Here is a 57,671-nt window from a genome sequence, read left to right as displayed (position 1 = left end):
GTGGTTCAACTCAAAGAAGTCAAGAAAGTCGGTAAGTCAGTTCGGGTCTATGTCACAGGCAGTGACTTATTGAATGGCACGCCAATTATAGATATCAAGCCTTATATCCAGTATTCCGATGCAGTACTGAATGCACAAAGTGGTTATGCACAAGATGAACCTGCACGAATACCAGTGATTTGGACAGAAAATGCTGAGCAGCAAAAGCAAGATTTAATTCAATGTAAGAAGCTAGATCATCGAATTGTGAATGAACTGGAACAGGTTTTATCGCTCGATCCAAGACCGGCTTATCAAAATGATCCTGAGCGGATTTATAAAATGAATTTCGCCCATTTTGATGTGAGCTTTTGTGTGGGAGAGGATCATATGACGATAATAGAAATTGTTGAACTTTGAGCTTAACGCTCTACCATCCACCAAAGCATACCTATTAAAACGGTCATATGTAGAATTTGCACAGGTGCAAAATAGAGTGCAAATTTTAAGCCACCGCTGATAGCTGCATTAATGGATTTAGAAACCGCATGAGCACCTAGGCCTAACATCATTGCATACATCAAGCTGGTGTTTGTGGGTTCACCTTGAATCACTACAGCAGCCGCAGCGGCATGAATTTCAAACAGTGAAGCCAGGAGCGTACCTGCAATTAAACCCGAATCACCGAGTAAAATTTCAAGCCCATACACGCCAGCCTGAATAATGGTTAAAGTCACTGCAATAATCGCGGCTTCTTTTAAGCTAAACATGGGACTATCTTCAGGCTCTATTTCTTCGACAGGTTCTGCTTTACGTAAAAGCCAATAAGCACAAAACGCTAGAATAGCGATAGCAGTGAGTGAGGGAAATATCAGTAATTTTAGCCAAGTTAAAGAGACACCTCCTACCACAATGAATAACAGTAGCAAAGTTGAAATACAGGACATCAGTGCTGCACCGGCATTTGATCGGGCATCGATCCCTTCATTACGTACTTGCATGCCTAAATGCGCAATCGTTGCGGTACTGGATACAAACCCCGAAGCAATTGAAGAAAGGATGAGTGCTCTTTTTTTTGAAAGTAAGCGTTTAGCAATATGTGCCAATGCTTGAACAACAAGAATCAGGGTAAGCAGTTTTAAAATAATATGCGGGTTAAGCACTGCACCCCATAAAGGGACATTGGGGGTGAGCGGTAGACCAATTAAAATCAGTGCCAGTAAAAATAAACCATCTTTAAATTCTGCTTCAGTAACCCATTTGCCTGCAAACCCATGAATCGAATGCTTCATCATTAAAATAAAGGTAAGCACTACGGACAAGCTGGCAGCCAGTGTGATATTCCAAATACACAGCGCGCCAATAAAATAGGTCATCACGAAAGCCAGTTCAGTGGTTACTCCCGGATCTTTTAGCTGATTTTTAAGCGAAAAAATACTAATTGCAGCCACACTCATTGCACCTACAACCCCAAAAACAGGTCCAAAGCTAAAGCATAGCGCACCAAGTAATGCACAGATTACAAAGGAGCGAACTCCGGCAAAACTGTGCTGGTTTTCACGTTGCTTGCTTCGTTCCCGTTCTAAACCAATCAGCAAACCACAGCCTAAAGCCGCTGCCATAATCATCAGCAGTTCTTGAAATGAGGTGCTTTGCAGTGACGGATCGAGCATATTATTCAAAGGGTTTATCCAAGTATTTGTATGGAAAATTCAGTTGCTTAATTCATCAGCATATTTAGTATTATTCGCTATAAATCAGTGAAAGTAAAAGCATCATAGTTGCCAAAAAAGTTATAGTTTTCATTTGAATGACCTATACGCTGGATTGGCTTTAAAAAAGCCTAAGAAATTTTTTTTCTAAAACTGAGATAAGTCAGATGAAATTTAGTTTGCTATAGTGTGCTTAGGTTTTGGGGCTTAGAACAATGAAGTTTAATTTTGAAATGGACACATCTTGGTGTTTGGAACAACTACAAAAAGATGGACGTATTACCGAGCGTAACAAGCTACTGATACAAACCACACACCGCCAGCGTGAGCAACTGAAATGGCATCCCTTGCAGTGGATTGCACATTTTAATCTGGTCGATCTATCCCATCCGCAATCTACCTTAACCTTAAACCGATTGTGTCAATGGATTGCAGAAAAAGCCAATATTCCTTTTTATATTATTGATCCTTTAAAAGCCGATGTGGGTGCTTTAACCAATATCATGTCGCAAGAATTTGCCGTGCGTAATAAAATTTTGGCGGTAGAAATTCAGCCAGACAAAGTCCTGATTGCAACAGATCAGCCCTTTAAAACGGAATGGGTGGCCAATCTTGAACATACGATTGCACCAAAAAAAATTCAGCGTGTTTTATTAAGCCCGGATCAATTACAGCGTTATCTGGTCGAATATTATCAAGTCAGCCGTGCAGTTAATTCATCACAAAAGTCCAGTGCTTATGATCGTGATAACAAAGGTGTGGAAGCACTTTTACAATTGGGCGATACGCAAAACCCGGATGCCAATGATCAACACATTGTAAAACTTGTCGATTGGGTGTTGCAGTTCGCTTTTGAGCAAGGAGCGAGTGATATTCATCTCGAGCCGCGTAAAGATGCCGGAAAAGTACGTTTCCGAATAGATGGTGTGTTACATACTATTTATAAAATGCCGGCCAATACACTGACTGCCGTGATTTCGCGAATTAAAATTCTAGGTCGCATGAATGTCGCGGAAAAACGCAAACCTCAAGATGGTCGATTAAAAACCCGCACGCCTAAAGGACAAGAAACCGAGTTGCGTTTATCGACTTTGCCGACTGCTTTTGGCGAGAAATTGGTGATGCGTATTTTTGACCCGGAAGTGTTGGTTCGCAGTTTTCAGCAGCTGGGTTTTGAAGGGGGGTTGCTGAATGATTGGCGGGCTTTAACTGCACATAGTCACGGGATTATTCTGGTGACTGGTCCGACAGGTTCAGGGAAAACCACTACACTATATTCGTCACTTAAACAGCTGGCGACTGAAGAAGTCAATGTCTGTACCATTGAAGATCCGATCGAGATGCTAGAACCAAGCTTTAACCAGATGCAGGTCAATCAAGGCATTGACTTGGGTTTTGCTGATGGCGTGCGCGCTTTAATGCGTCAGGATCCGGACATTATTATGGTCGGTGAGATTCGTGATCATGATACGGCCAATATGGCGATTCAAGCAGCATTAACCGGTCACTTGGTGCTATCCACGCTACATACCAATGATGCACCATCGAGTCTGACTCGTTTACATGATTTAGGTGTACAGCCATTTTTAACTGCAGCGACTATTTTAGGGGTGTTGGCACAACGTCTGGTACGAAAACTTTGCCCGCACTGTAAAGCAGAAACTTTTATCAATGAGCAAGAGTGGAAGCATTTGACCTACGACTTTAATATTGCTATGCCAGACTTTGTGTTCCAAGCGGTCGGTTGCGAAGAGTGTCGACATACAGGCTATAAAGGACGTGTCGGCATCTATGAATTTATGCCTTTAAGTCTGGAAACCAAGCAACTGATTGGTGCAAATGCCAATTTAAATGAATTACGTCAGCAAGCCAAGAAAGAAGGGGTAGAACCATTGCGTATTGCAGGTGCACGCAAGGTTTTGGATGGACTGACCACTTTGGAAGAGGTATTGCGGGTTGTTCCCTTGAATTAAGTATTTTTGAAGATGAAGAAATCTTAAGATTCACCTCATCTTAATTTGTTTTAATCACTTTATCGAAATGATGAACAAAAAGATGAGGGCTTCAATATGAACATGATCTCAAAAGCAGCTTTAATTACCGGTTTGATCGGTGCATCTACTTTTGCTTTGGCAAATACCGCAATCAATCAAACGGCTATTGCACCGACAACTACTACTTCGGTTAAACAGGCTTTAGGCTTGAAAGATGATACGAAAGTACAGCTTAAAGGTTATGTGGTGAAAGCGGTCGGTGATGAAAAATACCAGTTCCGTGATAACACTGGAACCATTACAGTCGATATTGATGATGAGTTATGGCAAGGTAAACCTATAAATGCCAAAACTCCACTTACCTTGATTGGTGAAGTGGATATTGATTACAAACCTGCAAAACGTGTTGAAATTGATGTAGATGCAGTTCAATTTTAAAATAATTGAGATGTTGAAATAAAGCGATCAGTGGCTTACATAGCCTCTTTCCAAGACCACATGAATGATTCATGTGGTCTTTTGGTTTAAGCTCTTTTTCAAAGCATGCTATGTTAAAAGCCAATCATGCCAAATACTTGAGAACAACATATGCGAATCTTACTGGCAGAAGATGATGCTTCCCAGGCAGAGAGCATCAAAACCTGGTTAGAAATGGATGGTTATAATATTGACTGGGTCGAGCGTGGTGATCACGCCATTTTAGCCATTGAGCAGCATCAGTATGATTGTGTCTTACTAGATCGGGGGCTACCCAAAGCCACGGGTGATGAAATTCTTAAAACGTTAAGAGCGCAGCAGCAGCAAACGCCTGTGATTTTTATCACTGCTCGGGACAGTATTCAAGATCGTGTCGAAGGTCTGGATTTAGGCGCCAATGATTATCTGGTCAAGCCGTTTAGTCTGGAAGAGCTTTCTGCGCGCGTGCGTTCACAATTACGACAGCATCAAAGCAGTGCAGATCAATATTTGCGCTATGCAAATCTGGTGTTAGACCCGCAAGCCAAAACACTGATTCAGGATAGTCAGACTGTCAATTTAACTGCCAAGGAATTTCAGATTTTGCATAAGCTGATGCAAAAACCTGAACATGTAATGACCCGTGAGCAGCTGGAAGAATCACTCTATGCATGGGGCGATGAAATCGAAAGTAATGCGATAGAAGTGTTTATCTATCAATTGCGTAAAAAGATTGGCAGCCAATATATCAAAACCATTCGTGGTTTGGGCTATCGTATGAGTCAGGATTAATATGCCGCAAGCCGTGTCTCTACAAAGCCGTCTGATCAGGACATCATTATTCAGTTCAATGGTGGCGGGTGTGCTGGCATTGCTGCTTTTTGTGGGGGTTTCGCTCTATCAGACCATGCAGGTGCAAGATCAACTCATGAATGAAATTGCAGACATGCTGTTAATTTCGGATGTGACTACGAGTTCAGGACAACAGGTGGATGAACTCAGCGATGAATTTGATATTCAATATCAACTCAAAGATCAGCAGCAGGTGCTGACTGCATCAAAAGATTTCCATTTAGAAGAACAGTCCTCAAAGATCAAAAATAATGTATCTGAAGGCTATGATTTTATTTGGCAAGACCTGCAATTGTGGCGTATGTACAGAGCTGAAGATGCTGAGCTGAATATGTCGGTATTGGTGTTACAACCGCTAGGAGAACGTTTTAAAGATTTAGCTCAGAATGTGATGGGTTATGCTCTGGTATTGGTCTTGCTCTGGTTGACGCAGTGGCTGATTTTACACTTTGCAGTGAAACGTCAATTTAAAGTCATTCATCAATTGTCCAAAAATATTGCTGAAAAAAATGCCAATGATCTCACTCCGATTCAGCAGCAAGTGCCCGAGTTAAAAGAATTACAACCGATAGTCTGGCAACTGAATCAAATGTTGCAGCGGCTTAAACAATCCTTGGTTGCAGAGCAGCGCTTTACTGCGGATGCCTCGCATGAGTTACGTTCGCCTTTATCGGCTATTCAAATGCGTTTGCAGGTATTAAAACGTAAATATCCAGATTTAACTCAGGACTTGGTCAGTATTCAAAATGATGTCAGTCGTGGCACACAAGTCTTGGAAAACCTGCTTTTACTGGCGCGTCTTGATCCGACCAATACCCGTCAATTACCAAAAACTGAAATTGACTTGCAGGTGATAGTAAAAGATGTTGTTCAGGCTTTACAGCCTTTTGCTACCAAGAAAAGTATTCAAATCCAGACTCAGCTTTCGCCTCATCTTGCTATTTTGGCTAATGAAAAACTTATTTTCAGTTGTGTACGAAACCTGATGGATAATGCCATTCGATATGTCGGGCAAAATGGTCATGTATTTATTAATGTGCAACAGCAGCATCAAAAGCTAACGATGACGATTGAGGATGATGGGCAGGGTGTAACAGAAGAGGTCTTGCAACGCTTGGGCGAACGCTTTTATCGTGCTTTAGGTACAAAAACTCAAGGTTCAGGTTTAGGACTTTCGATTTGTCAGAAAATTATTGAATTGCATGCAGCCGAAATGCATTTTTCTCAATCCAGTCATGGTGGATTAAAAGTTGAACTGCAATTTCCGGTGAATATCCACCGCTAAAAAGCAGTATGTTTGTATACATACTGCTTGTTTCCACGAATATTATTAATTGGCTTGTTATTCTTTTATTTGGTCAGAATCAGTCGATTGTTACGGGTTAAACGTAAACGGTATTCTTCTCCAGCATGCATAATTCGAATTTCTCGGCCCAAGGAAAATAAGTTGTTGGAATGCAACATCGGTAGTGACTGTGTTACATCATTATTACGGGTAAATAAGCTAAATGGTGCGTTCATTCCTTCGACTCCGTGGTATATAGTGAACGTTTTAAATGATAATCATTATCGAATAGACCTGTCAATCAATTATTTAAGATTTTATAAAAAACCTAAATTTGCTTACACTCTGTAATATTTTCACGCAAAGGAGTACGGAATGTCGAAACCTACGATTCACATTGCAATTGGAATCTTGTTGCATCAGAACAAGGTACTTGTAGGATGGCGTGAAGCAAAACAGCATCAGGGAAATAAGCATGAATTTCCAGGTGGTAAAGTTGAAGAAGCAGAAAGTCCCTTAGCCGCCTGTCGCCGTGAAATTTATGAAGAAGTGGGTATTGGGCTGCAGGACTGGCATGCTTTTAATGTGATTCGCCATGAATACGATGATGTGATCGTCAATTTGCATTTATTTCATGCCATCGTACCGACTCCACTCTTGAATGAAATTCAACAGCCCTGGACGTGGTACAGCCGTGATGAATTACTGAGTTTAAATTTCCCCAAAGCCAATCAAGCCATGATTAAACGATTGTATTGGGCACATCAGATTAAAATTTCAGATCAGTTAAGTGCATTAAACCAGTTGCAATCAGACCAGTTGATGTATTGGCGTGTTGAGGGTACTCAGGCACAGATCATTGAAATTTCAGGCTTAAGCGTTGAACAATTATCTAAACTGATTGTGAATATTGACCTTTATCAACAGTTAAATTCAATTCAACAGCAAGCCATTTCAGCCATTCATTTAAAACAGTCGCAAGTGCTGTCCTTGATGCAAGGCGATTTAATTATCGGTAAGCGTTATATCGCTGCTTGTCATGATTTGGTTTCAATGACTCAGGCGCAGAAAATTGGTTGTGATGCAATTCTGTTAAGTCCAGTAGTCGCTACCGAAACGCATCCAGAGACTCGAGCATTAGGGTGGGCGCAGTTTAAAGTTCTTACTTCACAAGTCGAAATTCCTGTTTTTGCTTTGGGTGGAATGCAAGCAGGTGATTTGCCAGAAGCTCAGCAGCAGGGTGCTTATGGAATTGCGGGTATTCGATTTTTATAAAATGTAGAATTTATAAACTACAGAAGGAGATGTATTGAGCTAGGCTTTAACGACTCAATACATCTTAAAAGTTATAAGCCTTTCAATGCCGTTTGTGCTTGTTGAATGGTTTTTGGGTCTTTTTGCTGTTGTGCAGCTTTCAAAATGGCTAACCAGAGCTGTTTCTTCATTGCATTACTTTGAGCATAGCTCAGCCCACGTTGTGCTAAAGCCTCTGCATTTGCGGGTTTATTTTTCTTGTTCGCCACCAAGGCCAAATACAAATAAGTCTCGGCAGCTTGGGGAGCCAAGCGCTGTGCTTGGAGTGCTGCAGCTTCAGCTTGATTCCATTGACCTTGTTTATAAGCAAGCTGAGATTTTTGCATGAGTTTTTTAAATGCAGGAAGTTTTCGGCCATCATCAAATTGTTGCCTGCTTCTTTGTTCAGGAATCACCACCTGCATTTTTTTACGTTGAATTTCTTCACGGTCATAAGGGGTAATGACCACACCAGAAGGAGTTTTAATTTCTTTCTTTTCAGAAGATGGTGTGGGTTCTGCTTTGTTGGTCTCAGGCGTTGGCAGGCTTTGACAGCCCACCAAACCTATTAGACCTAAACCGATCACAGCCAACTTATACATGTTGAATCGAAGCTTCATTATTGAATCGTCACCACTAGTTATCATAGCTACCGCTTGAAATGACCTGACTGTTATTAGAAGAGTCACGCGGCATTTCAGTTTCACTTTCACGAATATAGTTTTCAATACTATCGTTTTGTTCAGGTTCGGCCTGATTGTTTTCAGTGTCAGAATTGTAAACCGGTTCTACTTGGTAATAAGGTAAACCACATCCGGTTGCTTGACGTGGCACATTATTACGTAGTATCGGAATGTACATGGCGCCTTCACAACCTTGTGCAGACAAATGCCCAGTTGCGCGGTCAATCCAGTGCCATTGCACATTTTCTGTTTGACGTAAATTTACAGGTTTCTGACGCAGTTGCTTCATGACATTGGTCCAAATAGGCAAAGCACCTGATGAACCGGTTAGGCCAGTCACTTTATTATCATCCAGGCCCAGCCACACCACACTTAGGTAATTACCAGAATAGCCTGCAAACCATGAGTCACGCGTATCGTTGGTGGTTCCCGATTTACCTGCCAGTTTCAAATCGCCAGATAAGGCGTTATAAGCCGAACGACCTGTACCTGAACTCATCACTTGTTGTAAGCCGTAATTCAGAATATAGGCGGCAGAAGGATCAATAGTTTGCTGTACGGTCAGTCCATAACGGTCTAGTAAACGCCCATTTGAATCCACCACAGAACGAATCGATTTGATTGGATATTTAAATCCGCCCGTAGCAAAGTTGCTATAAATACTCATTACTTCCATCGGTGACATATCAACTGCACCGAGGAATATAGATGGATAAGTAGGAATGTCTGAGGTTACGCCAAACTTTTTCAGGTGATTACTGAAAGTTGAAACGCCAAATTCCTGACCTAAACGTACTGCAGCAAGGTTGTATGAATTTGCCAGCGCTTCCGCCATGGGAACTACACCATGCTCGCCACCGCTATAGTTTTTAGGCGTCCAGCTTTTTCCTCCACTTGCAATATTCAGCGCACTATCTTCAATAGGGCTGGCCCAAGTATAGCGTCCCGATTCAATCGCACTTAAATAAATCACTGGTTTAAGTAAAGAGCCCACCTGACGTTTGGCATCCAAAGCACGGTTAAAACCGGTAAAATCTTGTGTAGAACCTACTGCTGCAACCAGTTCACCATTTTCAGGATGCGAAATTAAAACTGCACCCTGTAAATCTTTTAAGCGTTTAGGATTGGCATTGGCTAAACCGGAAACAGATGTTTTAAACGCCTCTTGGACTTTAGTTTGGGCAATTGGATCAAGCGTAGTGAAAATTCTTAAACCTTGATTGGTCAAATCACCTTCTTGATATTCGGTACGCAGTTGGCGACGGACAATATCCAGAAAGTCGGGGAAGCGAGCCGGGCCTAAGGTTGGTTTTGCAATTACATTGAGAGGTCGTGCGACTTCTTGCTCAAACTGTTCCTGAGTGAGATAACCCATAACCAGCATATTGTGTAAAACAATATCACGACGTTTTTTTGCGCCTTCAGGATTTTTCCACGGATTAAAAAGAGTAGGTCCTTGAACTAAACCGACTAAATAGGCTTGTTGAGCGATATTTAATTCTCTCAGTGGTAAACCGAAGTAAAATTGTGAAGCCAGACCATAGCCATTAATAGAGTAACTCCCATTTTGGCCCAGATTTACTTCATTTAAATAAGCTTCTAAAATTTCATCTTTATCATAATGCAGTTCAATTAGCAGAGCCATCAAAGCTTCATTAACTTTACGTTTCAATGTTCTTTCAGGGCTTAAATAGAAGTTTTTCACTAATTGTTGAGTCAGGGTTGAACCGCCTTGACGTTTACCACCCGTGATATTACTGACTAAAGCACGTGCTGTACCGCGGACTGAAACGCCATGATGATGATAGAAGTTACGGTCTTCCGTCGCGATGAGTGCTTCAATTAAAGGTTTAGGGACTTTGGCGAGTTTAATCAGCATACGGTCTTCATTGTGCTGCGGATAAATACCGCCAATCAACAAAGGCTCTAAACGAGCAATACCGGTAGACGAGGGCTTTGTCGCACTAACTTCAGCAATTTGATTATTGTTAAAAGTGACTTTTAAAACTTGTTCAGGTTCTGCGCTATCGCCAAAATCAAAACCACGGGTATGCACATAGAGTGCATCACCTGAAGTGACATAACTACCTGATTTGGTATAGCTATCAGAGCCTTTATAGCCAAGTAATTTCAGCTCTTGAGTAAAGTCTGTCTGATTAACCGGCGCATTGGTATAAATTTCCAAAGGACGCGCAAATACTTTCGCAGGAATATCCCAGCGTTGTCCTTCAAACTTATTCCGCACAATATTATCCATTCGGATTAAATAGATACTAAAGGCCAAGAAAGCACCAATGACTAATATTGAAAAAATAAGCGCTAGTAAACCGATACCACGTTCAGACTTCATCAATTATTGTAAGATCCTGATAAATTGTGCTAATCATGCGAAGCTTTTCATTTTTTTGCAATAATTAATCTGTGAATGAAGAGAAAATATAATAATTAAAAAGTAAGAAAATTTATAATTAACTTTTGATTTTAAATAAGATACTGTTTTTATAGTACAGCCTGTATTGGGCGAAATCGGGTCAATTTTAAAACCCATTATTCGTTCGGGGGGAGACAGGCAAAATTATAGGTCTCAAGATGCCGCTGATAAAATGTGATCTTTATCATAAAAATCGATATTGCCTAAACCAGTCAGGAGGTTTACTACACTTCGCTTATGTAGGGGAAAGCAAATCGTTATTGAGTAACATATTCATCTAGGTAACGGGTTATATCCAACTTTAAAGTTTTTTAAAATGAATAGGGTTAGTGCTATGATAGGCAGGAATCGTAGCGGAGCGATCACTCAGGTGCAAATTTCACATAAAACTTTTCGAAACATCGGATTAATAGGACGTCCAGATAAATCCTCCGTCGTTGAAACTTTAAGTCTCATTCATGACCATCTTTTAAGTTTAGGACTTCATCCTGTTTTTGATTCTCAAACAGCAGCGCTGGTGCCATATCCCAATACGCAAACTGTCAGTCGTGCTTTACTGGGGGAAGTGGTTGATTTGGTGATTGTGGTCGGTGGCGACGGCTCTTTATTGCATGCCGCACGTGCACTGGTAAAACATAATACGCCTGTCATTGGCGTGAACCGTGGTCGTTTGGGCTTTTTAACCGATATTAAGCCGACCGAAGTTATATTCAAACTCGATCAGGTGCTGAAGGGTGAATTTCAGCTGGATCGCCGTTTCTTGCTGGAAATGGAAATTCGCTCTAAAGGTGAGAGTATTTATGATGCCATCGCTCTGAATGATATAGTTTTACATTCCGGTCGCTCTGTTCACATGATTGACTTCGAATTGAATATTGATGGTCAATATGTCTATCGTCAGCATAGTGATGGTCTGATTGTCTCGACACCTACAGGTTCTACGGCATATGCCTTATCGGGTGGTGGGCCGATTGTCCATCCGGGTATGGATGCTATTTCTTTAGTACCGATGCATCCGCATACGTTGTCTTCACGTCCAATTGTGGTCGGTGGACATAGTGAAATTAAGATTATAATTCGTGAAAATCGCGTGTTACCCATGGTTAGTGCCGATGGTCAGCATAGCGTTTCATTGAATGTCGGTGATAGTTTACATATCCGTAAACATCCATTTAAATTGAATTTACTTCATCCGCCAGGGTATGACTTCTATATGGCATGTCGTACCAAACTGGGGTGGAATCAAGATTTTGACTCTTTACAACAGCAGGATTAAATGATGAATATTGAACAAATGCTGGCCGTACTCGATCCTGAAATTGTTTCGCGTTTAAAAACAGCAGTAGAAATTGGTAAATGGCCTAACGGGATTGTTTTGACGGCTGAACAGCGTCAAACCTGTATGCAGGCAGTTTATGCTTGGGAAATGAAAAATTTGCCTGAAACTGAACGTAGTGGCTATATTGACCGCGGTACCAAAGAAGAAGATGAACATTGTGATTCACATGACCCACAGCAAGACGAAGAATTCAAGCCGATTCGTTTTGTTTAAGTACTTCGTTATAAAAAAAGACACTGCGGTGTCTTTTTTATTGATCCCTAGCTTAAATTAAAGCACATCACGGCCACACGAAGCCTCAAGTCTTCAAATGGCTTTGCATAGGCAAGTTTTACTTTTGACAGGGCAAAAATAAACAAAACCCTTTGTTGTACTCATGATACATCCCTGTATCATGAGTACAAAAATCGGCATCCTGCCGATCTCATGTGATTAAATGCTATTTTAACGTCTAAAAAACAATAAGGAAAAATAGCGCATCACTTGCTCAGGCATTTATCGACATACCCAATCAAATAACTTGGAGACGTTTCACCCAAAGCTCTTTGGCTTTTAACATTGCATCATCAAAAGAAGCACATGCTCCCATTGTATATAAGGCAATCCCAATGGTTTCAGTCACGGCAATTTCACCATATTCATGACTTTGCTTACCTTCCCAAACGGCTTTAAAAACTGCCAAATTCAGTTCTTCTTCAATCGGGCTCCGGTTTTCAGTCAATTTAGGTAATTCGTGCTCGTATAGCTCACCATTTTTAATGCCGCAGATTAAAGTTTTAGCATCGGGATTGCGTTCGAATTCACCACCTTCACCTTTAATGACCGCACTATTATTATAGCCTAGCTTAAAAGCAGCTTGCTGGTGCGAACCGCGATAGGCAGGATGGAAGATCGCTTGCAGCGTTGCTTTGGCATTAAAAGGATTAATCAAACGGGCAAGGGTATGAATTGGGGAGCGTAAGCCCATCACGTTACGTAAGGCAATCAAGTCACTTAAAATAGGTGAAATTGCTTCTAAAGGAAGATAGGCAAAATTGCGTTGTTGTAATTGTTGTTCCACATCTGTGTCATTTTGGCAAATAGCATAACCGAGGTATTCCAATACCTGTTCAGTATAAAGACGGTTAATGGTATGGCCTGATGCACCATGCATCACCACTTTATAGCCCTGTTGTGCCAAAGTCAGGGCAGCCAGTAAAAACCATGGATAATGCTTGCGCTTACCTGCATAAGATGACCAATCTAAGTCAACCTCTAAGTTTTTAAAATTGAGTTGATCACGGGTGGCTTGTACAAAACCGGCAAGTTCATCTACAGATTCTTCTTTAACGCGTAACAGCATTAAAAAAGCACCGAGCTGAACATCCAGCACTTCATCTTTTAAGATCATGCTAAAGGCTTGATAAGCCTCTTCATAGCTAAGCGAACGTGCACCATTTTTTCCTTTACCTACAATACGGACATATTGTGCGAAAGGATGTTCAAAATCTTTGTAGATATTTCTTTTGGTTTGCATAAGACTAACTTTAAATAGGCAAGTAAAATAAGTATGCGGTTATTTTATAAAGTTGATAGAAATATTTCAGCTGAATTCAAACAAAACTTGATGGGTCGAGTTTAGACCAATGTCTAATAAAAAATAGGCGATTATTTAGTCTAATTAACAAATAAGGGAGAACAAAAGCTAAAAAATTAGGTAAAATTTGACCTATGTTAGACCTTTGTTGCATTTCAATCCTGCTTATCTAACAGTTTTGAATTTGGAAAAGTTCAGAATATCGTGGTTTTAATCACATTTATAATACGTATTATTGTTCAGTATTGAATGAATTCAATGCTTTGGTGCTCTTTTGCTTGGCAAAAGGGTTTTGGGCTGTTTATTTGTTGAAAATAGACAAAAACTGAATATTTCTTATTTAGAAATATATCGTGAAGTAATGTCATGGCTAAAAAACCAATTTATAAGTCACTCTATTTTCAAGTGATTGTTGCCATTATTGCGGGTATTCTGGTGGGTCACTTTTCGCCAAGCGGAACGCAAATAATTAATGGTGCAGAGCAATATGTTCCAGGCTTAGGTGAACAACTTAAACCTTTAGGTGATGCTTTTATTCGTTTGATTAAAATGATCATCGCCCCAGTAATCTTCTGTACAGTGGTCAGCGGTATTGCTGGTATGGAAAGCATGAAGTCAGTAGGTAAAACTGGTGGCGTTGCTTTACTTTACTTTGAGATTGTATCAACCATTGCCTTACTCATCGGTTTATTGGTAATTAATATTGCCAAGCCGGGTGTAGGTATGAATATTGATCCTGCATCTTTAGACACCTCAGGTATTTCTAAATATGTAGAATCAGGCCAATCGCAATCGACTCTCGATTTCCTGATGAATATCATCCCGAATACGGTGGTGGGTGCATTTGCTGAAGGTGAAATTCTACAAGTATTGCTTTTCGCTATTCTGTTCGGTTTTGCGCTGCATAAACTTGGTGATGCCGGTAAACCAGTATTGAAACTGGTCGACCAAATTGCCCATGTATTCTTCAATATCGTAAACATGATTATGAAGTTAGCGCCGATTGGTGCGTTTGGTGCGATGGCATTTACTATTGGTAAATACGGTATTGGTTCACTGGCGCAGTTGGCCCAGTTAATCATCTGTTTCTACATTACTTGTCTGCTGTTTATTTTCCTAGTTTTAGGAACGATTGCGCGTATCTCAGGCTTTAGCATCATGAAAATGATTCGCCTGATTCGTGAAGAGCTGCTGATTGTACTGGGTACATCATCTTCAGAATCAGTATTGCCACGTATGTTGAAGAAGCTTGAACTTGCGGGTGCGGAAAAGTCGGTGGTGGGTCTGGTCATTCCAACAGGTTATTCATTTAACCTGGATGGTACGTCTATTTACTTGACCATGGCTGCAATCTTTATTGCTCAAGCAACCAATACGCCGTTAGATGTTGAACATCAAATTACATTACTTGTAGTGTTATTGATTTCTTCTAAAGGTGCGGCGGGTGTAACAGGTTCTGGCTTTATTGTGATGGCTGCGACCTTGTCTGCGGTAGGACATATTCCGGTTGCAGGTCTGGCATTGATTCTCGGTATTGACCGTTTCATGTCAGAAGCGCGTGCATTGACTAATCTGGTGGGTAACTCATTGGCAACTTTAGTGGTTGCAAAATGGGTCGGACAATTAGATAAAGACAAGCTTGATTATGCATTAGCAAATCCAGCTGAAATTGATAACATGATGGAAGAAGAAGTTAAGCCCCACGCTTAATTCTCTTTGACCTTAAAAGGGAAGCTTCGGCTTCCTTTTTTATTGACCCAAAAGTCATGAAATAGGGAGGCTATAGAACATGACAGATCTTTATAAAATGAATAGGATGGGGGGAGAGGAATAAATACAACAACCACATACAAGGATGCTATATGTTGGCTTATGATGCAGATTTAGAACTGTTTCGCGATAATTTTAAACGTTTTATGAATGAACATGTTGCACCTCATTATGAACAGTGGGAGCAAGAAGGCATTATGCCGCGTTCGATCTGGAATGCATTGGGCGAAAATGGTTTCTTGTGTGTCGATGTACCTGAGGAATATGGTGGTTACGGCGTTCCAACCCATTATTCACTGATGCTGGTTGAAGAGTCTGCACGCGCAGGGTTTAGCGCATTATCTACCGGTATTTCCTGTCATTCTGAAATTGCAGCGCCGTATATTTTGCATATTGGTAGTGAAGAGCAAAAGCAATACTGGTTGCCGAAAATGGTTTCTGGTGAAGTGGTCGGTGCCATTGGCATGACTGAACCGGGAGCAGGTTCAGATTTGCAAGCTATGCGTACCAATGCCATTTTTCAGGGTGATTATTACCTTTTAAATGGTTCGAAAACCTTTATTTCAAATGGTCAACATGCAGATATAGTGATATTGGCCGCAAAAACTGACCCGCAAGCACGTGCAAAAGGTGTGTCCTTATTGCTACTCGATACACATTTGGAAGGTTTTAAAAAGGGCAGCAACCTGAACAAAATTGGTTTGCATTCGCAAGATACCTCCGAATTATTCTTTGATAATATCCAAGTGCCAAAGGATCAATTACTCGGTCAGCCGGGTCAAGGTTTCGCCTATTTAATGCAAGAGTTACCACGTGAACGTACAGCGATTGCCTCAACAGCGATGGGTGCGATTCGTGGTTCAATTGATGTCACTGTTGCTTATGTAAAAGAGCGTCAAGCGTTTGGTCAGCCAATTAGTCAATTTCAGAATACCCGCTTTGTTTTGGCACAAGCGAAAATTGATGAACTGGCGACAGCCGCGTTTTATAACCAAAATGTTGAACTCTACATGCAAGGTAAACTCGATGTAGAAACTGCTGCGGCACTAAAAAGTTTTGCAACGGATATGCAAATGAAAATTGCTGATAACCTATTACAACTGTTCGGTGGCTATGGTTATATGACTGAATATCCAATTTCACGTTTCTTTGTTGATGCCCGTATTCAGCGCATTTACGGTGGAACCAATGAGATTATGAAAGAGATTGTGGCTCGCAGTATGTTGGGGCGTTAATCCATACAATAAAAAAGAGCCAGATGGCTCTTTTTTATTGATTCAATACCATCAGGCTTTCTTCGATAAAGGCGGGTAAATCTTCAGGCGAACGTGAAGAGATATACAAATTATTGTCATTCACGACTTCTACGTCGTAATACACCGCACCCGCATTGATCAGATCAGTAGCGAAAGTTTTAAGCGTAGTCATTAATCGTCCTTTAACTACTTTTGCGGTAATCAGTAGCTGGGGATTATGACAAATACTCATTATTGGCTTTTTTGCATGGGCAAAATTACGTATAAAATGAATAAAACGATCATCATTACACAGTCGGTCAGGTGAATGGCCACCAGGAATAAGTAAGGCGTCAAAATCATGCACTGAAACATCATCTATACTTTGGTCGATAGTCACTGCAAATTTACGCTTATTACCGTAGACAATATTGCCTGCTCTGTTTTCAATATTTAAAACGCTATGACGGGCTGCGCGAAAGGCCTGTACAGGTTCTGAGTATTCGATATCTTCAAAATCATGAGTCACTAAAACGGCGATTCTTTTTGACATTATTATTCTCCGAATTGCTTTATTAAAAGAATATAGATTAAAGCTTAAACTTTTGTGATGCACTTTGGTAAAGAGCTATTGCAAAAGGAAAAGCCCCGAAGACAGGGCTTCAGGGCCGGATTTAAGCGTGTAATGATTCGAATCTAAGCGATATTTTTTTGTTGCTCTGTTTGTCGAAGTTCAGCACGTAGAATTTTTCCGACGGTTGACTTGGGTAATTCACTTAGTATCTCAATGAATTTTGGGATTTTATAGGCCGTCAGGTTTTCTTTGCAGTGCTTTAAAATGTCATCAATAGAAAGATGAGGGTTGCTTAACGCAACAAAAGCTTTAACTGATTCACCTGTTTGTTTATCCGGTATGCCAATAACTGCAGCCTCAATGACATCAGGGTGTTCTACAAGAATGGCTTCAATTTCATTAGGATAAACATTAAAACCTGAAACAATCACCATATCTTTCTTGCGGTCTAAAATGTAACAAAACCCATCTTCATCAACTTTTGCGATATCGCCAGTATGTAACCAGCCATCTACAAAAGTTTCAGCGGTTTCAGTTGGGCGGTTTAAATAACCCAAGACAATTTGTGGTCCTTTCACACAAAGTTCACCGGCTTGACCCAATGGAACTTCCTGACCTTCTGCATTCACAATTTTAATGTCTGAGCCGGGGAGTGGGAAACCGACAGAACCTTGGCGAATTTCACTGATCGGGGGATGCAGTAACGCTGCACAACTGGTTTCAGTCATGCCAAAACCTTCAATAATTGTGCCGACTTTGACCTTCCAGTTTTCAGCAGTTGCAGGGCGAAGTGCCGTTCCACCTGAAATCGCACAGGTAAGTTTTGGTGGATTTTGTACAAACCAGTCCTCTGCCAAAAGACCTGCATATAAAGTATCTACCCCTGTTAGCCAAGTAACATTAAAATTCTCAAAAGCGGGTTTTAAATTGCTGACTGGGCGTGGTGATGGAATCAGTAAATTATGTGAACCACCTTCAAAGAACATCAGAAAATTTACACTAAAAGCAAAAATATGGTACAGCGGAATGGCAGTTAAAATGCAGTCCTGATTGTTAAATTCAGATTGATGCGCACGTAAATAATCACCGGTGATTTTGACCAATGAAGCTACATTTTGATGACTGATCACCGCACCTTTGCTACGTCCAGTGGTACCACCGGTATATTGATACAAAGCAATATCATGATGAATTGGAGTATAGGTGTCTAAAGTTTTGCCTATCTCCAAAGCATCGAAAAAGGTGCAATAGTTAATGGAGGGTTGTAGGGAACGATTTTGAGTTTCGGCATCTGCCTGCATTTTTTGTGCAATCATTCCTTTATAAGGCTCATCAAAAAACTCACTTAAACTTGCTGTGACCAATGCAAGCGATTTAAGTTGAGGATTTTTTTGAATGACCTGTTCTAAAGTCGCTAAAAATAACTCCGAAACGATTAGTGCTTTTGTGCCACTGTCTGTCAATTGGTATTCAAGCTCACGTGGAGTATAAAGCGGATTGATGTTGGTGATAATGAGCCCCGCTTTCCAGCATGCAAATACTGCAATCGGGTATTGCAACGAATTTGGCATTTGCAGACCGACTACATCGCCTTTTTTAAGATGTAGATGATGTTGTAAATAATTGGCAAATGCCGTCGATAAATCATCAATTTCCTGAAAAGTTAAAGTTTTGCTTAAGCCTACTGACAAGACCACACTAAATGCCGGTGATTGAGGAAAGTGTGCTGTGGTATGTGACAGTAACTCTGCAAGGTTAGATCGTACCTGTTCAGGCTGAAGTTGGTAGCCATGTAATGATGCAGGTAAATGTTTTTCCCATGGGCGCTGTGCGTAATGACTCATTGACTATCCTTAAACTTATTTTTAACTTTGTTTTGATTTTTATGTCAGTCCTGACATTGATCTTTTAACATCAAGTAAACCTGTATTTTTCACAATGATCAAATCTGCCAATTAATCTAACTGAAACAGAAAAATCTATAGAGAAAGAATGGGGATTAAGCGCTTTAAAATATGAGCTTATTTGCAAATACCGATAAATTCATTTAACCAAATGACATAAAATATGCATCACTATTTCAGATTTAAAAATATACGCCTGCTGCCAAGTTTTGACTCAATTGGCAAAAGCTGATTAATTTTAATAATTCATTTCAAAATGAGTAACAAGATAGTTGATGATTAAATCAACTGTATGTTTTTAAGACTGAATCAATCAAAGTCTTATTGCGTAACAATTGAAAGCTAACTATTGTTATACTGTTTGCATAATGTTTTCGAAGGGCGACATAACAATGATCAACGACGATCAAAACACAAAGACTTCTCTTGACCTTGCTCAAATTCGTGAGGATATTGATTCTGTAGATCAGCAGATTCAACAACTTATCAATCGTCGAGCGAAATTGGCAGAAGCAGTGGCAAAAGCAAAATTTGCTTCTGAAGAGAATCCGATGTTTTACCGTCCTGAACGTGAAGCGCAAGTTTTACGTAATGTTATGCAGCGTAATGAAGGGCCGTTATCTGATGTGACCATGGCACGTTTATTCCGTGAAATCATGTCGGCCTGCTTGGCGCTTGAAGCTCCGCAAAGTATTGCATTCTTGGGTCCGGTTGGCACTTTTACTCATTCAGCAGTCCTTAAACATTTTGGGCAAGATGCGATTGTCCGTCCCTTGCCAACCATTGATGAAGTGTTTCGTGAAGTCGAAGCAGGTAGTGCGCATTATGGTTTAGTGCCAGTTGAAAATTCATCTGAAGGCGTGGTCAACCATACTTTAGATTGCTTTAAAGCCTCACATTTAAATGTAATTGGTGAAGTTGAATTGCGTATTCATCACCAATTCTTAGTGTCATCTAATACCCGTAAAGACAGCATCAAACAGATTTATGCCCATCAGCAAACACTGGCACAATGCCGTGGCTGGTTAGATGCACACTATCCCGGCGTTGAACGTGTTGCCTTAAGTTCAAATGCCGAAGCGGCACGCCGTATTCGCAATGAATGGCATTCGGCTGCGATTGCATCTGAAGTGGCTGCCAGCCTTTATGATTTAGAAATCCTGCACGGCAACATTGAAGATAATCCTGAAAATACCACGCGTTTCTTGGTGATTGGGCGTGAAAAAGTACCACCAAGTGGCAATGATAAAACTTCATTGCTGATTTCTGCACATGACCGTGCCGGTGCTTTGCTGGAAATTCTGGCGCCATTTGCCAAACACAATATTAGCTTGACCAGTATTGAAACTCGTCCTGCATTGCCAGAAAAATGGGCCTATGTATTCTTTATTGATCTTGAGGGTCATGTGGAACAAGAAAACGTCAAAGCGGCAATTGAAGAAATTCGTCCTTTGGTGAAAGAAGTTCGAGTCTTGGGTTCTTACCCGATTGCAGTACTGTAAATCTTACCCATTAAAGCAGTGGTCAATTTTAAAGTGAGGTTGACCACGTTTATCACTTGAAATAACTGGAAGAGTAACATGTCGTTTGTCCCTGCCAATGAAGGAATCTCAAAGTTAAAGCCTTATCAACCAGGTAAACCCATTAGTGAACTTGAGCGTGAGTTAGAGATTACTGATATTGTTAAATTGGCCTCAAACGAAAATCCGTTGGGCTGTTCTGATAAAGTCAAACAGGCTGTGGCTGCTGAACTGGCAGAAATCGGACGATATCCGGACGGTGGCGGTTTTATCTTAAAAGACCAGATTCAGGCACAATTTGCTGTGACTGCTGACCGGATTACTTTAGGGAATGGTTCAAACGACTTGCTTGAAATGTTTGCCCGTGCATTCGTTTCTTCAAGCGATTCTGTAGTGTATAGCCAGCATGCGTTTGCGGTATATGCTTTGGTGACTCAAGCGATTAATGCAGAAGCGATTGAAGTGCCTGCAAAAGGCTTTGCCCATGACTTGGATGCTATGGCAGCGGCAATTAAAGACAATACCAAACTTGTATTTATTGCCAATCCAAACAATCCGACGGGAACTTGGTTTGAAGAAGCTGAATTTGAAGCCTTCATGCAAAAAGTTCCGGCTAATGTGATTGTGGTTCTGGATGAAGCCTATGTGGAATATTTCCCCGAAAACTTTAATAGCCTGAAATTCTTAGAACAATATCCAAACATTATTGTCAGCCGTACCTTGTCTAAATGTTATGGCTTGGCAGCATTACGTGTTGGTTTTGCCTTGGGATCGACAGAAGTGACCGATTACCTGAACCGTATCCGTCAGCCGTTTAATGTCAATCATCTGGCAATGGTCGCAGCTGTAGCCGCATTGAAAGATGAAGATTTTATTGAACAATCGCGTATTGTCAATAAAGCGGGTATGAAGCAATTAGAGCAAGGCTTTGATGCGCTAGGTTTAAATTATGTGCCTTCACGCGCTAACTTTATTTTAGTCGATGTACAGGCTGACCCTGCGCAGACTTTCACTGCATTGTTGAAAGAAGGTGTCATTGTGCGTCCAGTTGGAATTCCAAATCATCTTCGTGTATCGATTGGTACTGAAGCTGAAAATGCCAAGTTCTTGACAGCACTTGGCAAAGTATTGGATTTGACCAGCAGTGCGGTAGAGGAAAAAGCCTAAGTCATGTCTCAGCCACTGTTTGAAAAAGTTGCCTTTATTGGGCTTGGGCTGATTGGCTCAAGTTTGGCTCGTGTGATGATTGCTGAAAAATTGGCAAAGCAAATTGTTGCCTCAACGCGTTCGCAAAAAACCCTGAATGATGCAAAAGCACTTGGCTTGATTCAGGAAGGCTATAGCAATCCTGTCGATGCCGTGCAAGGTGCCGATCTGGTGGTTTTGGCTTTGCCGGTTCGCGCAACGCAAAAAGTACTGGAAATTATCCAGCCGTATCTGTCAGAAAAAACCATCATTACCGATGTCGGTAGCACCAAAGGCAATGTAGTCGATGCTGCAAAAGCGGTATATGGTGAAAACCTGCCAGAAGGTTTTGTACCGGGTCACCCAATTGCAGGTGCAGAACATACTGGTGTACATGCAGGTAAAGTTGATTTATTTGCCAACCATAAAGTCATTTTGACACCGCTACCTACGAGTAGCGACTGGGCCGTGGATAAACTGATTCAACTGTGGCAAGCTGCAAAAGCAGAAGTGATTTGTATGGATGTGGACAAGCATGATGAAGTGCTGGCCCATACTAGCCATCTTCCGCATTTAATGGCCTTCAACCTGGTTGAGCAACTGGCCAACCGTGAAGATAATCTCGACATTTTCCGTTATGCTGCCGGGGGCTTCCGCGATTTTTCACGCATTGCCGCCAGTGATCCACAGATGTGGCATGACATCTTTTTTGCCAATAAAAAAGCGATTTTAAATGCGGTCGATGGTTTTGAGCTACAACTGACTCAAATCCGCAAACTGATTGAAAATGAAGATTCCAAAGCATTAATAGGATTGCTTGAACATGCCCAAGCGGCACGTCAGCATTTTAATCATATGCTTTCTAAGAAACCTTTGATGGAGAACGATAAAGTGACACAACAATTTACCATTTTGCCGGGTGCTAAAAAATTCCAAGGTAAATTTACCGTGCCAGGGGATAAATCTGTCTCACACCGTTCCATCATGTTTGGTGCGATTGCTGAAGGTACCACGCACGTGACCGGTTTCTTGGAAGGTGAAGATGCATTGGCAACGCTTCAAGCATTCCGTGATATGGGTGTCAGCATTGAAGGGCCTAAAAATGGTGAAGTGACTATTCATGGTGTCGGTATGAATGGTTTGAAAGCACCTGCAAGTGCCTTATACATGGGTAACTCGGGTACATCAATGCGTCTGCTCGCCGGAATGTTGTGTGCACAAAAATTTGATTCTGTGATGACCGGTGATGCATCGCTGTCGAAACGTCCAATGGAACGTATTGCTAAACCGTTACGTGAAATGGGGGCACAGATTCAAACCACAGGTGAACGCGGTACACCACCAGTATCAATTACCGGTAGCCAAAACCTTAAAGGTTTTCACTACGACTTACCTATGGCATCGGCTCAGGTAAAATCAGGTATTTTACTGGCAGGTCTTTGGGCAAATGGTGAAACTTCAGTGACAGAGCCAGAACCGACCCGTGATCACTCTGAGCGTATGCTTCGTGCATTCGGTTATGAGGTGAAAACGGAAGGTAACCGCATTTCATTGCAAGGTGGCGGCAAGTTGGTGGGTACCGATATCCAAGTGCCATCCGATATTTCATCTGCGGCGTTCTTTATGGTCGGTGCAGCTATTACCGAAGGTTCTGATGTTACTTTAGAAGCGGTAGGGATTAACCCAACGCGTACCGGTATCATTGAAATTCTGAAACAAATGGGTGCAGATTTAACGGTGGAAAATGAACGTATTGCTGGTGGTGAGCCAATTGCAGATGTGCGTATCAAAGGCTCGCGTACTTTAAAAGGTATTCATATGCCGGAAGATCAGGTGCCATTGGCGATTGATGAATTTCCGGCACTATTTATCGCGGCTGCATGTGCAGAAGGCCAAACCATTTTGACCGGTGCTGCTGAACTTCGCGTAAAAGAGTCAGACCGTATTCAGGTGATGGCTGATGGTTTGCAAACCATGGGTATCGACTGCACACCAACCGATGATGGCATCATCATTGAAGGTAAGGGTAAATCAGGTGACTGGTCTGCAATTTTCACTGGCGGTGAAATAGAATCACATCATGACCATCGTATTGCCATGAGTTTTAGTATGGCAGGCTTGCGTACCTCCGGTGAAATCAAAATTGTTGGTACAGAAACGGTAGCCACCAGTTTCCCGACCTTCACTGAATTGACCAATCAAGCCGGATTAGAGATTCTAGTCAGTGAGTAATTAGTCTAATTTTGTATATTTATCAGAAAACAGCCAAGCTTTTGCTTGGCTGTTTTGTTTTTATTGCTTATTCTAAAACCATACAACAAGAATGCCTTTGGATAGAAAGATGAGAAAATTACAATTTACTGCAAACTGTGAAAAGCATAACCATGTGTCGCAGCAGTCCAATGATTGTCATGTGACTCAGGAATATGTCGCAGATCTTTTATCTAAAGAATTAGGGCAATATGGTTTTCAAACCTTGTCACAAAGTGGTGATCAGGTTGCGGTTAGTGTAGACAATCAATCCTTGCCTTTATCGGTCACTTGCCAGAGTCATGATGCAGAAGGGCATTTAGTCTGTGAAATTACTTCGTACCCAGATGAAGCGCAGGATTGGCTAGATCGGATTACTGAACAAAGTTTATTGAACCAGTTGGCGCAAGCGGTTGAAAACACTTTGAAAGAAGATGAATCATTTAGTGGGTTTGAATGGAAAGGTTAATTTAAGCTGAATTTTCAGGGTAAAAATTAAAAGTGGCAGATATAGCTCAGGTGTGATATCTGCCACTTTTTTACTTGAGATCAACAGTATTAAATTAATAATATAAAAATCAATCATTTTGAGTAAAACTGATTATTAATATTATACTTTCATTGGCATTTTATTCCACACGGAGCCAAGTTTGGCTGCGTCCAACGGCAGAAACCCCCATATAGCCGCGGAGAAATAATTTTTTCCCAGAAGCATTGAGTTTGCCTTTAAGTTTGTAAATTTTTCCTGAGACAGGATCGAGAATTTTTCCATCTGTATAGTTAACTTGGTCGACAGACTTCAAGTTACTAATGACTTGCATACCAATAATAGGCTGATTGGTATAAGGTGCAGGGCAGTTGGTACAAAATTCTTTTGGTGTATAGCCTTGGCGAGGAGTGGCTTTGAGTACCTTACCTGCGTATGTGCCATCGACTTGCTGCTCAATTTTAACCAAACCCTTGGCTTCCCCTGTTTTATCATCCATATAGCGCCAAACACCTTCAATATTTTGTGCCATAGCTGAAGAACAGAACAAGCTAAGCGCAATAATCCCAAAAATAGTTTTCATAATATCCCTTTAAAACAGCAATCAAATTTACGTCTAAACAGGAGCCTTATCCGACTCATGCAGTGATTATATTATTCATGGATTATGTTATGAATTGCAATAAAGCTTAAATATTAAGCTGTTTAGCATTTTATTATATTATTGAAATAAAGGAAGTAATTTATTGAAAATAAGGGGAATAATAGCTTTTTAAGAAATTTTTGAGATATGTATGCAGTTGGGAGGAAGTTTGATAGAGAATTTTTCTTTTAGACACTAAGAAAAAGACTCAGAAGTATTCTAAGTCTTTTTCCAATAAATAAATATCAGCATAGGCCAAAATTGATTTGGCACGCAATGGCACTGCTGAGTTGTTTATTAAGAGGCAGTTAAGCCACCAGATAGCGTGAAATCGCGATACGCAATTGCTTTAAATATCCAGTAAAAAAGTGGTTTGCACCCGGCAGAATCGTCAATAAATGACGTTGTGGTTTTGCCCATTCAATCAAATCTGACAATAAAGTAACTTCATCGGCTTCCCCATGAATAAACAAAATATCACCTTTGATAGCGGGGGTAACATAATGACGTAAACCTGCCACGGTTGCTGTGGGTAAACCGCATAAAATCAATTGTTTAGGCTTTATTTCATCTTGCAGACTGTGGTAGCTTTTCGCCATGACATGGGCACCAAAACTAAAGCCGCCGGCATAAAAAGGCAGGTTGATATGCTTGTTGCGAATTTGTTTAATGGTTTCTAGAACATCATCAGTTTCGCCAAAACCTTCATCATGCAAGCCTTCACTTTGGCCTGAACCACGGAAACTAGGACGATACACAATACAACCGCGTTCAAGAAACATTTGAGCAAGAAGTGTGGGGACCTTATGCTGCGGCGTTCCGCCCTGCAATGGGTGGGGATGACATACAATCGCGAATCCTTTCACTTCACCCTGAGGATAATCAACAAAAATTTCAAGTTGACCAGCAGGACCTTGAATGAAAATTTGCTCGGACATATAACAACCGATGAATAACAGGAGAATGAGGTATTTTACCGATAATGTTCAGTAAAAACACAGATTGGAAATAAAATAAGTCTACTGTTATAGTCTGTTTAATTATTTTTTGATCAGGTTGTTTATGCTCGCCCTAGTTTCTCCTGCCAAGACTTTAGATTATGAATCTGCATTACCCACTGATACGTATACCTTACCAAGATTGCTGGAACATTCACAAGAACTTATAGACGTAAGTCGTAAACTGACTGCTGCAGATTTATCCAGTTTAATGAGCGTGAGTGAAAAAATTGCCAAATTGAATGTTGAACGCTTCAATGACTGGCAATCTGAGTTAAACTTTTCTAACTCACGTCAGGCTTTATTTGCCTTTAAAGGAGATGTGTATACCGGTTTAGATGCCTATAATCTGAATGAGCAACATATTGAATTTGCACAAAATCATTTGCGTATGTTGTCTGGGCTTTATGGTTTATTGCGTCCTTTAGACTTGATGATGCCGTATCGTTTAGAAATGGGCACCAAATTGAACAATCCGCGTGGTCATAACTTGTATCAATTCTGGGGCGATCGAATTACCCACTTAATCAATGATGATCTAGAGCAGGCGAATTCGGAATTATTGGTGAATATTGCGTCTGATGAATATTATAAATCGATCATTGAACGCAAAGTTAAGGCCGAAATTATTAAGCCAGTTTTTCTTGATCAAAAAAATGGAAAATACAAAGTCATTAGTTTTTATGCCAAAAAAGCACGCGGTTTGATGGCGCGATATATTATCGAAAACCAGTTAAATCAGGCGGAAGACTTAAAGTCATTTAATAGCGAAGGTTATTATTTTGATGCTGAAAGTTCACTCAACGGTGAATTGGTATTTAAGCGTGATAAACAACCCGCGGCTTAAGTTTGTTTGGGTTAGTCATAAAAATCCTGAAACTGATCGGGATTTTTTGGTTTAGAAATAACGTATTTAATTATTAAATATGGATATTAAAGTAAAAAAGATGATTTTAAAAGTGTGATTTTAATCACACTTTATTGTGGTTATTTGTTATGATGATGAAAAGCTTTCTAAATAATAAAATTTTCTTATGAATAAGTTATTAATTTCCATCATCATTTTTGCCGTGATAGTGCTCGGATATTGGGTCTATCAGGATTCGGAAATGAAAAAAAAGAAAGAAGTTAATCAGCTGATGCAGGATGCCCATCAGTCATTCAATATTGTCGATGCCCCTCTCCATAATCTTATTCTTAATAATGACAGTGAACCCGTTTCAGTTCATTCTTCAGCTCACTTTACTGCTAAATCCAGTTAACTTTAGTCGTTAAATGCTGATTAATAAATTTAAAACGATAGATATCTTGTTGAACTTTATAGAATAATAAATTTTAGAAACAATAAAAAATCATTGTGCTATAATTTGCCGCGACCATAATTAAATCATTCTATTTATTTTTTAAGTATATGATTTATTTGAAACAAGTAGAGCTGCATAACATTTATGCAGCTTTTTTGTTTTACAGTTTTTGTCATCTGGCTGTTTTATACCCGATGAAAAGTTGTTCAATCTACTTGTTTTAAAATTAAAATATGGCATATCAATTGCTTGGATATCTATAAAATTAATGATGATTCAATTTAGCAGATCATTAATTTTATAGCGTGCTGACAGCATAAAGTTTACTTACCGGGGTAAAGTCATGACGACTCCTAATCCATCTTCAGAGAATATGCTTGAACGCTTATTTAAGTTAAGCGAAAACAAAACCAGTTTTCGTACAGAAGTTCTTGCAGGTGTAACCACTTTCCTAACGATGTGTTACATCATTATTGTCAATCCAATGATTTTGTCCGAAACAGGCATGGATCATGGAGCTGTTTTTGTTGCAACCTGTCTGGCAGCCGCAATCGGTTGTTTGGTGATGGGACTTATTGCAAATTATCCAATTGCACTCGCGCCGGGTATGGGTTTGAATGCTTACTTTACCTATTCAGTATGTATGGGGATGGGCGTGCCTTGGCAAACTGCACTTGCTGCGGTATTTGTTTCAGGCTTGGTATTCATTGCCATCAGCATGTTTAAAATTCGTGAAGCCATTGTCAATGCGATACCAATGTCATTAAAACTGGCAATTGGTGGCGGTATTGGTATGTTCCTTGCGCTGGTTGCCTTAAAAAATGCCGGTATTATTGTTGATAACCCTGCAACCTTAGTCGGTTTGGGTGATTTAAAACAACCTTCAGTACTTCTGGCTTTGCTTGGCTTCTTAATGGTTGTAGTAATGCACCAGTTTAAGGTGCGTGGCGCAATTATTATCAGTATTTTAGTGATTACTGCCATTGCTACAGCATTGGGTTATAACCAGTTCCAAGGTGTGGTAGGACAAATTCCATCTCTTGCTCCAACATTCTTGCAAATGGACTTTGAAGGTTTGTTTACTGCAAGCCTGGTCGGAGTCATTTTTGTATTTTTCCTGGTCGATTTGTTCGACTCAACAGGAACTTTGGTGGGTGTATCGCACCGTGCAGGTTTATTAAAAGATGGCAAATTACCGCGTTTGAAAAAAGCACTGTTTGCGGACTCAACAGCAATTGTTGCAGGTGCGGCACTCGGTACATCTTCAACAACGCCTTATATTGAGTCATCTGCTGGTGTTGCGGCAGGTGGTCGTACTGGCTTAACAGCGGTTGTAGTGGGCATTATGTTCTTGTTATGCCTGTTTTTAGCACCACTTGCGCAGTCAGTGCCAAGTTTTGCTACAGCACCTGCATTGCTATTTGTCGGTGTATTGATGATTCAGGGTATCGTTCATATTGAATGGGATGATATTACTGAAGCAGTACCTGCGTTTTTGACCATTGTATTTATGCCATTTGCTTATTCAATTGCAGATGGTATTGCAATGGGGTTCATCAGCTATGCGTTGATCAAACTATTTACAGGTAAAGCGAAAACTGTTCCATATATGGTATGGATTGTTGCTGCACTTTGGGCATTGAAATTTGCTGCATTTGGTGGCTAACTCACCAAATTCACAGTAGGGTGTAAACTCAAGTTTGCACCCTTTTTTATTTTTTGAAAAAAGTTTTATAAGGATAAAATATGAATCAGATTGAGCTTATCCAAGCGCTGCCAAAAGCAGAGTTACACGTACATATTGAAGGGACTTTTGAGCCTGAACTGATGTTCGCCATTGCTCAACGTAACCATATTGATATTCCGTATAAATCTGTAGATGAAGTGAAGCAGGCCTATAATTTCCATAACCTGCAATCGTTCCTCGACATTTATTATGCAGGTGCAAATGTTTTGGTGGTCGAACAAGACTTTTATGATCTGGCGATGGCATATTTTGAAAAGTGCGCTGCAGATAAAGTCGTGCATACTGAAATGTTCTTCGATCCACAAACACATACTGATCGTGGGATTGCATTTGCAGTAGTCATCAATGGTTTGCAACGTGCCTGTGATGAGGCAAAAGCAAAATTCGGCATTACATCGCATTTAATTATGTGTTTCTTGCGCCATCTAAGTGAAGAAGCGGCATTTAAAACCTTAGAACAAGCTTTGCCCTTTAAAGATCAAATTATTGCTGTAGGGCTGGATTCAAGCGAAGTAGGGCATCCACCTGCTAAATTTGAACGAGTATTTGCCAAAGCACGTGAAGAAGGCTTTTTAGTGGTAGCGCATGCCGGTGAAGAAGGTCCAGCTGAATACGTTTGGGAGGCTTTAGATCTGCTTAAAGTAAATCGAGTGGATCATGGAGTACGTTCAGAAGAAGATCCGAAACTGATGCAACGTTTAATTGCTGAAAAAATGCCTTTAACGGTGTGTCCTTTAAGTAACTTAAAGCTTTGCGTCGTCGATGATATGGCAAAACATAATATTCGTCGTTTATTGCAACAAGGTGTGCATGTAACTGTAAATTCAGATGATCCATCATATTTTGGTGGATATATGAACGACAACTTTATTGCGATTGCTGAAGCTTTAGATTTATCCAATAATGAACTGAAGCAATTGGCTAAAAATTCGTTCGAAGCATCATTTATTTCTGATGCAGAAAAACAAAAATGGTTTCAACAGATTGATGCTTTGGCCTAATCTTTTCTTTTAAAAAGTACTTCAAGATTGAGTAGATTTATTCATTAATCTGCTCAATTATTATGTAAAGAATATTGCGTGTAAAGCGTTAGGTTATATTTTGAAAAAGAGTCTTTGCTGGATAGTTGTTATTGCTTTGTTGATTGGTTCTGTAGCAGTTTTTGCAATGGATAAAAACTCTACTTTAACCCAGAAAATGTTAAAGCCAGTGGTAGAGCAGGCATGTAAAAGTGAATTGAATGATTCAAAAATCTGGCAATCAGCTGCCTTATTTATGAGTATGGAGCGTCAAAGTTCTGTGCAAAGACAAATCTGTGGTTGTGTCAGTGACAATGCGCTGAATGATGTGTCTGCGAAAGATTTGGCGATGGCATCCGTCAGCGAAGCTGCAAAAGATAGTCTGATTAAACAAGCCGTTTTAAATAGCGTGAAGGGTTGTGCTCAAGCAGCCCTGAAATAAGCTTGAACACAAGAAAAAGCCGCATCTGTGAAAAGAATGCGGCTTTTTTTATTGAATGTGTCTAGTCCTGAAATAGGTTTACTATTTTTCTTGTCGCATCATACTGCGTAAAATATTGTCTTTATCTATAAAATGATGTTTTAACGCAGCGGCAATATGACCTATCACCAGAAAACCGGCAAACCACGACAAATAAATATGTACAGGCTTAACAATGGCTAAAAGTTCGGGATTATCTTGAACAAGACGCGGAATTTCAAATAAATATAAAACAGGTGCAGGATGTCCGGCACTCCAGCTAAACAAACAGCCGGTAATCGGTAACGCAAGCAACATTAAATATAAAGCCAAATGCCCAAGATGTGCCAAAATTTTCATGAATGGCGACATAGTGTCTGGCAGTTGTGGAACAGGGTGGGTATAGCGCCAAAACAGACGAATCAATACCAGAAATATAATTGTTGTCGCGATGTTCTTATGTAAGGTGATGACTTGACCTTTAAAACTACCATTCACATCATAGCTTAAAAAATTTCCGCTATAAAAACCAATTAACCATGCGGCAATAAAAATAATAGCCATCAGCCAATGAAGCATTTGGGCTGTACGCGTATAGTATGGTGAAGTGTTTGTCATGTTATACCAACATGTAATTTATAAGTGTGCGTATCCTAATCAAATAACATATTTAAAAAAATGGGGAAGATGGAACGAAGCGTATAATTCTTGCAACGCTGAAAGCTGCATGGTTTTTAGACAGACAAGCCGCACATGGAAAATTCATTTGAAATATAGATTTCTTCTAGGGGAAAGTTTCGGCAGAATATGCCCAACAGATTTTATAACAAAGGATTTAACTGTGAAAAAATTAATTGCTGTGCTTGCACCTTTAACTTTAGCTCTTAGTGCATGTATGTCAACTGGCACAACGACAGGTACAGCGGGTGCAACAGGTACGCAATCCGCAACTCAGCAACTGGGTAATGCTGCACTTAAAATTGCCATCAATGCAAAATGTACAACTGAGTTGAATAATATTGCGGCATGGCAAACGGCCACTAAATTGATGACTGCAACTCAAAAACAAAATATTCAATCTGAAATTTGTGGTTGCGTTAGTGAAAAAGCACCGCAAAGTGTAACAGCGGTAGATTTGGCAACCGCAGCAATTGACCCGGCGGCACGTAATACCATTGTTTCAAATGCAGTGACTAAAAAAATTAATGCCTGTGTTGCGGAAGCAGTGCAATAATCGTTAATAAAGTAATAAATAGGCTGACTTGTTCAGCCTCTTTTTTTAGGTAGGCAGACAAATTATGAAAATTGCTGGTGCAGATGAAGCAGGACGTGGTCCACTTGTAGGTTCAGTTGTTGCAGCTGCAGTCATTTTAGATCCCAATAATCCTATTGAGGGCTTAAATGATTCAAAAAAACTCACTGAAAAAAAACGTGAAAAGTTATTTGTAGAAATACAGGAGAAAGCCTTGGCTTGGGCTATTGCTGAAGCAAGTCATAAAGAAATTGATGAGATTAATATTCTTCAGGCATCATTATTGGCTATGCGTCGCGCTGTAGAGGCTTTAAGCATTCAACCTGAACATGTACTGGTGGATGGTAATAAAGTTCCACTAGGATTAATGATGAGCTGTGATGCAATAGTGGGTGGCGATGCCTTACATGCAGAAATTTCAGCTGCCAGCATTTTAGCCAAAGTCACGCGTGATCATCAGATGGTAGAACTTGATCAGCAGTATCCGCACTTTGGTTTCGCTAAACATAAAGGTTATCCAACCAAAGCCCATTTTGAGGCGATTGAGCAACATGGTGTTATTGATCAGCATCGTCGCAGTTATGCGCCAGTGAAAAAAGCCCTGGCTTTGCTTGAACAAAACTAAAAACGAATAGCCAGATAAATTTAAAGCGGCTTATGTAAGCCGCTTTAGGGAAAAAACATTTAATTTTTAACGATTAAAGTCATTCTGGGTATTCTGTGGGAAATTATCTTCTTCAAAAGAAGGTTGATAATCTTGATCGAGATGTTGAAGATGTTCGTGCATAGCGCGTTCATGTTGAATTCGTTGGTAAATTTCTTCACGATGAACGGATACTTCTTTTGGAGCATTTACGCCAATACGAACTTGATTTCCTTTAACACCAAGTACAGTTACACTGACCTGGTCCCCAATCATTAATGTTTCTCCGACACGTCTAGTCAGAATCAGCATGTTTATCTCCTTGCAAAATGCTAAACCTGCAATTGATCTAAAATGTAAAAACCACAACCTTAAATATCAAAGAAAATTTTAACAAAGCAATGTGACAAACTTCGTCCTATATACCTTTTTGTTAAAATTTTCTTAAAAGCACAGGGCTAATATAACAGAGCCATTATAAGAAAAACTATAGTGGCTCTGTTTTTTTCTACTTTTTTAAAAAGTGTCTAACAATGACAATTTTTGACATCTTTTCCGATATTATGTACGTACGCTTGATTCGCCATGTTCACGGTCTAAACCGAAAGCAGTGTGAAGGGTACGTACAGCAAGCTCTAAGTAGTTTTCTTCGATGATCACGGAAATCTTAATTTCTGAGGTGGAGATCATCAAAATATTAATGCCTTCCTCAGCTAGAGCAGTAAACATTTTACTTGCCACGCCAGCATGTGAACGCATACCAACACCCACAATCGATACTTTTACGATATCTGAGCGAGTTGCAACTTCACGTGCACCAATTTTTTTCGCGGTATTTTCAAGAATTGTTTTGGCTTTGGTTAATTCACTACGGTTCACTGTAAATGTGAAATCGGTTGTACCGTCTTCTTCAACGTTTTGGATAATCATATCCACTTCAACGTTGGCATCACCAATTGGACATAAGATTTTAGCTGCAATACCTGGTTCATCAGGTACACCTAGAATCGTTAATTTTGCTTCGTCACGGTTAAATGCGATACCAGAGATAATTGGCTGTTCCATGTTGTCTTCCAATTCAGTAGTAATAAGAGTGCCGACGTTTTGTTTAAAGTCTTCGTCAAATGCGCCATCATTGTCATTATCAAAACTTGATAATACACGTAAAGGCACTTGGTATTTACCAGCAAATTCAACTGAACGAATTTGAAGAACTTTAGAACCTAAAGATGCCATTTCAAGCATTTCTTCAAAAGAAATACGATCAACTTTTTTTGCTTTAGGTGCAACACGAGGGTCAGTGGTATAAACACCATCTACATCTGTGTAAATTTGACATTCATCTGCTTTGAGTGCAGCAGCAAGTGCAACACCGGAAGTGTCTGAGCCACCACGACCTAAAGTGGTGGTATTGCCTTGTTCATCAAAGCCTTGGAAGCCAGCAACAACCAGCACGCGACCTGCATCTAGATTTTCAGTTAAAACATCAGTATCAATGGCTTCGATACGCGCTTTAGTGAATGCACTGTCAGTTTTAATGCCAACCTGGCGACCAGTGAGCGACTTTGCTTCAACACCGATAGAGTTAAGTGCCATCGCTAACATGGAAATCGTAACCTGTTCACCTGTAGAGACCATTTGGTCAAGTTCACGCGGATCAGGAATTTCGGTAATGGCCTTCGCTAAAGCAAGTAGGCGATTGGTTTCGCCACTCATTGCCGAAACTACGACCACTACCTTGTGGCCATGGTCATGCCAGCGCTTTACACGACGAGCAACATTTAAAATGCGCTCCGGAGTACCCATAGAGGTACCGCCATATTTTTGAACGATTAATGCCATAGTTGTTCCATAAAAGCCATGACCCTGATATAGCTATCAGGGTCCGTTACACAAAAAGTGAAGTCTTATTTTGCCTCAAGCCAGGCAGTTAAATCTACCATCACTGTTGCAAACTTCTCGTTAAGTGGCGCGCCACCTTGTGCCAAGTCAGGTTTACCACCGCCTTTACCACCGAGTTCGGTAGCCAAGTGTTTGATGATGTCACCTGCTTTAATGTTGGCAGTAAAATCTTTTGCAACAGAGGCAATAAGGCTAACTTTGTCGCCTTCTAGACCCGCAAGCACGATCACTGCATTGTCTAATTTAGATTTCACACCGTCATGCAGGTTGCGAAGTGATTTCGCATCCATGTTTTGTACAGTGGTAATCAATGTCGAACGACCGGCAATAGTTTGAACTTGGCTTAAAAGTTCAGCTGCTTGGAAGTTCGCAAGTTTTTGATTCAATTGTTCAATTTGTTTTTGCAGTTGATGTGCAGTGTCTACTACAGCTTCAACTTTTTCTACCGTTTGATGATTTTGTGCTTTTAATAAACTGTTGATGTATTGAACATCACGATCAGTTTTTTGCACCATTTCAACTGCTTTAGTACCTGTTACCGCTTCAATACGACGTATACCTGCTGCCACACCACCTTCAGAAGTGATTTTGAACAAGCCGATATCACCGGTACGTTTCACATGGATACCACCACATAGTTCGATCGAGAAGTTTTTCTCCTCAATGATTGAACCCATGGACAATACACGTACTTCGTCACCGTATTTTTCACCAAACAACATCATCGCGCCTTTTTCTTTGGCGGATTCAATGTCTAAAAGTTCAGTGGATACTGCAGTATTGGCAATCACTTCTGCATTTACCAAGCGTTCTACTTGCTGAAGCTGTTCGAACGTAACCGGTTGGTCGTTGGCAAAGTCAAAACGTAAAATGTCGCTGGCAACCAATGAGCCTTTTTGTTGTACATGTGAACCCAACACTTGACGAAGCGCAGCATGTAAAAGGTGAGTTGCCGAGTGATTACGTGCGGTTGCAGCGCGGATATCTGCTTTTACAATTGCTTCAACAGACTGGGTCGCTTTTAAGGTGCCCATGGTCACGATACCTTGGTGTACAAATGCAGCACCTGATTTCTTGGTATCTTGAACTTCGAAAATACCGGTATCATTTTTAAAGATACCTGTATCACCGATTTGACCACCACTTTCTGCGTAGAAAGGGGTTTGGTTGAGTACGATTAAAGCTTCATCGCCTTCAACCACTTCTTCAACCTGTTCGCCATCTTTATAGATCGCAACAATTTGACCTTGACCTTGAGTGGCTTCATAGCCTTCGAATTGAGTTTCGCTGTCGACATTTACAATCGAGTTGTAATCAATTGCGAATTTACCTGCATCACGTGCACGTTGGCGCTGCGCAGCCATTTCAACTTCAAAGCCAGCTTCATCAATGCTTAAATCACGTTCACGTGCAATGTCAGCAGTCAAGTCAGTCGGGAATCCATAAGTGTCATACAGTTTGAATACGGTTTCACCCGGAATCACGTTACCTTTAAGTTGAGCCAATTCGCCTTCAAGCAATTTCAAACCTTGCTCTAAAGTTTTCGCAAATTGCTCTTCTTCTTTCAGTAATTGTGCTTCGATGCGTGCTTGTTGCGCGGCAAGTTCAGGATAAGCTTCGCCCATCACTTCAATCAAAGGTTGCAACATTTTATGGAAGAATGAACCAGTTGCACCTAATTTGTTACCGTGACGAACAGCACGACGGATAATACGACGCAGTACATAGCCACGGCCTTCGTTAGAAGGATTTACCCCGTCAGCAATCAGGAAGCAACATGAACGTGCGTGATCCGCTACAACTTTTAAAGACGCAGGATATTGAACCGGCGTGTTTTTCTCAGCTGCTTCAGCTTCAATGGCAGTGGTATCCATGCCAATAATTTCTGCAGCTGATTTGAGTAGGTGTTGGAATAAGTCGATTTCGTAGTTTGAGTTTACGTGTTGTAAAACTGCAGAAATACGTTCCAAGCCCATACCGGTATCAACCGAAGGCGCAGGGAGTTCATGCAATACGCCATCTGCAGTACGGTTGAACTGCATGAATACGTTGTTCCAGATTTCAATGAAACGGTCGCCATCTTCTTCTGGTGTGCCTGGTAAACCACCCCAGATATGGTCGCCATGGTCAAAGAAAATTTCAGAACATGGACCACAAGGACCGGTGTCGCCCATTGCCCAGAAGTTATCTGATGCGTATTTTTCGCCTTTGTTATCACCAATACGGATAATGCGGCTGGCATCTAGACCAATTTCTTTGTTCCAGATGTCAAAAGCTTCATCATCGGTGTGATAAACAGTGGCATAGAGTTTATCTTTAGGAAGGGCTAACCATTCGTCGCCCGTCAGGAATTCCCAGGCAAATTTAATGGCATCACGTTTAAAGTAATCACCAAATGAGAAGTTACCCAACATTTCAAAGAAGGTGTGGTGACGTGCGGTATAACCGACGTTGTCCAAGTCGTTGTGTTTACCACCGGCACGTACACACTTTTGTGACGATGTCGCGCGAACATAATCACGTTTTTCCAAGCCCAGGAAGCAGTCTTTAAACTGGTTCATCCCGGCATTGGTAAACAATAAAGTCGGGTCGTTGGCGGGTACAAGTGAACTCGACGCGACACGTGTATGCCCTTGCGATTCAAAGTAACGCAAAAATGCTTCACGAATTTCAGCTGATGTCATAAAACGAGTACTCACAACCAAGTCACTCCATATTTCGTATTGGCTAGAAGTATACCGAGCATTTTCATAGAAGATGAACTGCCCCAATACACCGGGCTTAAAAATTTAAAACGCCAAATTATAACGGAAAAAGCTGCATGCACCAATCACTTTAAGGCGAATTAATGACAATTCTATGTATTTGCGGTACAGGCATCTTGAGGTAAATCCAAGTGTTAATTTATATCATCAAATTGCCATTAAAGTTTAACGAATACTTGAATGAATATTTTTAGCTTGCTTTTTCTGATGCTGATTTTTGATAAAACCACTTTATTAAGTGTCATATAATGTGGTTGACGTTACTGTATTAAATAAAGATTCGTGAAGAAATGGTATCGGGTTTCGGTCGAAATCCATTAACATAGCCTGTGTTTACATCTCCTCAAGAATTAAGGATATCTGATGCAACGAGTAGCCATTAATGGTTTCGGGCGAATTGGTCGTAATGTGTTACGTGCCTGGTTTGAAAATCCCAAGGATTTTCATTTTAATATTGTTGCGATTAATGATGTTGCAGATGTAGAGACTTTAGTTCATTTGTTTAAGTACGATACTACCCACGGACGCTTTAAAGGCAAAGTCGAAGTGTCGCTGGAAAATGAACAGATTTTTTTGCATATTTCAGCGGGTTTAGCGCAATTAAAAGTACAGGTGTTTTGTCAGGAACAACCTGAGCTCTTGCCTTGGGGTGATTTAAATATTGATGTGGTACTTGAATGTACAGGTTTGTTCCGTTCACGTGAAGCGGCAACCAGACATGTAACAGCAGGGGCGAAACGGGTCATTATTGGTGCTGCACCTTTTGACAGTGTGGATGCAGCCATTGTGTATGGAGTCAATCATCATGAAGTTAAAGCAACGGATCAAATTATTTCCAGCGTGTCCTGTACTACGCAAGCCTTGGTTCCTTTAGTTAAAATCATTGATGATGCTTTTGGAATTAATACCGCTTTAATGACAGAAATTCATGCAGTAACGGCTGATCAATCGGTACTAGATCATGCACATCGTGACTTGCGTCGTGCACGGGCTTCGGGGCAAAATATTATTCCAACCACATCTTCAGCATTAGGTGCATTAAAACGTGTAATGCCAAAAATGGAAGACCGGATTGATGGTTATTCCATTCGTGTACCCACCATTAATGTCGCTGCTATTGATTTGACTTTTGTTGCCCAATCACATGTCACAGTGCACAAAATTAATGAGGTTTTGGTCAAGTCGGCACGCTATGATTATGCTGAAATTATGGATGTGACAGACGAAGCTTTAGTATCGTCTGATTTTAATCATTCACCGTATTCTTTAATTGTAGATTTAAGCCAAACCATGGTGGTTGGACATCAAGCGAAAGTATTTGCCTGGTATGATAATGAGTGGGGTTATGCCAATCGTTTGCTGGACTTATGCGAGTCATTTAGCCGATAAAATGGGACAGATCTTGCTTTAAAAGCTAGTTGTGAAATAGCTTCTTTAATTTTATTGCCTTTAAAAAATGAGCGGATTTTACAGCGCAAGGGTGTAAGGTGAGATCTGTAGCTCAATTATTATTAATTTGTTCGAATGATCGGTAAATTGTTGAGTAAATATCTTGCTTTCAGTAGGATAAATAGACTGCCACGAAGTTCTATTTTATGTTGTAAATTATGATCAGGGGCAGCGATTACCGACCAAAACTCGGCTCATAATAATGTTTATAATAAATATAAAACCGAGCACGGTTAATTTTATAATAATTTTTAATTACTATATGAAAATTATAAGCTTTTAAATTTAAATTTTTCGATTCATGGCAAAGATAAGTCATGAATCCATAACGTGAGCGGCGCACCTATGTTGATATTTGTTTGGGGATTTATTCTCCTTTTAGCTATAGCAGTGATCTTTTTGATTTGGGCGCAATTTACCAATCAGGGTGCTGCACTCAGTGAAATCCAGCTAAATCAGCAACTCGAAAAAAAAGTGATCCATTTGGAAGAAAATCTCAAAAAAACCTTGGAAATTATGCAGGACTTAGCCAAAAAAATGCATATTCAGCAAGAAGTGATTGATAAAACCACAACCAAGCTGAGCCAGGTAGAGTTGCAAAATGCCGAATTGGTCGGTTTATTGACAAAGGCAGTTAATTCCTCGGATCGCCCCTCCATATAATTTCATTCTTTGAAGTTAAATAACAGTCGACTGGTTTGTAGATGCGATTCAGGATATGCCATGAAGTCATGGAATGTCAGTTGATGGCAGGGGATTGTGACTTTTTCTTATGAATTGTAGTGGCTATTTGGATGCATACCGTAAGTTTGAGATTTATCATTTAAATAAAATTTCAGGTCTGCAAAATATGAAAACTGAAATTCTATTACAAAAGATTGAACCAACCACTAAATTGCCTTTGAGGTGATAATAAAATAATAAACAGTTTTAGAGTCATTTTTGAGCATTATAGCCGCTTTGAATGAATTGAAGTATTTTTGTCTGATTAAACAATAAGTATTCCGCTATTTTTTGTGAAAAAGTCAGATGCACAGCTAAAACTATCGTGCTAGACTAGGAGAAATCGGGTGTGCTCCCGATTTTTTTATGCGGATAACTTCCGCTCTGACAGAATTTAGGTTTACAACATGCCCATTTCAGAGACATGGTTATTACCTGATGGTGTAGCTGATGTATTACCAGAACAGGCGCAAGTGATTGAAACTTTGCGTCGTAACGCACTAGATTTCCTCGCATCTCGAGGTTATCAATTGGTGTACACGCCATTTATTGAATACATCGAATCTCTATCTTCTCTTTCAGAATCGAATCAAGATTTAGACTTAGCCACTTTTAAAGTCATCGATCAATTATCAGGTCGTTTACTTGGTGTGCGTGCCGATATGACACCACAAGTGGCTCGTATTGATGCGCATGTACATCCAGTCGAAGGGGTGGCGCGTTATTGCTACGCTGGCACGGTTTTACACACTAAACCTCAAGGGTTTAATACCACACGTGCACCCCTGCAATTAGGTGCGGAGCTTTTCGGTTCAGACAGTATTGATGCAGACGTTGAAATGGTTGACGTTATGCTGAGTCTGATCGAAACGGCGGGCTTGGCAGATGGGATCCATCTGGATTTGGGTCATGTCGGTCTATTCCGTAGTTTAGTGAGACATGCGGGTTTGACCAAAGCTGTTGAAAGTCGTCTTTCAGACCTTTATCAACGTAAAGCCTTACCTGAACTTGCAGAATTTACCCAAGAATTAAAATTTGGTGCAGATTTTTATACCCTAGGTCGTTATTCAAGTGACCTGGATGCATTACGAGCCAATTTAAGTGCTGAAATTTTTGCCGATGAAGCATTCAAGCAAGCATTTGAGGCTTTGAAAACGACACAAGTCGAGATTCAGTTACGTTGGCCAAATCTGCATATTGGTATAGATGTTGTAGAGTTGCGCTCATACCATTATCACACTGGTCTAATGTATGCAGTATATGCACCAAACCGTGCAGCACCACTGGCTCAAGGTGGACGTTATGATGGGATTGGTGAGCATTTTGGTCGTGCACGTCCTGCTACCGGTTTTTCGTGCGACTTATATGCCTTAAGCGCAGGTCAATTTAAAGATTTAAATGTAGTTGTTGCACCGAAGGGTACAGACGCAGATTTGCTTAAGGCAATTTCAAATGCGCGTACACAAGGCTTTGGTGTAATTCAATTACTCGGCAACGACAGTTTAAACTCGGTACCGCATGCAACGCATCAATTGGTGAATGTGGCAGGTGAGTGGACAGTCGAAAAGATTTAATGATGTGAATTGGTATGATTAACTAATTCAAGTTTTCAATTTTAACAGCATGATGCAATGAGGCTATTATGGGCAAGAATGTTGTGGTACTTGGTACCCAATGGGGCGACGAAGGTAAAGGTAAAATCGTTGACCTGCTCACAGATCAAGCGGCTGCGGTAGTTCGTTACCAAGGCGGACACAACGCAGGTCATACACTTGTGGTTGGTGGTAAGAAAACTGTATTACACCTCATTCCATCTGGTATTTTACGTGAAAACGTATTGTGCTTAATTGGTAACGGTGTGGTTCTTTCTCCTGAAGCGCTCATCAAAGAGATGGATATTCTTGAAAAAGAAGGTGTCCCAGTTAAAGAACGTCTACGCATCTCTCCAAACTGTCCGTTAATTTTGCCGAACCACATTGCACTTGACCAAGCGCGTGAGAAGAAACGTGGCAATGCGAAAATCGGTACTACGGGGCGTGGTATTGGTCCAGCCTATGAAGACAAAGTTGCACGCCGTGCAATCCGTGTTGCGGACCTTGTTCGTGGTGGTGAGCATCTTAAAGCTCAGCTTGCTGAACTTCTGGATTACCATAACTTCCAGTTAACTCAATACTATGGTGTTGAAGCGGTTAAATTAGAAGATGTGCTGGCACTTTGCGACCAATGGCGTGAAGTCGTTACTCCACTGGTTGTGGACGTAACTACGGAATTGCACAATTACCGTAAAAACGGCGACAACATTATGTTTGAAGGCGCGCAAGGTTCACTCCTTGATGTAGACCACGGTACGTACCCGTATGTAACATCTTCAAACACAACTGCTGGTGGCGTAAGCTCAGGTTCAGGTCTTGGTCCTTTGCATCTTGACTATGTACTAGGCATTACCAAAGCTTATACAACGCGTGTAGGTGCGGGTCCATTCCCAACGGAATTGGTTTACGATGCTGCAAATGACACAGGCGACCAAATTGGTAAACATTTGGGTACGATTGGTCATGAGTTTGGTGCTTCAACTGGTCGTCAACGCCGTTGTGGTTGGTTCGATGCTGAAATTTTACGTCGTTCAGTAGATGTAAACTCACTTTCAGGTATTTGCTTAACTAAACTTGACGTTCTTGATGGTTTAGAAGAAGTAAAAATCTGTGTGGGTTACGAAGCGGCAGATTCTGGTTGTGTCGGTTCTTCCGATGCGCTTGCATTTGAAACCTTAAAACCAATTTATGAATCTATGCCAGGTTGGTCTGAGTCTACAGTGGGTGCAACTGATGTTGCTCAATTACCTGCGAATGCGATTGCTTATGTCAAACGTATTGAACAGTTGATTGAATGTCCAATTGATATCATTTCAACAGGTCCTGACCGTGCAGAAACAATTGTACTGCGACATCCGTTTGATGCTTAATTTAAAATATTGAAATAGATCAAAAAAGCCTCGCTAAATACGAGGCTTTTTTGTATGAATTATTTCGAGACATATGAGGCAAACCAGTGAGCTAATGCTGATGAGCTGAGAGGTTTTACTGTTTAAATTTAGTTTTGCCTTGCGCTGTAAGCAAAGCATGGTTTTGTTCTTGCTCAAGTTGCGAATGATGTTTTTGCTTATCAAATCACAGGATGAATCCAAAAAATGTCAGTCAATTTCTTAAATAGCAGGCATTAAATTGATGAGGGAAATTTTGCCAAGACTAAAGTTGCATCAGAGAAGACTGTTTAAATAGCTGGTGCTTGTTAGAATACCCCTCATAAGATAAATGAAAGGTTATGCTAGATGCATAAAAATATTTCAGGAACAATATTTTATTCCTTACTATTTGCTATGGGCGGAGCACCGACTATTGCGATGCTGATCATTCAGGCACAAACGCAAGATCCCAATATTATCTATAATGCATTTATTGGTTTAAGTGTAATTATTGCCTGCATTTTAGTTCCATTAATTCTCATACAAAATGCTATTTTATTTTTTAAAAGAAAAAATGAGCAGCTTGAACAAAAAATTAAACCATTATGCCAAGTATATTTGGTTTTGAATTTTTTATGTCTTATTTATTGGCTTAGTTTTCAGTTTCTTAAATAACTACAGTTACATAAATGATATGAATATGGATGGAATAATAATTTAAAGCTTATCTATTATTGCCCTATAATCTGCTTAAAACTGATATCTGTTTTCAAGGTGGAGATTATTATAATGAATAGCAAACTCGTTTTAAGTTTGTGTGCAGCTAGTGTGATTACTATTTCAGGTTGTACTACTGTAGCAGAAATGGCAGGGGCGGATTCATCGACATTAAATGTAGCGGCAGCACAAGGCTTTAATAAAACAGTTCAGGAAGCGAGTGCCAATAAAACCTTAGATACAACTTCAGCGACTTATAAACGCATTAATGCGGTATTTTTACGTTTAAAACCTTATGGCGATCAGATCAATCAAACAGGTCAAAAGTTTGACTGGAAACTGGCTGTTCTAAAATCGGATCAGGTGAATGCGTATGTAGCACCGGGTGGTAAAGTGGTGTTCTATACTGGTATCGTGAATAAATTAAACCTGACTGATGCAGAAATTGCGGCAGTCATGGGTCACGAAATGGTGCATGCTTTAGAGGAACACTCTAAAAATAAAATTGGTCAACAAGCATTAACTGACTTGGCTTTAAGCATTGGCCTAAGCGCTGCGGGAAGTAATGTGGGTCAGTTGGGCAGTGCGGCTGCTCAGTTGGGCGCGCAAGTGGGCGTAGGTTTGCCATATTCGCGTAGTCTGGAAAGCCGTGCAGATCAAGGCGGTTTAATGCTGATGGCGCGTGCTGGTTATAACCCACAAGCTGCTATTACCCTGTGGGAAAAAATGAATAAATTGGACGGTGCGGGCGGTACTTCATTCTTGTCTACTCACCCTTCAAATAGCCAGCGTATTGAAGCTATGCGTAAAAACTTGCCAGCCGCACAAGCGATTTATAACAAACGTTAATCGGTTCTTGGCTCATTAAAAAAGGATGCGATATGCATCCTTTTTATTTGTAGCTTTTAAATTAGTTTAAAAGTATTTATTTAAATACTGAACAAAGAATAAAGCAGTGCTTTACTCTTTGTTCAGGGCGCAGGATTCGGCTGTTGACGGTGAATAGCTTCAATACCTTGTAAAACTTCTGCCGATAGGTCAATTTCAAACGCTTGGATATTTTCTTTGAGTTGATCCAGGCTTGTTGCTCCAATAATGGTGCTGGTCACAAAAAACTGCTGTTTGATAAATGCCAAGGACAGTTGGGTCAGGCTTAAGCCATGCCGTTCAGCAAGCTGCGCATATTGTTCTGTTGCCCATTCACTTTCTGGATTGCTATAGCGGCTAAAACGCGAAAAAAGGGTGACACGTGCATCTGCAGGGCGAGCGCCATTACGGAATTTTCCAGTCAAATAACCAAACGCTAAAGGTGAATAGGCAAGCAGTCCCACATTTTCATAATGGGCAATTTCTGACATGCCAATTTCATAAGTCCGGTTTAATAGGTTATATGGGTTTTGTACACTGACAAATTTTTCCAAACCTAGTTTTTCTGCTAAGTGTAGGAATTTCATAGTTCCCCAAGGCGTTTCATTGGAAAGACCAATATAACGAATACGCCCTTTCCTAATCTCATTACTTAGCGCTGTTAAGGTTTCCTCTAGCGCGGTAACTTCTTTGTTGTTTTGGGCTTCCTCATTACCATAACCGAGCTTGCCAAAGAAATTGGTCGGGCGTTGTGGCCAATGCAGTTGATAGAGGTCGATATAATCGCTTTGCAAGCGTTTTAAGGAGCCATCTATGGCAGAGCTGATCTCTGTAGAGGTAAAGCGAGTTTGTCCATCACGGATGTGACTGCCGCCTTGTGAAGGGCCCGCAATTTTTGAAGCAATAAAAAGCTGATCTCGATTACCGCGCTCTGCAATCCAATTTCCCAAGATGGTTTCCGTTGCACCTTGCGTTTCAGGCTTTGGTGGGACGGGATACATTTCAGCAGTGTCCCAAAAAAACAAGCCTTGGTCTAAAGCATATTCAAGTTGTTGAAAGGCCTCTGTTTGGGTGTTTTGCTCACCAAAAGTCATCGTGCCTAAACAAATTTCAGGAACTAGAATGCCTGTATTGGCTAAAGGTTTGAGTTGCATATGGCGTGGTCCTTGAATATTTATCAGGAAATTTTAAATGATTTAAGCCTAACTGATTTTTTGATCATCGTTAAATCATGAATAGTTTTAAAATTGTCATAAAATTTACAAAAGGGTCAGGGTAAAAATCAATGTATAAAAAAAGCAAACCCTAAGATTTGCTTTTCTTATACGCAAACAATCAAAAAAAATTATTCTTCTTCAAGCTCATCTGTAACTACATTTGCATCTTCAGTTGAAACATCAAAAATAAGAATGGCTTTACCATCCGTTTCGATCATGCCTTGTTCTTCAAGCGTTTTTAAAACACGACCCACCATTTCACGAGAACAACCGACAATACGGCCAATTTCTTGACGTGTAATACGGATTTGTCTGCCATTTGGTAATATCATAGCTTCTGGTTGCGAAGAAAGGTCGATTAAACAACGTGCAATACGGCCAGAGACATCAATAAATGCCAGGTCAGTCACTTTACGAGTTGTATTTTTTAAGCGACGGACAAGTTGAGCAAATACAGCATAGCTCAGATCTGGATACTGTTTGCTTAACTCGTGAAAGTTATCATAGGTGATTTCGGCAATTTCACAGACGTCCCGGGTACGAACTTCCGCAGTACGTTGTGGATTCTCTTCAAAAAGACCCATTTCCCCAAAAAAGTCTCCCGCATTCAAATACGCAACCACGATTTCACGGTCATCATCTTCACGTAAAATAATGGATACTGAACCTTTTAAAATTAAATAAAGTGATTTTGATTCAGTGCCTGCGTCGATAATGGCAGTACGTTTTGGATAGCGATTAATATATGCACGTTTTAATAATGCTTTCACTGACTCTGGTAATTGACCAGGAGAAAGTGCATCGGTACTAAGTTGTGAAAAGCTTGCAGTCATGCTAACGGTTCCGAATATGGATAAGTAATAGATCGCACAGACCTAAAATGAACTTGTCACATAGAAGAGATGAAATTCCTTATCAACTCAATTTATGTTAGTGTACAGGTACTTCGTAAATTTATAGCTTTTTTCAGGTAGTTGCAATGCAAACAAGCGTACATTGGCTAGAGAATGTTGCTTTTGAAGCAAAATCAGAAAGTGGTCACCAAATTGTCATGGATGGTGCTGAGGCATATGGTGGTGAAAACCGTGGTCCACGTCCCATGGAGCTGATATTAATGGGACTTGGTGGCTGTGCTTCCTTTGATATTGTGACTATTTTAAAGAAATCACGCCAAGATGTGACAGGGGTGGTATGTCAGTTAAATGCTGATCGTGCCGATACGATTCCTGCCGTATTCACCAAAATTCATTTACACTTTGTTGTAACAGGTAAAGCAGTAAAAGAAAAACAGGTGGCTAAGGCAGTTGAACTTTCTGCTGAAAAATACTGTTCAGCCAGTAAAATGCTATCTGATGGCGGCGTTGAAATCACCCACGATTTTGAAATTATTGAAGCAGTATAATAAAAATAACGGCAATTCATCAGTGAATTGCCGTTTTACATGAATAGTAAAACTGAAGAATATTTTATAAAAAATAATTTGTGTGCTTCAAATCCACCATTTAAAAAGACTTACTATGTTGTTTGCTTCGTTTAATTCCATCTTTGAATTTTCACTGAATAAAGTTTGGATCAATCCAATAAGCTGCTTATATAAATTAAAATCACCTATATCATTTTTTAAACTTGCGTCTTATAGATATCTGGTAATCTATTGAAATATCTTGAACATTGTGATGAAAGAGGCTTTAAATAGAATTTGATACAGAAGATATCAAATTCAGCTTGAAAAAAAACAAATACATACCCATATTATAATTGAGATCCAAGTTTTATTTTTATTTCTTTAGTCTTTGAAAATTAAAATATTTTTTAAGAAATTATATTGAAAAATATCAAACCATTCCCATCTATTATCCAAGTACAAAATTTGTTGTGAGGAAAATAAGAATGCGTTTTGAAAAATTTACAAATCGCCTGCAGCAAGCTTTATCAGATGCTCAATCTTTAGCAATGGGTAAAGACAATACTTCAATCGAAGGTATTCATATTTTATCAGCGCTATTACAGGAGCCTGCCAATATCAGCTTGTTACAACAGGCCGGGGCAAATCTACGCGATCTTCAGACCAAGCTGCAACAAGCATTGAATGATGCAGCAACCATTGCCAATCCAACAGGAGATATCAATCTTAATCCTGAAGCGGTACGTGCTTTAAATCTTGCAGACAGCTATGCACAAAAAGCCGGAGATGAATTTTTATCGACCGACTGGGTATTGCTCAGTTTAGCTGAAACAGGTGCAACCAAAACTTTACTGAATAGTGTAGGCGTAACATCGACAGGCTTACGTAAAGCAATTGAAAATATTCGAGGTGGTGAAAAAGTCATGAGTAATACCCACGAAGATCAACGTGATTCACTCAATAAATACACCATTGATTTAACTGAACGTGCTATGTCAGGCAAATTGGATCCAGTGATTGGGCGTGATGAAGAAATTCGTCGTACCATTCAGGTCTTGTCACGACGTACTAAAAATAACCCGGTACTCATTGGTGAACCGGGTGTTGGTAAAACTGCGATTGTAGAAGGTTTAGCCCAACGAATTGTCAATGGAGAAGTCCCGGAAGGCTTAAAAGGTAAACGTGTTTTATCTTTGGATTTGGGTTCATTATTGGCCGGGGCAAAATATCGTGGCGAGTTCGAAGAGCGTTTAAAAGCGCTCCTGAAAGATCTGGCCAAATATGAAGGCGAAATCATTCTCTTTATTGATGAATTGCATACCCTTGTCGGTGCCGGTAAAGGTGAGGGAGCCATGGATGCAGGGAATATGCTGAAACCCGCATTGGCACGTGGCGAGCTGCATTGTGTTGGCGCAACAACTTTGGATGAATATCGCCAATTCATTGAGAAAGATGCCGCGTTAGAACGTCGTTTCCAGAAAGTTTTGGTTGATGAACCGAGTGTTGAAGATACCATTGCGATTCTTCGTGGTTTGAAAGAGAAATATGCAACGCACCATGGTGTACAGATTCTAGATTCAGCCATTATTGCTGCTGCAAAAATGTCGCATCGTTATATTACCGACCGTCAATTACCCGATAAAGCCATTGATTTGATTGATGAAGCTGCTTCACGGATAAAAATGGAAATTGACTCAAAACCTGAGCCGCTTGACCGTTTAGATCGTCGTTTAATTCAGTTGAAAATGCAGTTGGAAGCGGTAAAACAGGATGCTGATTCAGTCAGTAAAGCCGAAGTATCGCATCTGGAAAAACAAATCGAAGAAGTGCAGCGTGAATATAGTGATTTGGAAGAACAGTGGATTGCTGAGAAAAGATTGGTTGAAGGCACAAGCCAAGCACAAGTCGAATTGGATAAAGCACGTACGGCTTTTGAAAAAGCACAACGCGAAGGTGACTTAGCTGAAGCCAGCCGTTTGCAATATGGAGTGATTCCTGAATTGCAAAAACGGCTTGAAGCTGAAGAAGTGGCTGAAGAAAACAATGAAGAGCCAAAACTCATACGTACCAAAGTAACCGAGAATGAGATTGCAGAAGTAGTTAGCGCTGCAACTGGCATTCCAGTGGCGAAAATGTTGCAAGGCGAACGTGAAAAACTACTTCAAATGGAAGATTTCTTACATAACCGTGTAATTGGGCAAGATGAAGCGGTAGTTGCAGTTTCTAATGCTGTACGTCGTTCACGTGCCGGCTTGTCTGATCCAAATCGTCCAAGTGGTTCATTCCTGTTCCTTGGACCGACAGGGGTGGGTAAAACTGAATTAACCAAGGCCTTGGCGAATTTCCTTTTCGACAGTGACGATGCCATGGTTCGTATCGACATGAGTGAATTTATGGAGAAGCATTCTGTCAGTCGTTTAGTCGGTGCGCCTCCAGGATACGTTGGCTATGAAGAAGGCGGCGTATTAACCGAAGCTGTGCGTCGTAAACCTTATAGTGTAGTGTTGTTTGATGAGGTAGAAAAAGCGCATCCGGATGTGTTTAACATCTTGCTGCAAGTTCTTGATGATGGTCGTTTGACTGACTCTCAAGGTCGGGTGGTCGATTTTAAAAATACAGTCATAGTTTTGACCTCTAACTTGGGTTCGCAGGATGTGCGTGAACTGGGTGATAGTGCAACCGATGATGAAGTTCGGGCAGTTGTAATGGATGCTGTATCACAACACTTCCGTCCAGAATTCATTAACCGTATTGATGAATTGGTGGTATTCCATTCATTGAAAAAAGCACAAATTCGTGGCATTGCAGATATTCAGTTGAATCGTTTACGTTCGCGTTTAAGCGAAAAAGACATGCGTCTTTCTGTGGATGATAGTGCATTTGATCAATTGATTGATGCTGGTTTTGATCCGGTATATGGGGCACGTCCACTGAAACGCGCGATTCAGCAACAAGTGGAAAACACCTTGGCACAAAAAATATTGAGCGGAGATTTTCTACCTGGCGACACGATTTTGATTAAAGGTGAACATGGTCATCTTGAATTTGAAAAAATGAAATTAAATTAATGACCTGATTAAATTTAATGCCTAGATGAGTATTTGAAGTGCACCACTATGCGCTTGAAATAATCCCTGACTCGGATTTTTAAATCCGAGTCTTTTTCTTGGAAGATGATTTAACTTGATTGTAATTTCTTCAATATATGGATTTATATGATGAGCTTAAACATGGTGTAAGCATACAACGGCAAGGATAATTAATTGAATGCTCGAAAAATGAACCGAATTTTTGGTGCGTTCTACAACTGCGGCAGCTGATTATAAGCAACGGGTATAATTGATTGCGGAAATCATGCCGAGTAATGGCATGACTTTGGCTTTTAAACGTTATCCAAGTTATCTCGTCATGCCCAATACAATCGTCCAGATATCAAGTTGATTGTACCGGAGGGAAATCCTGCACAAGTGGTCAGTATGAGAAAGCTGGGTTGGCGCGAGCGTTTTGATCACTGGTCAACCCGAGGTTGTTGCAGATTGCGGTAATAAAGTGTTGCGTCTACTGATGGATGATGTCTATGATGAAACTCCACTGGAGACTATTTTTAAAAGTATAGTTTTAGAAGGTAATATTGTCGCATGCAATATTTTGCACCATGAGCATAAGGGCTTTCCCAAACCCTTTTATTATGACGATATTCGTACCCTTACGGTGTGGCAAGCGAAAAAACCGGAAAAATTTGAATTCTATTGTTTTTAGCAAATGAATGTGAGTTAAGTAAATGCAGTCGGTGCATTTATCTGACCCATGAAACAGCCTTATAAATTTTTACCGAATGATGATTTTTCAGGTTTGCCTGAATTCAATCATCCCTTTTGGCTGGGCATGAACATGAATGATTTTTATCTCATGTATGAGCAGCATAATCAGGTAGTCGGTTTGGCTTGTAGAATCAAAAAGCTTTTAAATAAACGCGTCTCATCGATTATTCATTGCCTGTAAAAGTCATTTAACCTTTTTATAAAGTTTATGTCGGCATTCAAAGAGGTTTTATCTTTGCTGAAAAAATAATGCTTTTAAATATTTGATGATTCATAGTGCTTTATGTCATTGCGAACCACAATATGTATTTGCCATTCCGATTTTGCATGCTAAGCAACAAACTAAATTGTATCGTAAACAAGCCTTTTTATTACTTGGGAAAATAATGATCCGCGTATTTATTGGATGAGCAATACCATCTCTTAGATGATTCAAGCCAAACATTATTCTCATAGTTTTAAAGGTAATCCCTGTACGAGCTTTGAACATAATAAAAGTAGTTATTTTGAAGTGGGACGTATTTAACGGATATTTAGTCTTGCCCAATCATGCAATGTGATTGGGTATGAATAGTTGGTTAAAAAAATCATATTAATTCTCATTTTTTAATTTATACTCGTTTACAAAATAATCAAAAAATGAGACAGGTGATGTCAAAATTAATATGGGGTTTGGGTGGTCTGATTGTATTTGCAACGGCTGCTGTAGGAGGGAATTTGTATGCAGATAAAAGTTTAAATTCATATTATCAGCAGAATCAAAAAACCAATTTAGTTTCGATTCAATATAAAAATTTCAATATGGGTGCAATGCAGGGTTCTGCAGACTGGGCAGCTCAATTCATATTTGATCCGTGTAAACCTAAAGATGTTTTGAGGCTTACAGGAACGGATAAAATTAAACGCAGTTGGAATGGTTATCATATTGAATCTAAAATTAATTTACAGCAAGGCAATGAGGTATTTCAAAAAATGCTCAACCAGCCTTTAACTGCTCAAACCAAGATTGATTGGCTGGGTGTGGTGCATTCTTCATTGACGACACCCGTGTTTGAGAAAAATAATGAAGATATACAGGCCCGAATTGATCCAATGACTTTTAAAATGGATGCAAAATCAAAAGGCGATCAATTAAAGATACTCAATGCGAAATTGCAAATACCGAATATGACTGTTAGTGATAAATTGGGGCATCTAGAGATACGAGAAGTAGAGTTTGAAACCACTCAGGGCTTAAACTCTACCTTTGATGAAGGGGAAACCCGTCTGAATATTGCTTCGATTAAACGCACTGATCGAAATATGCAACAATTCGGCAGCGGTGAATTTAAGGATTTTGCTTTGCTGATGAATACGGATATTGATAAACATAAAGTGGATTTTGATACCCAACTGAATATTAAAGAAGTGGTCATGCACAAAATACCGACTTTTCAAAAGTTACAAATGAATTTCAATCTGAAAGCATTGAACAAGCAAAAAATACAGGCTTTCTTCGATTTATTGGAAAAAAATAGTGAGGTATGTATAGTTAAAGATGAGTTGTCGAAAGAATTGGCAGACAGCTTTTTATCTATTATAAATGAAGGTTTTACTTTTGAATCGCAAGATAATCAGATTAATTTGGGTGAAGGGTATGCTAAAGCAAGCTTGAGTGGCAAGGTGATGCCCGGTCATCAAACTTCATTTACCAGCTTGGTTAAAATGGCACCCAGTTTAATCGAGTATCAGGCCAATATTGAATATGATAAACAGATCATGAAGACCCTGCTGGGTAATTATTTGCAACAAGGCAGTAAAACATTATCTGATCAAGAACTTGAACACATGCTGAATAGCATGCAGCAAGCGGTGCAAGCCAAACGAGAGGGCGATGTCTTAAAGATAGGCGTTGAATATAAATATGGCGAAAAGAAATTTTTAAATTAAGGCATGATCTAAAAAAAAGTTTGCCAGATGTGCCGCCTAAACCACAACAAAGCGCTACTTTATTCTAAGTGCAAGAAATAAGTATATTCTTGTTGTATACAGAATATCGGGAAGTACCGAAAGCACATTGTTGTTATATATAAAAATTGCTAGCGTTCATGATGAAAAATAAAAAAGGAGAGGCCAGTGTGAAGATGAAAAATAAAAAAAGTTTTTATCCCCCTTCTCGGAAAAAGTTAGTTGTCATGAGTGGGTTGCTAATCATTTGCTCATGCTGTTATGCAGAAGTTCCTCTAACTGACCATAAATTGTCAGAGCAAAGGAGTGATTCTCAGCATCTTGATGCTGAGAGTATTCAACGTGTTCAAAATAGTGTTAAGCAACCGGTTGATAAGCAGAAAAAAGAAAGTAAAGTTTTAAGTGACCAGAACAATCAAGATATTCAAAAGCAGACTATCGACGAAACGGCATTATCCGATTATCAGATGCAGAAGAAAAAAGCGACTGAACAATTAATGTTGAATGAAAAGCAAGCCCGTACTCATTCAACCATTCGCTTATTTGACACAGTGAATCAATCAGATAATTTGCGAATGAATTATCATGAAGGTATTACCATTGAGATGAAACGATAAACTGTTTCATCTCAATATGTATTATTTCATTCAAACCATCATTAGATTGGGTGATGTTTGATTTTCCAGGCTTTATGGATTTTGGTATTGCGTTTGAAATCTAGGCCAATGGTTTCACTGGTAATTTCTTGCACATCGAACATGGCTTGAACTTCTTCATCCATTTCGAAACCACGATAATTATTCGAGAAATACAAGGTGCCTTCAGTGGTTAAACGGTTCATGGCACGTTTAAGCAATGAATTGTGGTCACGCTGTACGTCAAAAGTACCGTAGAACTTTTTCGAATTTGAGAATGTTGGTGGATCAATGAAGATCAGGTCATATTGTTCATGACCTTCTTTTAACCATTCAAAACAGTCACTCGAGAAGAATTGGTGCTGTTCATCCGCATGATCTACCGTCAAGCCATTAAGTACAAAGTTTTCTTTAGACCAATTCAAGTAGGTATTGGATAAATCGACACTTGTTGTACTTGCTGCACCGCCTAAAGCTGCATGAACACTGGCGGTAGAGGTATAACTGTACAGGTTCAAGAAGTGTTTGCCTTTGGCTTCCGCAGCAATACGTAAACGCATTTGACGATGATCAAGGAATAAACCGGTATCTAAATAGTCAGTTAAATTGACTAAAAGTTTGGCTTTGCCTTCTTGCACGATAAAACGCTTAGAAGCAGTACTTTGTTTTTCGTACTGAGTTTTACCTTCTTGACGGGCACGGGTTTTAATAAAGATCGCATCGCGGCCTAAACCAGTGATTGCACGAATAGATGCCAAAGCCAAGTTGAAGCGTTTTTTTGCTTTTTCAGGATCAATGGTTTTTGGCGGCGCATATTCTTGCACATGCAGACGGTCGCCATACAAATCCACCGCGACATTAAAGTCAGGTAAATCTGCATCGTACAAACGCAAGCAATAGATATTTTCTTTAACAGCCCATTTTTTCAAGGCTTGAATATTCTTTTGCAAACGGTTGGTAAAATCCTCAGCACCTTCAATTGGCTCAAACTGTTGCGGTTGCCAAGTTGCCAGGAAAGGCTGACTTGCAGCAGCAGGTTTGATGGTGCCGAAACGTACATAAATAGGAAGCTTACCATTCATCAAACGCAGAATTTGCGGATCGTTGAACGCGAGTACATCGGCTTGTTCAACTTGTGCAGCAATCACTGCAGCATATTGATTCGGGAAGTTCTTTTGTAAAAGAGCCGATAAGCCTAAGTACAAGGCACGGTTTGAAGCTTTTTCACCTAAACGCTCACCATACGGTGGGTTGGTCACGATAAACGAAGTTTTTCCTTCAGCTTGGAAATCCGGCCAATCTGCAAGGGTACGTTCTTCAATTTTGATTTGATCGAGTATTGCTTCAAAGCCCGCTGCAATAATATTTTGCTTGGTTGCTTTCACCGCTTCCCAGTCAGCATCATACGCATAGAACTGAGGGAGTGGTTTTTCTAATGCAGCTTGATGGCGTTCAGCTGCTTCAGCTTTAATCGACATCCATAAATCATGGTCATGGCCATTCCAGCCACTGAAACCAAAACGGCGGACTAAACCTGGTGCACGATCGGTCAGCATCATGAGAGATTCAATGATGAAAGTTCCCGAACCACACATTGGATCTAAAATAATGTCAGGATTTCGTTCGATTAATTTGGCTTTCTGCAGAATTGCTGCTGCAAGATTTTCTTTAATCGGGGCATCGGTCATGAAATGACGATAGCCGCGTTTATGTAAAGAATCACCTGATAAATCCAGGCAATAGGTATGCTGAGTTTTACCAGCAAGTACGTATAAAGTAATTTCAGGTTGTTTGATGTCGATGCTTGGGCGTTTGCCTACAGCTTCCATAAAGGAATCGACCACACCATCTTTTACCCGTAACGTCGCAAATTGAGTATTTACTTTGATGTCACGTTCAACGTGTAAGCGAATGGCAAATGTACTTTGTGTTGCAAAAATAAGTGACCAGTCAAAGTTCATTGCACCTTCATACAATTCTTCGGCCACATCACGTGCATCATGTGTGAACTCTAATTCATGGGTATGAATAGGCGTCAGTACACGAGAAGCCAAACGTGACCACATACAAATACGGTATGCATTTTCTAGCGTGCCTTGGAAAACTAAACGTCCTGGAAAGCGTTCAATATTTTGAACACCTAAACCTTCCAATTCTTCTTGGAGTAAGGTTTCAAGCCCATCTGCACAGGTGACCCAGTATGTAGAAAGACGTAGTTTCGAATTCATGCAAATTTCCAAAAGCAGCTAAGCAATCTATCATTTTAACGTATTTTAGCCCTGAAAAGTTTATAAATTAGGGCAAAGCTTGGGCTTGATAAGGAAATATATGATTTTTATCTATTAAGCGTGCATAAGTGGTATGTATTTTGCTGATAACCCTGCTTATAGGTTATGAGTCATGTGATTTTGACTTTAACTGCTATTTGTCATCATTTTTGATTTTGAAGGGGTACTAAATGGAAGATATGACTGGAAATAATTTTTTGAACCGTTCTGAAGTTTTTTCTGTTGCGACACTGCTGTATACCCGATTAAGGCGTGTGAGTGGGCGGGTAATAGATGTCATGTATCTGGTAGAAAATCATGCATATGCCAAATATGTGATTGATGTTGCGCTGTCTACGAATGATTCAGAATTACAACGGCAAGCTGAACGTTTGCGTTCTTTAATGGGGATAGACGTTGCAGCTAATCAAATTGAGGTGAATGAAACAGTACAGGACATCTATGAAACAGAAGTAACTGAAGAAGAAATTTATCGTGCTCAAGTGTCACATCACTATATTGGTGCATTGCGTTAAGTTTTTAGGCTTTAAATACTCCAGGTGATTTAAAGCCTAATTTTAATCAACGATCTATCCATTGAGTTTAACCAGACAGGTATTGAAACAGAGAAACTGGTAAAACTAATCTCTTACTTTTATTTAATAAATTTTCTGCTGCAAAAAAATGAGCCAAATGCTGAAAACTTCAACTGCCAACCCTAGGGGAATATCTGTATAATAGTTCAACTTAACTGAACGGGAATCTCTCATGCACTTGGCGGCATTGCATACTCCGAGCCAGATTCAACTCAATCAACAGGGTAATCTCAAACATTTCTTGACCATTGACGGTCTTTCAAAAGAAACCCTGACCAAAATTCTTGATACAGCCAATTCCTTTTTTAATGATCAAAATCAACTGATAACGACTCCTTTATTAGAAGGTCGTACGGTCATGAATTTGTTCTTTGAAAACTCGACCCGTACCCGTACCACTTTTGAAGCAGCGGCAAAACGTTTATCAGCCAACGTACTGAACATTGATATAGCACGTTCAAGTACATCAAAAGGTGAAACATTACGAGATACCTTGTGGAATCTTGAAGCGATGGCAGCGGATATTTTCGTGGTTCGTCATTCATCTTCAGGTGCAGCACATTTTATTGCACAAACCGTTTGCCCCCATGTTGCGATTATTAACGCAGGCGATGGCCGTCATGCGCATCCGACTCAAGCGATGCTGGATATGTTGACCATTCGCCGTGAAACCAAAAAGTCATTCGAAGCTTTAAGTGTGGCCATTATTGGTGATATTAAACATTCACGTGTAGCACGTTCAGATGTAGCCGCATTGCAAACTTTAGGCTGTAAAGACATTCGCGTGATTGCGCCGAATACCTTGCTGCCTTATGGTTTTGAAGAATATGGAGAAGATGTTCGCCTGTTCAATGACATGGAAGCAGGGATTAAAGATTGCGACGTGATTATTACTTTACGCATTCAAAATGAACGTATTGATTCTCCCGCATTGGCTTCACAAGCTGAATTCTACAAAATGTACGGTTTGAACAAAGAGCGTTTGGCCATGGCTAAACCCAATTGCATCGTAATGCATCCAGGTCCAATGAACCGGGGTGTAGAAATTGATTCCAGTATTGCTGATGGCCCGCAAGCGGTTATTTTGCAGCAAGTGACCAATGGTATTGCGGTACGTATGGCGGTACTTGCGCTTTCTATGCAAGGTCAGTTGCAGGAAAAAGGTTTAATTGAAGCGATTGCGGGATAAGGTAAAGTCATGAGTATTGTAAAAATTGAAAATGTCCGTGTCTTCGATCCAGTCAAGCAAACGGATCGCGTACAAACGGTATTTATCGAAAACGGCAAACTGGTTGCGGCAACTGATACGGTTAGTGAAAGCATTGATGGTCAAGGTCAATGGTTAATGCCAACCATGGTCGATTTATGTGCACGGTTGCGTGAACCAGGTCAGCAACAGCATGGCACTTTGAAATCTGAAGGAAAGGCTGCGCGTGAAAATGGTATTTTGCATGTCTTTACGCCGCCAGACTCAAAACCAATCGTACAAGATAATGGTGCGTTGATTCATGGTCTGGTTGAAAAAGCCATGCTGGATGGCGGTATTTATCTACAAGTAATTGGTGCACAAACACAAGGTTTGCAAGGCAAACAGCCTGCAAACATGGCAGGCTTAAAAAAAGGCGGTTGTACTGCTGTTTCGAATGCCAATGCGCCGTTTGCGGATGATGATGTGGTCATCCGTACCCTAGAATATGCAGCAGGTTTAGGCATGACTGTGGTGTTTTATGCAGAAGAACACCAAATTGCCAAAGATGGCTGTGCGCATGAAGGTTTTGTTGCCTCACGCCAAGGCTTGCCTACGATT

The 57,671-nt window shown here is 40.3% G+C and carries 52 protein-coding genes and 1 pseudogene (2 of these 53 cut by a window edge); 37 read left to right on the top strand and 16 right to left on the bottom strand.

Annotated features, from left to right (window positions below; translation table 11 throughout):
- A protein-coding gene (gene tsaA / locus AC3CAU_RS03060) for a tRNA (N6-threonylcarbamoyladenosine(37)-N6)-methyltransferase TrmO (protein WP_447053309.1) crosses the window boundary here: on the top strand, positions 1-399 show its 3' portion. The gene continues 318 nt to the left of window position 1, outside the view; only the last 399 of its 717 coding nucleotides appear in the window; the start codon falls outside the window, past its left edge; its stop codon occupies positions 397-399.
- Between the two features lie 2 nt (positions 400-401).
- Here tsaA and AC3CAU_RS03055 read toward each other — a convergent pair whose 3' ends face one another.
- Complete coding sequence (locus AC3CAU_RS03055; RefSeq protein ID WP_447054324.1) at positions 402-1,652, bottom strand: MgtC/SapB family protein; 1,251 nt, start codon at positions 1,650-1,652, stop codon at positions 402-404.
- A gap of 254 nt (positions 1,653-1,906) precedes the next feature.
- Here AC3CAU_RS03055 and tfpB point away from each other — a divergent pair, with 254 nt between their 5' ends.
- The 4 genes from tfpB (at position 1,907) to AC3CAU_RS03035 (ending at position 6,278) form a co-directional block, all read left to right on the top strand.
- On the top strand, positions 1,907-3,664 hold the full coding sequence (gene tfpB / locus AC3CAU_RS03050) for a type IV pilus assembly ATPase TfpB (RefSeq protein WP_447053308.1): 1,758 nt from the start codon (positions 1,907-1,909) through the stop codon (positions 3,662-3,664).
- Between the two features lie 96 nt (positions 3,665-3,760).
- Complete coding sequence (locus AC3CAU_RS03045; protein ID WP_424620438.1) at positions 3,761-4,123, top strand: NirD/YgiW/YdeI family stress tolerance protein; 363 nt, start codon at positions 3,761-3,763, stop codon at positions 4,121-4,123.
- A 150-nt stretch (positions 4,124-4,273) separates the two neighbouring features.
- Positions 4,274-4,933, top strand: a complete 660-nt coding sequence (locus AC3CAU_RS03040) for a response regulator transcription factor (RefSeq protein WP_447053307.1) — start codon at positions 4,274-4,276, stop codon at positions 4,931-4,933.
- Between the two features lies 1 nt (position 4,934).
- A complete protein-coding gene (locus AC3CAU_RS03035; protein ID WP_447053306.1) occupies positions 4,935-6,278 on the top strand; it encodes a sensor histidine kinase in 1,344 nt (447 codons plus the stop codon).
- A 65-nt stretch (positions 6,279-6,343) separates the two neighbouring features.
- On the opposite strand, the gene hemP is transcribed toward AC3CAU_RS03035, so the two are convergent.
- A complete protein-coding gene (gene hemP / locus AC3CAU_RS03030; protein ID WP_447053305.1) occupies positions 6,344-6,514 on the bottom strand; it encodes a hemin uptake protein HemP in 171 nt (56 codons plus the stop codon).
- A 139-nt stretch (positions 6,515-6,653) separates the two neighbouring features.
- On the opposite strand from hemP, the gene AC3CAU_RS03025 reads away from it, so the two are divergent.
- A complete protein-coding gene (locus AC3CAU_RS03025) occupies positions 6,654-7,553 on the top strand; it encodes an NUDIX domain-containing protein (RefSeq protein WP_447053304.1) in 900 nt (299 codons plus the stop codon).
- A gap of 71 nt (positions 7,554-7,624) precedes the next feature.
- On the opposite strand, the gene AC3CAU_RS03020 is transcribed toward AC3CAU_RS03025, so the two are convergent.
- The gene (locus AC3CAU_RS03020) at positions 7,625-8,173 is read right to left on the bottom strand and encodes a tetratricopeptide repeat protein (protein ID WP_131215964.1); all 549 of its coding nucleotides are present in this window, start codon (positions 8,171-8,173) and stop codon (positions 7,625-7,627) included.
- Positions 8,174-8,207: 34 nt separating this feature from the next.
- Positions 8,208-10,604, bottom strand: a complete 2,397-nt coding sequence (mrcB, locus tag AC3CAU_RS03015; RefSeq protein WP_447054323.1) for a penicillin-binding protein 1B — start codon at positions 10,602-10,604, stop codon at positions 8,208-8,210.
- Between the two features lie 415 nt (positions 10,605-11,019).
- Between mrcB and AC3CAU_RS03010 the strand changes: the two genes are divergently transcribed.
- Complete coding sequence (locus tag AC3CAU_RS03010) at positions 11,020-11,961, top strand: NAD(+) kinase (RefSeq protein ID WP_131215882.1); 942 nt, start codon at positions 11,020-11,022, stop codon at positions 11,959-11,961.
- 3 nt (positions 11,962-11,964) lie between these two features.
- The gene (locus AC3CAU_RS03005) at positions 11,965-12,237 is read left to right on the top strand and encodes a YeaC family protein (protein WP_447053303.1); all 273 of its coding nucleotides are present in this window, start codon (positions 11,965-11,967) and stop codon (positions 12,235-12,237) included.
- A 298-nt stretch (positions 12,238-12,535) separates the two neighbouring features.
- Here AC3CAU_RS03005 and AC3CAU_RS03000 read toward each other — a convergent pair whose 3' ends face one another.
- Entirely contained in the window at positions 12,536-13,540 is a 1,005-nt protein-coding gene (locus tag AC3CAU_RS03000) for a glycosyl transferase family protein (protein WP_447053302.1), read from the bottom strand.
- A gap of 426 nt (positions 13,541-13,966) precedes the next feature.
- On the opposite strand from AC3CAU_RS03000, the gene AC3CAU_RS02995 reads away from it, so the two are divergent.
- Positions 13,967-15,310, top strand: coding sequence for a dicarboxylate/amino acid:cation symporter (locus AC3CAU_RS02995; RefSeq protein WP_424620994.1), 1,344 nt, complete (start codon positions 13,967-13,969; stop codon positions 15,308-15,310).
- 152 nt (positions 15,311-15,462) lie between these two features.
- Positions 15,463-16,605 carry an acyl-CoA dehydrogenase family protein gene (locus AC3CAU_RS02990; RefSeq protein WP_447053301.1) on the top strand — a complete coding sequence of 381 codons (1,143 nt, stop codon included), beginning with the start codon at positions 15,463-15,465 and terminating at the stop codon, positions 16,603-16,605.
- A 34-nt stretch (positions 16,606-16,639) separates the two neighbouring features.
- On the opposite strand, the gene AC3CAU_RS02985 is transcribed toward AC3CAU_RS02990, so the two are convergent.
- Complete coding sequence (locus AC3CAU_RS02985) at positions 16,640-17,158, bottom strand: type 1 glutamine amidotransferase domain-containing protein (protein ID WP_131215872.1); 519 nt, start codon at positions 17,156-17,158, stop codon at positions 16,640-16,642.
- Between the two features lie 143 nt (positions 17,159-17,301).
- Positions 17,302-19,023: a long-chain-fatty-acid--CoA ligase gene (locus AC3CAU_RS02980; RefSeq protein ID WP_447053300.1), complete on the bottom strand. Its 1,722-nt coding sequence runs from the start codon at positions 19,021-19,023 to the stop codon at positions 17,302-17,304.
- A gap of 452 nt (positions 19,024-19,475) precedes the next feature.
- Between AC3CAU_RS02980 and pheA the strand changes: the two genes are divergently transcribed.
- From pheA to AC3CAU_RS02960, 4 genes are all read left to right on the top strand, one after another.
- Complete coding sequence (gene pheA, locus AC3CAU_RS02975; RefSeq protein WP_424621000.1) at positions 19,476-20,585, top strand: prephenate dehydratase; 1,110 nt, start codon at positions 19,476-19,478, stop codon at positions 20,583-20,585.
- Positions 20,586-20,663: 78 nt separating this feature from the next.
- On the top strand, positions 20,664-21,770 hold the full coding sequence (hisC, locus tag AC3CAU_RS02970; RefSeq protein WP_447053299.1) for a histidinol-phosphate transaminase: 1,107 nt from the start codon (positions 20,664-20,666) through the stop codon (positions 21,768-21,770).
- 3 nt (positions 21,771-21,773) lie between these two features.
- Positions 21,774-24,020 (top strand): bifunctional prephenate dehydrogenase/3-phosphoshikimate 1-carboxyvinyltransferase, encoded by a 2,247-nt coding sequence (locus AC3CAU_RS02965; RefSeq protein ID WP_447053298.1) that lies wholly within the window; start codon positions 21,774-21,776, stop codon positions 24,018-24,020.
- A gap of 109 nt (positions 24,021-24,129) precedes the next feature.
- The gene (locus AC3CAU_RS02960; RefSeq protein ID WP_447053297.1) at positions 24,130-24,507 is read left to right on the top strand and encodes a hypothetical protein; all 378 of its coding nucleotides are present in this window, start codon (positions 24,130-24,132) and stop codon (positions 24,505-24,507) included.
- Positions 24,508-24,667: 160 nt separating this feature from the next.
- Here AC3CAU_RS02960 and AC3CAU_RS02955 read toward each other — a convergent pair whose 3' ends face one another.
- Positions 24,668-25,108 (bottom strand): DUF2147 domain-containing protein, encoded by a 441-nt coding sequence (locus AC3CAU_RS02955; protein WP_447053296.1) that lies wholly within the window; start codon positions 25,106-25,108, stop codon positions 24,668-24,670.
- Between the two features lie 368 nt (positions 25,109-25,476).
- Positions 25,477-26,106 (bottom strand): alpha/beta hydrolase, encoded by a 630-nt coding sequence (locus tag AC3CAU_RS02950; RefSeq protein ID WP_131215857.1) that lies wholly within the window; start codon positions 26,104-26,106, stop codon positions 25,477-25,479.
- Between the two features lie 124 nt (positions 26,107-26,230).
- Here AC3CAU_RS02950 and yaaA point away from each other — a divergent pair, with 124 nt between their 5' ends.
- The 5 genes from yaaA to AC3CAU_RS02925 all read left to right on the top strand — a co-directional run bounded on the left by yaaA (position 26,231) and on the right by AC3CAU_RS02925 (position 30,678).
- Positions 26,231-27,013 carry a peroxide stress protein YaaA gene (gene yaaA, locus AC3CAU_RS02945; RefSeq protein ID WP_447053295.1) on the top strand — a complete coding sequence of 261 codons (783 nt, stop codon included), beginning with the start codon at positions 26,231-26,233 and terminating at the stop codon, positions 27,011-27,013.
- A gap of 187 nt (positions 27,014-27,200) precedes the next feature.
- Positions 27,201-27,428 carry a hypothetical protein gene (locus AC3CAU_RS02940; RefSeq protein ID WP_131215853.1) on the top strand — a complete coding sequence of 76 codons (228 nt, stop codon included), beginning with the start codon at positions 27,201-27,203 and terminating at the stop codon, positions 27,426-27,428.
- 385 nt (positions 27,429-27,813) lie between these two features.
- On the top strand, positions 27,814-29,136 hold the full coding sequence (locus AC3CAU_RS02935; RefSeq protein WP_424621011.1) for an NCS2 family permease: 1,323 nt from the start codon (positions 27,814-27,816) through the stop codon (positions 29,134-29,136).
- An 80-nt stretch (positions 29,137-29,216) separates the two neighbouring features.
- Positions 29,217-30,218: an adenosine deaminase gene (locus tag AC3CAU_RS02930; protein ID WP_447053294.1), complete on the top strand. Its 1,002-nt coding sequence runs from the start codon at positions 29,217-29,219 to the stop codon at positions 30,216-30,218.
- Positions 30,219-30,318: 100 nt separating this feature from the next.
- On the top strand, positions 30,319-30,678 hold the full coding sequence (locus AC3CAU_RS02925; RefSeq protein WP_250697847.1) for a hypothetical protein: 360 nt from the start codon (positions 30,319-30,321) through the stop codon (positions 30,676-30,678).
- 81 nt (positions 30,679-30,759) lie between these two features.
- Here AC3CAU_RS02925 and AC3CAU_RS02920 read toward each other — a convergent pair whose 3' ends face one another.
- Positions 30,760-31,314, bottom strand: coding sequence for a cytochrome b (locus tag AC3CAU_RS02920; RefSeq protein ID WP_131215846.1), 555 nt, complete (start codon positions 31,312-31,314; stop codon positions 30,760-30,762).
- A gap of 223 nt (positions 31,315-31,537) precedes the next feature.
- Between AC3CAU_RS02920 and AC3CAU_RS02915 the strand changes: the two genes are divergently transcribed.
- Positions 31,538-31,930, top strand: coding sequence for a hypothetical protein (locus tag AC3CAU_RS02915; RefSeq protein WP_447053293.1), 393 nt, complete (start codon positions 31,538-31,540; stop codon positions 31,928-31,930).
- A gap of 64 nt (positions 31,931-31,994) precedes the next feature.
- Positions 31,995-32,573, top strand: coding sequence for a ribonuclease HII (gene rnhB / locus AC3CAU_RS02910; RefSeq protein ID WP_131215842.1), 579 nt, complete (start codon positions 31,995-31,997; stop codon positions 32,571-32,573).
- Positions 32,574-32,639: 66 nt separating this feature from the next.
- Here the strand turns inward: rnhB and csrA are convergent, their stop codons facing one another.
- From csrA to alaS, 3 genes are all read right to left on the bottom strand, one after another.
- On the bottom strand, positions 32,640-32,903 hold the full coding sequence (gene csrA / locus AC3CAU_RS02905; protein WP_067723263.1) for a carbon storage regulator CsrA: 264 nt from the start codon (positions 32,901-32,903) through the stop codon (positions 32,640-32,642).
- A gap of 249 nt (positions 32,904-33,152) precedes the next feature.
- Positions 33,153-34,433: an aspartate kinase gene (locus AC3CAU_RS02900; protein ID WP_447053292.1), complete on the bottom strand. Its 1,281-nt coding sequence runs from the start codon at positions 34,431-34,433 to the stop codon at positions 33,153-33,155.
- Between the two features lie 65 nt (positions 34,434-34,498).
- Entirely contained in the window at positions 34,499-37,192 is a 2,694-nt protein-coding gene (gene alaS / locus AC3CAU_RS02895) for an alanine--tRNA ligase (RefSeq protein ID WP_171459139.1), read from the bottom strand.
- A gap of 429 nt (positions 37,193-37,621) precedes the next feature.
- On the opposite strand from alaS, the gene AC3CAU_RS02890 reads away from it, so the two are divergent.
- The 7 genes and pseudogenes from AC3CAU_RS02890 (at position 37,622) to AC3CAU_RS02860 (ending at position 43,958) form a co-directional block, all read left to right on the top strand.
- Positions 37,622-38,647 carry a type I glyceraldehyde-3-phosphate dehydrogenase gene (locus AC3CAU_RS02890; RefSeq protein WP_424621440.1) on the top strand — a complete coding sequence of 342 codons (1,026 nt, stop codon included), beginning with the start codon at positions 37,622-37,624 and terminating at the stop codon, positions 38,645-38,647.
- A 405-nt stretch (positions 38,648-39,052) separates the two neighbouring features.
- Positions 39,053-39,370: a hypothetical protein gene (locus AC3CAU_RS02885; RefSeq protein WP_424621449.1), complete on the top strand. Its 318-nt coding sequence runs from the start codon at positions 39,053-39,055 to the stop codon at positions 39,368-39,370.
- A gap of 25 nt (positions 39,371-39,395) precedes the next feature.
- Positions 39,396-39,617, top strand: a pseudogene (locus tag AC3CAU_RS02880) (Lrp/AsnC ligand binding domain-containing protein); the annotation flags it as partial.
- 220 nt (positions 39,618-39,837) lie between these two features.
- Positions 39,838-41,004, top strand: coding sequence for an ATP phosphoribosyltransferase regulatory subunit (locus AC3CAU_RS02875; protein ID WP_424621442.1), 1,167 nt, complete (start codon positions 39,838-39,840; stop codon positions 41,002-41,004).
- Positions 41,005-41,072: 68 nt separating this feature from the next.
- A complete protein-coding gene (locus tag AC3CAU_RS02870; protein ID WP_424621444.1) occupies positions 41,073-42,392 on the top strand; it encodes an adenylosuccinate synthase in 1,320 nt (439 codons plus the stop codon).
- A 366-nt stretch (positions 42,393-42,758) separates the two neighbouring features.
- Positions 42,759-43,067: a hypothetical protein gene (locus tag AC3CAU_RS02865; protein WP_131215831.1), complete on the top strand. Its 309-nt coding sequence runs from the start codon at positions 42,759-42,761 to the stop codon at positions 43,065-43,067.
- A 114-nt stretch (positions 43,068-43,181) separates the two neighbouring features.
- Positions 43,182-43,958: a M48 family metallopeptidase gene (locus AC3CAU_RS02860; protein WP_131215828.1), complete on the top strand. Its 777-nt coding sequence runs from the start codon at positions 43,182-43,184 to the stop codon at positions 43,956-43,958.
- Positions 43,959-44,080: 122 nt separating this feature from the next.
- On the opposite strand, the gene AC3CAU_RS02855 is transcribed toward AC3CAU_RS02860, so the two are convergent.
- Both AC3CAU_RS02855 and crp read right to left on the bottom strand, forming a co-directional pair.
- Positions 44,081-45,130, bottom strand: a complete 1,050-nt coding sequence (locus AC3CAU_RS02855; protein WP_447053291.1) for an NADP(H)-dependent aldo-keto reductase — start codon at positions 45,128-45,130, stop codon at positions 44,081-44,083.
- A gap of 191 nt (positions 45,131-45,321) precedes the next feature.
- The gene (gene crp / locus AC3CAU_RS02850) at positions 45,322-46,026 is read right to left on the bottom strand and encodes a cAMP-activated global transcriptional regulator CRP (protein ID WP_447053290.1); all 705 of its coding nucleotides are present in this window, start codon (positions 46,024-46,026) and stop codon (positions 45,322-45,324) included.
- 146 nt (positions 46,027-46,172) lie between these two features.
- Here crp and AC3CAU_RS02845 point away from each other — a divergent pair, with 146 nt between their 5' ends.
- The 6 genes from AC3CAU_RS02845 (at position 46,173) to AC3CAU_RS02820 (ending at position 52,983) form a co-directional block, all read left to right on the top strand.
- A complete protein-coding gene (locus AC3CAU_RS02845) occupies positions 46,173-46,595 on the top strand; it encodes an OsmC family protein (protein ID WP_131215822.1) in 423 nt (140 codons plus the stop codon).
- Between the two features lie 488 nt (positions 46,596-47,083).
- Positions 47,084-49,666: an ATP-dependent chaperone ClpB gene (gene clpB, locus AC3CAU_RS02840; protein WP_131215819.1), complete on the top strand. Its 2,583-nt coding sequence runs from the start codon at positions 47,084-47,086 to the stop codon at positions 49,664-49,666.
- Between the two features lie 436 nt (positions 49,667-50,102).
- Positions 50,103-50,357, top strand: coding sequence for a hypothetical protein (locus AC3CAU_RS02835; RefSeq protein WP_447053289.1), 255 nt, complete (start codon positions 50,103-50,105; stop codon positions 50,355-50,357).
- A 48-nt stretch (positions 50,358-50,405) separates the two neighbouring features.
- The gene (locus AC3CAU_RS02830) at positions 50,406-50,600 is read left to right on the top strand and encodes a hypothetical protein (protein ID WP_447053288.1); all 195 of its coding nucleotides are present in this window, start codon (positions 50,406-50,408) and stop codon (positions 50,598-50,600) included.
- 470 nt (positions 50,601-51,070) lie between these two features.
- Positions 51,071-52,348, top strand: coding sequence for a DUF945 family protein (locus AC3CAU_RS02825; RefSeq protein ID WP_424621659.1), 1,278 nt, complete (start codon positions 51,071-51,073; stop codon positions 52,346-52,348).
- A gap of 158 nt (positions 52,349-52,506) precedes the next feature.
- On the top strand, positions 52,507-52,983 hold the full coding sequence (locus AC3CAU_RS02820; protein ID WP_488368417.1) for a hypothetical protein: 477 nt from the start codon (positions 52,507-52,509) through the stop codon (positions 52,981-52,983).
- 41 nt (positions 52,984-53,024) lie between these two features.
- Here the strand turns inward: AC3CAU_RS02820 and rlmKL are convergent, their stop codons facing one another.
- Complete coding sequence (gene rlmKL / locus AC3CAU_RS02815) at positions 53,025-55,229, bottom strand: bifunctional 23S rRNA (guanine(2069)-N(7))-methyltransferase RlmK/23S rRNA (guanine(2445)-N(2))-methyltransferase RlmL (RefSeq protein WP_447053286.1); 2,205 nt, start codon at positions 55,227-55,229, stop codon at positions 53,025-53,027.
- Between the two features lie 230 nt (positions 55,230-55,459).
- Here rlmKL and AC3CAU_RS02810 point away from each other — a divergent pair, with 230 nt between their 5' ends.
- The 3 genes from AC3CAU_RS02810 to AC3CAU_RS02800 form a co-directional block, all read left to right on the top strand.
- A complete protein-coding gene (locus AC3CAU_RS02810; protein WP_447053285.1) occupies positions 55,460-55,804 on the top strand; it encodes a hypothetical protein in 345 nt (114 codons plus the stop codon).
- A gap of 232 nt (positions 55,805-56,036) precedes the next feature.
- Positions 56,037-57,053 (top strand): aspartate carbamoyltransferase catalytic subunit, encoded by a 1,017-nt coding sequence (locus AC3CAU_RS02805; protein WP_447053284.1) that lies wholly within the window; start codon positions 56,037-56,039, stop codon positions 57,051-57,053.
- 9 nt (positions 57,054-57,062) lie between these two features.
- Positions 57,063-57,671, top strand: the start of a protein-coding gene (locus tag AC3CAU_RS02800) for a dihydroorotase (RefSeq protein ID WP_447053283.1). 627 nt of this gene lie beyond the right edge of the window; the window shows 609 of its 1,236 coding nt (coding positions 1-609); it begins with the start codon at positions 57,063-57,065; its stop codon lies off the right edge, out of view.

The organism is Acinetobacter sp. GG23 (assembly GCF_057766365.1).
This window is presented reverse-complemented; position numbering and strand designations above follow the sequence as displayed.

Bases quoted from the DNA above. Each gene is read 5' to 3' on its own strand.
- AC3CAU_RS02885 (WP_424621449.1), top strand. From the start codon at position 39,053: ATGTTGATATTTGTTTGGGGATTTATTCTCCTTTTAGCTATAGCAGTG.
- AC3CAU_RS02960 (WP_447053297.1), top strand. From the start codon at position 24,130: ATGAGAAAATTACAATTTACTGCAAACTGTGAAAAGCATAACCATGTG.
- AC3CAU_RS02810 (WP_447053285.1), top strand. From the start codon at position 55,460: ATGGAAGATATGACTGGAAATAATTTTTTGAACCGTTCTGAAGTTTTT.
- AC3CAU_RS02950 (WP_131215857.1), bottom strand. From the start codon at position 26,106: ATGTCCGAGCAAATTTTCATTCAAGGTCCTGCTGGTCAACTTGAAATT.
- rnhB (WP_131215842.1), top strand. From the start codon at position 31,995: ATGAAAATTGCTGGTGCAGATGAAGCAGGACGTGGTCCACTTGTAGGT.
- yaaA (WP_447053295.1), top strand. From the start codon at position 26,231: ATGCTCGCCCTAGTTTCTCCTGCCAAGACTTTAGATTATGAATCTGCA.
- AC3CAU_RS02805 (WP_447053284.1), top strand. From the start codon at position 56,037: ATGCACTTGGCGGCATTGCATACTCCGAGCCAGATTCAACTCAATCAA.
- AC3CAU_RS03025 (WP_447053304.1), top strand. From the start codon at position 6,654: ATGTCGAAACCTACGATTCACATTGCAATTGGAATCTTGTTGCATCAG.
- AC3CAU_RS02875 (WP_424621442.1), top strand. From the start codon at position 39,838: ATGCCCATTTCAGAGACATGGTTATTACCTGATGGTGTAGCTGATGTA.
- AC3CAU_RS02845 (WP_131215822.1), top strand. From the start codon at position 46,173: ATGCAAACAAGCGTACATTGGCTAGAGAATGTTGCTTTTGAAGCAAAA.
- AC3CAU_RS03055 (WP_447054324.1), bottom strand. From the start codon at position 1,652: ATGCTCGATCCGTCACTGCAAAGCACCTCATTTCAAGAACTGCTGATG.
- AC3CAU_RS02920 (WP_131215846.1), bottom strand. From the start codon at position 31,314: ATGACAAACACTTCACCATACTATACGCGTACAGCCCAAATGCTTCAT.
- AC3CAU_RS02930 (WP_447053294.1), top strand. From the start codon at position 29,217: ATGAATCAGATTGAGCTTATCCAAGCGCTGCCAAAAGCAGAGTTACAC.
- AC3CAU_RS02990 (WP_447053301.1), top strand. From the start codon at position 15,463: ATGTTGGCTTATGATGCAGATTTAGAACTGTTTCGCGATAATTTTAAA.
- mrcB (WP_447054323.1), bottom strand. From the start codon at position 10,604: ATGAAGTCTGAACGTGGTATCGGTTTACTAGCGCTTATTTTTTCAATA.
- AC3CAU_RS02820 (WP_488368417.1), top strand. From the start codon at position 52,507: ATGATGAAAAATAAAAAAGGAGAGGCCAGTGTGAAGATGAAAAATAAA.
- AC3CAU_RS02900 (WP_447053292.1), bottom strand. From the start codon at position 34,433: ATGGCATTAATCGTTCAAAAATATGGCGGTACCTCTATGGGTACTCCG.
- AC3CAU_RS03000 (WP_447053302.1), bottom strand. From the start codon at position 13,540: ATGCAAACCAAAAGAAATATCTACAAAGATTTTGAACATCCTTTCGCA.
- AC3CAU_RS02825 (WP_424621659.1), top strand. From the start codon at position 51,071: ATGTCAAAATTAATATGGGGTTTGGGTGGTCTGATTGTATTTGCAACG.
- AC3CAU_RS02865 (WP_131215831.1), top strand. From the start codon at position 42,759: ATGCATAAAAATATTTCAGGAACAATATTTTATTCCTTACTATTTGCT.
- AC3CAU_RS02830 (WP_447053288.1), top strand. From the start codon at position 50,406: ATGAAACAGCCTTATAAATTTTTACCGAATGATGATTTTTCAGGTTTG.
- AC3CAU_RS02860 (WP_131215828.1), top strand. From the start codon at position 43,182: ATGAATAGCAAACTCGTTTTAAGTTTGTGTGCAGCTAGTGTGATTACT.
- rlmKL (WP_447053286.1), bottom strand. From the start codon at position 55,229: ATGAATTCGAAACTACGTCTTTCTACATACTGGGTCACCTGTGCAGAT.
- csrA (WP_067723263.1), bottom strand. From the start codon at position 32,903: ATGCTGATTCTGACTAGACGTGTCGGAGAAACATTAATGATTGGGGAC.
- AC3CAU_RS03035 (WP_447053306.1), top strand. From the start codon at position 4,935: ATGCCGCAAGCCGTGTCTCTACAAAGCCGTCTGATCAGGACATCATTA.
- AC3CAU_RS02995 (WP_424620994.1), top strand. From the start codon at position 13,967: ATGGCTAAAAAACCAATTTATAAGTCACTCTATTTTCAAGTGATTGTT.
- tfpB (WP_447053308.1), top strand. From the start codon at position 1,907: ATGAAGTTTAATTTTGAAATGGACACATCTTGGTGTTTGGAACAACTA.
- clpB (WP_131215819.1), top strand. From the start codon at position 47,084: ATGCGTTTTGAAAAATTTACAAATCGCCTGCAGCAAGCTTTATCAGAT.
- AC3CAU_RS03045 (WP_424620438.1), top strand. From the start codon at position 3,761: ATGAACATGATCTCAAAAGCAGCTTTAATTACCGGTTTGATCGGTGCA.
- AC3CAU_RS02890 (WP_424621440.1), top strand. From the start codon at position 37,622: ATGCAACGAGTAGCCATTAATGGTTTCGGGCGAATTGGTCGTAATGTG.
- AC3CAU_RS02980 (WP_447053300.1), bottom strand. From the start codon at position 19,023: ATGAGTCATTACGCACAGCGCCCATGGGAAAAACATTTACCTGCATCA.
- AC3CAU_RS02985 (WP_131215872.1), bottom strand. From the start codon at position 17,158: ATGTCAAAAAGAATCGCCGTTTTAGTGACTCATGATTTTGAAGATATC.
- hisC (WP_447053299.1), top strand. From the start codon at position 20,664: ATGTCGTTTGTCCCTGCCAATGAAGGAATCTCAAAGTTAAAGCCTTAT.
- AC3CAU_RS02965 (WP_447053298.1), top strand. From the start codon at position 21,774: ATGTCTCAGCCACTGTTTGAAAAAGTTGCCTTTATTGGGCTTGGGCTG.
- pheA (WP_424621000.1), top strand. From the start codon at position 19,476: ATGATCAACGACGATCAAAACACAAAGACTTCTCTTGACCTTGCTCAA.
- AC3CAU_RS02870 (WP_424621444.1), top strand. From the start codon at position 41,073: ATGGGCAAGAATGTTGTGGTACTTGGTACCCAATGGGGCGACGAAGGT.
- AC3CAU_RS03020 (WP_131215964.1), bottom strand. From the start codon at position 8,173: ATGTATAAGTTGGCTGTGATCGGTTTAGGTCTAATAGGTTTGGTGGGC.
- AC3CAU_RS03010 (WP_131215882.1), top strand. From the start codon at position 11,020: ATGATAGGCAGGAATCGTAGCGGAGCGATCACTCAGGTGCAAATTTCA.
- AC3CAU_RS03005 (WP_447053303.1), top strand. From the start codon at position 11,965: ATGAATATTGAACAAATGCTGGCCGTACTCGATCCTGAAATTGTTTCG.
- AC3CAU_RS03040 (WP_447053307.1), top strand. From the start codon at position 4,274: ATGCGAATCTTACTGGCAGAAGATGATGCTTCCCAGGCAGAGAGCATC.
- AC3CAU_RS02955 (WP_447053296.1), bottom strand. From the start codon at position 25,108: ATGAAAACTATTTTTGGGATTATTGCGCTTAGCTTGTTCTGTTCTTCA.
- hemP (WP_447053305.1), bottom strand. From the start codon at position 6,514: ATGAACGCACCATTTAGCTTATTTACCCGTAATAATGATGTAACACAG.
- AC3CAU_RS02855 (WP_447053291.1), bottom strand. From the start codon at position 45,130: ATGCAACTCAAACCTTTAGCCAATACAGGCATTCTAGTTCCTGAAATT.
- AC3CAU_RS02935 (WP_424621011.1), top strand. From the start codon at position 27,814: ATGACGACTCCTAATCCATCTTCAGAGAATATGCTTGAACGCTTATTT.
- crp (WP_447053290.1), bottom strand. From the start codon at position 46,026: ATGACTGCAAGCTTTTCACAACTTAGTACCGATGCACTTTCTCCTGGT.
- AC3CAU_RS02940 (WP_131215853.1), top strand. From the start codon at position 27,201: ATGAATAAGTTATTAATTTCCATCATCATTTTTGCCGTGATAGTGCTC.